General features: G+C 71.9%; 40 protein-coding genes and 1 pseudogene (2 of these 41 running past the window's edge). 14 read left to right on the forward strand and 27 right to left on the reverse strand.

The genetic code is table 11. From position 1 onward, the window contains the following. The 4 genes from WMF34_RS47565 to mobA all read left to right on the forward strand — a co-directional run. Positions 1–241, forward strand: partial view of an FAD-binding oxidoreductase gene (locus tag WMF34_RS47565; RefSeq protein ID WP_437991978.1) — the 3' end only. It extends 1,646 nt beyond the left edge of the window; only the last 241 of its 1,887 coding nucleotides appear in the window; the start codon falls outside the window, past its left edge; it ends in the stop codon at positions 239–241. A 286-nt stretch (positions 242–527) separates the two neighbouring features. Beyond that, the gene (locus WMF34_RS47570; protein WP_049876579.1) at positions 528–1,016 is read left to right on the forward strand and encodes a MarR family winged helix-turn-helix transcriptional regulator; all 489 of its coding nucleotides are present in this window, start codon (positions 528–530) and stop codon (positions 1,014–1,016) included. Between the two features lie 31 nt (positions 1,017–1,047). Then, positions 1,048–1,767 (forward strand): acetolactate decarboxylase, encoded by a 720-nt coding sequence (locus tag WMF34_RS47575; RefSeq protein ID WP_044967534.1) that lies wholly within the window; start codon positions 1,048–1,050, stop codon positions 1,765–1,767. Between the two features lie 99 nt (positions 1,768–1,866). Further along, positions 1,867–2,526: a molybdenum cofactor guanylyltransferase gene (gene mobA, locus WMF34_RS47580; protein ID WP_437994717.1), complete on the forward strand. Its 660-nt coding sequence runs from the start codon at positions 1,867–1,869 to the stop codon at positions 2,524–2,526. A gap of 6 nt (positions 2,527–2,532) precedes the next feature. Here mobA and WMF34_RS47585 read toward each other — a convergent pair whose 3' ends face one another. From WMF34_RS47585 to WMF34_RS47605, 5 genes are all read right to left on the reverse strand, one after another. Continuing rightward, positions 2,533–3,534 carry an MBL fold metallo-hydrolase gene (locus tag WMF34_RS47585; RefSeq protein ID WP_437991979.1) on the reverse strand — a complete coding sequence of 334 codons (1,002 nt, stop codon included), beginning with the start codon at positions 3,532–3,534 and terminating at the stop codon, positions 2,533–2,535. 8 nt (positions 3,535–3,542) lie between these two features. Further along, positions 3,543–4,166 (reverse strand): hypothetical protein, encoded by a 624-nt coding sequence (locus WMF34_RS47590; protein WP_044967536.1) that lies wholly within the window; start codon positions 4,164–4,166, stop codon positions 3,543–3,545. Between the two features lie 7 nt (positions 4,167–4,173). Beyond that, the gene (locus WMF34_RS47595; RefSeq protein WP_012241934.1) at positions 4,174–5,277 is read right to left on the reverse strand and encodes a serine/threonine-protein kinase; all 1,104 of its coding nucleotides are present in this window, start codon (positions 5,275–5,277) and stop codon (positions 4,174–4,176) included. A 96-nt stretch (positions 5,278–5,373) separates the two neighbouring features. Beyond that, positions 5,374–7,458 carry a serine/threonine-protein kinase gene (locus WMF34_RS47600; RefSeq protein WP_012241935.1) on the reverse strand — a complete coding sequence of 695 codons (2,085 nt, stop codon included), beginning with the start codon at positions 7,456–7,458 and terminating at the stop codon, positions 5,374–5,376. 256 nt (positions 7,459–7,714) lie between these two features. Beyond that, the gene (locus WMF34_RS47605; protein WP_437991980.1) at positions 7,715–8,617 is read right to left on the reverse strand and encodes a hypothetical protein; all 903 of its coding nucleotides are present in this window, start codon (positions 8,615–8,617) and stop codon (positions 7,715–7,717) included. A 276-nt stretch (positions 8,618–8,893) separates the two neighbouring features. Here WMF34_RS47605 and WMF34_RS47610 point away from each other — a divergent pair, with 276 nt between their 5' ends. Together WMF34_RS47610 and WMF34_RS47615 are read left to right on the forward strand one after the other, a co-directional pair. Then, complete coding sequence (locus WMF34_RS47610) at positions 8,894–10,852, forward strand: type VI secretion system Vgr family protein (RefSeq protein WP_437991981.1); 1,959 nt, start codon at positions 8,894–8,896, stop codon at positions 10,850–10,852. A 43-nt stretch (positions 10,853–10,895) separates the two neighbouring features. Beyond that, on the forward strand, positions 10,896–12,137 hold the full coding sequence (locus WMF34_RS47615) for a TIGR02270 family protein (RefSeq protein ID WP_437991982.1): 1,242 nt from the start codon (positions 10,896–10,898) through the stop codon (positions 12,135–12,137). A 1,366-nt stretch (positions 12,138–13,503) separates the two neighbouring features. On the opposite strand, the gene WMF34_RS47620 is transcribed toward WMF34_RS47615, so the two are convergent. From WMF34_RS47620 to WMF34_RS47695, 16 genes are all read right to left on the reverse strand, one after another. Beyond that, the gene (locus WMF34_RS47620) at positions 13,504–14,076 is read right to left on the reverse strand and encodes an imm11 family protein (RefSeq protein WP_437991983.1); all 573 of its coding nucleotides are present in this window, start codon (positions 14,074–14,076) and stop codon (positions 13,504–13,506) included. A 15-nt stretch (positions 14,077–14,091) separates the two neighbouring features. Then, positions 14,092–14,802: an AHH domain-containing protein gene (locus tag WMF34_RS47625; protein ID WP_437991984.1), complete on the reverse strand. Its 711-nt coding sequence runs from the start codon at positions 14,800–14,802 to the stop codon at positions 14,092–14,094. 15 nt (positions 14,803–14,817) lie between these two features. Continuing rightward, a complete protein-coding gene (locus WMF34_RS47630) occupies positions 14,818–15,198 on the reverse strand; it encodes a DUF4150 domain-containing protein (RefSeq protein ID WP_012241942.1) in 381 nt (126 codons plus the stop codon). Positions 15,199–15,231: 33 nt separating this feature from the next. After that, positions 15,232–16,284 carry a hypothetical protein gene (locus WMF34_RS47635; RefSeq protein ID WP_437991985.1) on the reverse strand — a complete coding sequence of 351 codons (1,053 nt, stop codon included), beginning with the start codon at positions 16,282–16,284 and terminating at the stop codon, positions 15,232–15,234. After that, on the reverse strand, positions 16,284–17,315 hold the full coding sequence (locus tag WMF34_RS47640; RefSeq protein WP_437991986.1) for a DUF2169 family type VI secretion system accessory protein: 1,032 nt from the start codon (positions 17,313–17,315) through the stop codon (positions 16,284–16,286). Before WMF34_RS47640 ends, WMF34_RS47635 begins: the two co-directional genes overlap by 1 nt. Before the next feature lie 87 nt (positions 17,316–17,402). Continuing rightward, positions 17,403–18,437 (reverse strand): type VI secretion system baseplate subunit TssG, encoded by a 1,035-nt coding sequence (tssG, locus tag WMF34_RS47645; protein ID WP_437991987.1) that lies wholly within the window; start codon positions 18,435–18,437, stop codon positions 17,403–17,405. An 11-nt stretch (positions 18,438–18,448) separates the two neighbouring features. Beyond that, positions 18,449–20,251 carry a type VI secretion system baseplate subunit TssF gene (tssF, locus tag WMF34_RS47650; protein ID WP_437991988.1) on the reverse strand — a complete coding sequence of 601 codons (1,803 nt, stop codon included), beginning with the start codon at positions 20,249–20,251 and terminating at the stop codon, positions 18,449–18,451. Next, the gene (gene tssE / locus WMF34_RS47655) at positions 20,248–20,709 is read right to left on the reverse strand and encodes a type VI secretion system baseplate subunit TssE (RefSeq protein ID WP_012241947.1); all 462 of its coding nucleotides are present in this window, start codon (positions 20,707–20,709) and stop codon (positions 20,248–20,250) included. The genes tssF and tssE overlap by 4 nt, the downstream gene beginning before the upstream one ends. A gap of 54 nt (positions 20,710–20,763) precedes the next feature. Beyond that, on the reverse strand, positions 20,764–21,252 hold the full coding sequence (locus WMF34_RS47660; protein WP_012241948.1) for an Hcp family type VI secretion system effector: 489 nt from the start codon (positions 21,250–21,252) through the stop codon (positions 20,764–20,766). Positions 21,253–21,385: 133 nt separating this feature from the next. Then, the gene (gene tssC, locus WMF34_RS47665) at positions 21,386–22,873 is read right to left on the reverse strand and encodes a type VI secretion system contractile sheath large subunit (RefSeq protein ID WP_012241949.1); all 1,488 of its coding nucleotides are present in this window, start codon (positions 22,871–22,873) and stop codon (positions 21,386–21,388) included. 32 nt (positions 22,874–22,905) lie between these two features. Then, positions 22,906–23,412 (reverse strand): type VI secretion system contractile sheath small subunit, encoded by a 507-nt coding sequence (tssB, locus tag WMF34_RS47670; RefSeq protein WP_012241950.1) that lies wholly within the window; start codon positions 23,410–23,412, stop codon positions 22,906–22,908. Between the two features lie 134 nt (positions 23,413–23,546). Next, positions 23,547–24,599, reverse strand: a complete 1,053-nt coding sequence (gene tssA, locus WMF34_RS47675) for a type VI secretion system protein TssA (protein WP_437991989.1) — start codon at positions 24,597–24,599, stop codon at positions 23,547–23,549. A 28-nt stretch (positions 24,600–24,627) separates the two neighbouring features. After that, positions 24,628–28,635, reverse strand: coding sequence for a type VI secretion system protein (locus WMF34_RS47680; RefSeq protein WP_437991990.1), 4,008 nt, complete (start codon positions 28,633–28,635; stop codon positions 24,628–24,630). Beyond that, entirely contained in the window at positions 28,632–29,432 is an 801-nt protein-coding gene (locus WMF34_RS47685) for a DotU family type IV/VI secretion system protein (protein WP_437991991.1), read from the reverse strand. Before WMF34_RS47685 ends, WMF34_RS47680 begins: the two co-directional genes overlap by 4 nt. After that, positions 29,429–30,772, reverse strand: a complete 1,344-nt coding sequence (gene tssK / locus WMF34_RS47690; RefSeq protein ID WP_437991992.1) for a type VI secretion system baseplate subunit TssK — start codon at positions 30,770–30,772, stop codon at positions 29,429–29,431. The genes WMF34_RS47685 and tssK overlap by 4 nt, the downstream gene beginning before the upstream one ends. Positions 30,773–30,851: 79 nt before the next feature. Continuing rightward, positions 30,852–31,349 (reverse strand): hypothetical protein, encoded by a 498-nt coding sequence (locus WMF34_RS47695; RefSeq protein WP_049876581.1) that lies wholly within the window; start codon positions 31,347–31,349, stop codon positions 30,852–30,854. 656 nt (positions 31,350–32,005) lie between these two features. On the opposite strand from WMF34_RS47695, the gene WMF34_RS47700 reads away from it, so the two are divergent. From WMF34_RS47700 to WMF34_RS47720, 5 genes and pseudogenes are all read left to right on the forward strand, one after another. Continuing rightward, a complete protein-coding gene (locus WMF34_RS47700; protein ID WP_012241956.1) occupies positions 32,006–32,941 on the forward strand; it encodes a hypothetical protein in 936 nt (311 codons plus the stop codon). Between the two features lie 65 nt (positions 32,942–33,006). Continuing rightward, the gene (locus WMF34_RS47705; RefSeq protein WP_437991993.1) at positions 33,007–38,211 is read left to right on the forward strand and encodes a hypothetical protein; all 5,205 of its coding nucleotides are present in this window, start codon (positions 33,007–33,009) and stop codon (positions 38,209–38,211) included. A gap of 103 nt (positions 38,212–38,314) precedes the next feature. Then, on the forward strand, positions 38,315–38,806 hold the full coding sequence (locus WMF34_RS47710; RefSeq protein ID WP_012241958.1) for a hypothetical protein: 492 nt from the start codon (positions 38,315–38,317) through the stop codon (positions 38,804–38,806). Between the two features lie 73 nt (positions 38,807–38,879). Next, positions 38,880–39,197 (forward strand): annotated as a pseudogene (locus tag WMF34_RS47715) (pesticin C-terminus-like muramidase); the annotation flags it as partial. After that, positions 39,194–40,084, forward strand: coding sequence for a Uma2 family endonuclease (locus WMF34_RS47720; protein WP_437991994.1), 891 nt, complete (start codon positions 39,194–39,196; stop codon positions 40,082–40,084). The pseudogene WMF34_RS47715 and the gene WMF34_RS47720, both read left to right, overlap by 4 nt. Before the next feature lie 102 nt (positions 40,085–40,186). Here the strand turns inward: WMF34_RS47720 and WMF34_RS47725 are convergent, their stop codons facing one another. The 3 genes from WMF34_RS47725 to WMF34_RS47735 all read right to left on the reverse strand — a co-directional run bounded on the left by WMF34_RS47725 (position 40,187) and on the right by WMF34_RS47735 (position 50,388). Further along, complete coding sequence (locus tag WMF34_RS47725) at positions 40,187–42,595, reverse strand: hypothetical protein (protein WP_437991995.1); 2,409 nt, start codon at positions 42,593–42,595, stop codon at positions 40,187–40,189. Positions 42,596–42,767: 172 nt separating this feature from the next. Then, positions 42,768–44,279 (reverse strand): protein kinase domain-containing protein, encoded by a 1,512-nt coding sequence (locus WMF34_RS47730; RefSeq protein ID WP_437991996.1) that lies wholly within the window; start codon positions 44,277–44,279, stop codon positions 42,768–42,770. A 595-nt stretch (positions 44,280–44,874) separates the two neighbouring features. Next, positions 44,875–50,388, reverse strand: a complete 5,514-nt coding sequence (locus WMF34_RS47735) for a cellulose synthase (RefSeq protein ID WP_437991997.1) — start codon at positions 50,386–50,388, stop codon at positions 44,875–44,877. Between WMF34_RS47735 and WMF34_RS47740 the strand changes: the two genes are divergently transcribed. Beyond that, on the forward strand, positions 50,369–51,466 hold the full coding sequence (locus tag WMF34_RS47740; protein WP_437991998.1) for a hypothetical protein: 1,098 nt from the start codon (positions 50,369–50,371) through the stop codon (positions 51,464–51,466). The genes WMF34_RS47735 and WMF34_RS47740 overlap by 20 nt on opposite strands. A 223-nt stretch (positions 51,467–51,689) precedes the next feature. Here WMF34_RS47740 and WMF34_RS47745 read toward each other — a convergent pair whose 3' ends face one another. Further along, positions 51,690–53,264 (reverse strand): hypothetical protein, encoded by a 1,575-nt coding sequence (locus tag WMF34_RS47745; RefSeq protein ID WP_437991999.1) that lies wholly within the window; start codon positions 53,262–53,264, stop codon positions 51,690–51,692. Between the two features lie 519 nt (positions 53,265–53,783). Between WMF34_RS47745 and WMF34_RS47750 the strand changes: the two genes are divergently transcribed. After that, positions 53,784–54,692, forward strand: a complete 909-nt coding sequence (locus WMF34_RS47750) for a penicillin-insensitive murein endopeptidase (RefSeq protein ID WP_044967549.1) — start codon at positions 53,784–53,786, stop codon at positions 54,690–54,692. Then, positions 54,689–55,627 (forward strand): DNA-methyltransferase, encoded by a 939-nt coding sequence (locus WMF34_RS47755; protein ID WP_012241966.1) that lies wholly within the window; start codon positions 54,689–54,691, stop codon positions 55,625–55,627. The genes WMF34_RS47750 and WMF34_RS47755 overlap by 4 nt, the downstream gene beginning before the upstream one ends. A gap of 336 nt (positions 55,628–55,963) precedes the next feature. Here the strand turns inward: WMF34_RS47755 and WMF34_RS47760 are convergent, their stop codons facing one another. Together WMF34_RS47760 and atpG are read right to left on the reverse strand one after the other, a co-directional pair. Beyond that, the gene (locus WMF34_RS47760; protein ID WP_012241967.1) at positions 55,964–56,569 is read right to left on the reverse strand and encodes an L-threonylcarbamoyladenylate synthase; all 606 of its coding nucleotides are present in this window, start codon (positions 56,567–56,569) and stop codon (positions 55,964–55,966) included. Between the two features lie 200 nt (positions 56,570–56,769). Continuing rightward, positions 56,770–57,671: the 3' portion of an ATP synthase F1 subunit gamma gene (gene atpG, locus WMF34_RS47765; RefSeq protein ID WP_012241968.1), read on the reverse strand. The gene runs 70 nt beyond the window's last position; the window shows 902 of its 972 coding nt (coding positions 71–972); its start codon lies beyond the right edge, outside the window; its stop codon occupies positions 56,770–56,772.

Consider the following 57,671-nt stretch of genomic DNA (forward strand, 5'->3'; position numbering starts at 1 on the left):
GGAGCACGCCGCGCGAGAGGAGATCCTCGCCGCCGGAGGGTCGCTGTCTCACCACCACGGGATCGGCAAGATCCGGCAGGATTTCGTGAAGGACATCTACTCGGACGGCGCGCGCGCCTTCATGCAGCAGGTGAAGCAGGCCGTCGATCCGGACAACCTGTTCGGCGCGGCGAACCACGGCGTGCTCGGCGAGGTCGCGCTCTCGAGCGCGGAGGAGCAGGGGCGAGCGCCCTCGCCTTGACCCTGGGCGGCGCGGCCGCCGGCGGGGCGCGACGCCGCTGGAAGCGCCGCGCCAGCCGCTGAGATCCCTGCGTCATGCTCCCCGTCGAGGGCAGCACCATCGCATCGATCCTCCCTCGTGGTTGACCGCCTCGCCGGCCAGCCAGAGCCGCCGAGCGGCGCGACCTCATGCCGCAGAAACATGACAGCTCGGCAGTCGCCGGCCGTGTGGCCGAGCTCGCCGCGGCGCGGAGTGCCCCGGTGCCAAATTGGTTGCGCATCGCAACCATCTGTGGTCTCCTCGAAGGGTGACCACGAGAGAGCTCCGCTCGGAGGTCCGCGCCTTCGTGCGCGGTTTCGGTCTCCTGGACGAGGAGCGCACGCCGTGCGGCGTCCGGGTGGCGCCGCGCGAGGCCCACGCGCTGACGGTCCTGGCGGACGCCGAGCGGGCGGGAGAGCAGCTCTCCCAGAGCGACCTGCGGCGGGCGCTCGGCATCGACAAGAGCAATGTCACCCGGCTGATACAGCGCCTTCGCGAGGAGGGCCGGGTGGAGCAGGACGTCAGCGAGGAAGACGGGCGGGTCCGCCGCCTGCGGCTCACCTCGGCCGGGCGCCGCATGGCGGGGCGACTCGAGGGGCAAAGCCTGGTGCGGTTCCAGTCGATCGTGGACGCCATCCCCTGCGAGGAGCGCGCCGCCGTGGTGCGCGCGCTGCACGTCCTGAATCGCGCGCTCTCGCGCGTGACCCGCGCGACAGAGGAGCAACCCCATGCGAGCGATGCGAGCGACTCTCCCTAGCGTTCTTCCCGGGCTCCTCGGAGCTCTCCTGATGGCCCCGATCGCCTCCTGCACGCCTTCCTGCGAGGCCGCCGCGGGGCCGGCGCCGGGCGCGCCGGCGGCGGTGCAGGTCCGCTCGTTCGGCGCGCTGCGCGCGATCATGCACGAGGGGCAGACGGGGCCCGCCGTGCGCATCGGCGATGTGGTGCCGGGCCCGCGCGCGTTCGGGATCGGGGCGCTCAGCGCGCTGCGCGGGGAGGTGACGGTCGTCGACGACGCGATCTGGACCTCCTATGCGCGCGACGACGGGACCCTCGACGTGCGCCCCGCCGGGGCGGAGGAGGAGGCGGCGCTCTTCGTGGTGGCGAACGTCGCGCGCTGGCAGGAGGCGACGCTCGACGCCGACGTGCCTGACGGGCAGATCGACGCGCGCATCGAGGCCTTGCTGCGGGAGCGCGGGCTCGACACGGAGGGCGCTGTCCCGGTCCAGGTGCGCGGCGGCTTCCGCGATCTCCGCTGGCACGTCATCGACGGGAGAAAGCTCGCCCCCGGCGGCGGTCACGCGGACCATGTGCGGGCGTCGGTGAACGGAGCGCTCCCCGCCGCCGAGGGGGTGCTGGTGGGCTTCTTCTCGAAGCGCCACCACGGCGTCTTCACGCACATGGGGTCGAACACGCACTTTCACGTCGTCCTGCCGGAGCGACCGCTGATGGGCCACGTGGACGGCGTGACGCTCGCCCGCGGCGCGCGGGTCCTCCTGCCGGCGCCTTGAGGCTTGGCACGAGCGCACCGGCGGCAGCGGTCGGCGCTCGGCGCGCGCCGCGGGCGCATGTACCGGGCAGGGGTGGTATGCAGGACGGCGGTGAAGCTCATGACGGCGCCCTCGGAGGACGGCGGCGGGGCGGGCCGCGTGGCCGGCCTCGCGGGCGTCGTGCTGTGCGGCGGGCAGAGCCGCCGGATGGGGCGCCCCAAGGCATGGCTGCCGTTCGGGGGTGAGGCGCTGCTCCAGCGGGTGGTGCGGCGCCTCGGCGAGGCGGCCTGGCCGCTCGTGGTGGTCGCGGCGCCGGGGCAGGAGCTGCCGCCGCTGCCGGAGGGGGTGCTGCTCGTGCGCGATCCGGTGGAGGGCCGCGGGCCGCTGCAGGGCGTCGCGGCCGGGCTCGACGCGATCGCGCCGCTCGCCGAGCGGGCCTACGTCGCCTCGACCGACGCGCCCTTCCTGCACCCCGCCTTCGTGCGGCGCCTCGCGGATCTCCAGGCGGGCGGCCACGCCATCGCGGTGCCGCGGGCGGAGGGGCACCATCACCCGCTCGCCGCGGTGTACGCGTGCGCCGTGCGCGGCGAGGTGGCGGCCTTGCTCGCCGAGGGCAGGCTGCGGCTCTCCACCCTGCTCGAGCGGGCGCGCACCCTTGTCGCGGAGCCGGAGCTCCTGCTCGCGGATCCGCGGCTCCGCGCCGCGGATCCGGCGCTGCGATCGCTGCGCAACCTGAACACGCCCGAGGACTACGCGGCGGCGCTCCGCGAGCTCGACTGACCCGGCCTATTCGCCGCGCGGCGCCGGCGCGCTCGCCGCCGCCGCGCCCCCGGGCTCGCCCCTCGTGATGAGGATCCGCTGCTCTCCGTGCCTGGGCAGGATCACGCGATCCGGCCCCAGCCCGCGCGCGGCCATGACGCGCCGGAGCTCGCGGGGCGCCTCTCCGAACGTATCGGTGCTGTTGATGAACGTGTCGAAATGGATAGCCATCATCCGCCGCGCCCCGAGGTCGAGGAAGGCCTGCACCGCCTCCGCCGGATCGACGTGCTTGCTCTCCATGAACTCGCGCGGCCCCACCGGCGCGATCGGCAAGAGGGCCAGATCGATCGCGGGGAATCGCGCGCGCGTCTTCACGAAGTCATCGCGGTCGTAGGCTGTGTCGCCGCCGAAGTAGACCGTGATTCCATGGTACTCGACGACATAACCCGTGAAGCTCTCCGTCATCCAGTCCCGGTCCAGCCCGTAGCGATAGCCGGAGTGCCGCACCGGGACGGCCGTGATCTCGAGATCGCCCTGCCGCCATGTCGTCCAGGTCGGGACCTCGAACGACGCGAAGCTATGGTTGGGCACGTAGACGAGCCCGCCCCGAGGCACGAGCAGCGCGCGGACCTTCGGCTCGATCAGGGACAGCGACCCGAGCGAGAGGTGGTCGAGGTGCATGTGCGAGATCAGCACGGCGTCGATGGGCGGCAGGTCCTCCGGGGCGAGCCCCGGCTCGACGAGCCGCTTCACCATGAGGCCCACCGTCGACGTGAAGACGGGGTCGGTCAGGATCCATCGGTCGTCGATCTGCACGAGCACGGTCGCGTGCCCGACCCAGAGCGCTGCGAGCCTCGCCTCGGGGCGATACGGCGCGCGCACCTTGTCCGGCACGGGCAGCGGGCTCGCGAACAGCCTCGCCACGTTGCTCTCCAGGATGCGCGCGGGCACGCCGCACGACAGGCCCGCGAGCGCGAGGAGCGCCGCGGCGGACAGGCGAGCTGGCGACGAGGAGGGGCGCGTGGCCATGCGCGGCGTCAGAAGTAGCGGATGCTGAGCGTGAACGTGGTCGATCGCAAGGCGGCCGTCGGCGTGGCCGCCACCTGCGCGCCCAGGGCGCCGAACAGGGTATAGACCCCCGCCTCGTACGAGGCCGCCACCTGCCCTCGAGCATGGAGCGCGGATCCGCCGAGCGAGCAGGACAGGTAGTCGCCGCCGTCGAGGAGCGGGAAATAGGCGCGGACGCCGCCCCGGATCACCCAGCGATCGGCGAACGCGCCCGGACGGGCGACGTACCCGGGCGAGCCGAAGAGCTCGATCGAGCCGGCGTGACGCGTGAGCGGCTCCGCGATGAAGGCGCGCCACGGCGAGAGCTTGCGGTTGATCCCGAACGAGTAGAGCAGCGGCGTCACCTGCCAGCGGAACCCGAAGCGCGCCTCGCCCGGTTCGAGCCACAGCTCGGGGCTCGGCACGAGCTGGACGAAGAGCCACGTCAGCGTGGGGCGGATGTCGGGCTCCGTGGCGGCGACCGCCGGCGCCGCCTGCCGCGGCGCCTCGGGCGACGCGCCCGCGGCGAGCGGCCAGAGCAGCCAGCCGAGCGCGGCGGCGCAGGCGGCCAGCGCGGGAGCGCGGCGTCGCGCGAGGGAGCGCGCTCCGGGCATGCCGCGGCTACGGCGCGTCGCCGTACACCCTGCCGAGCTGCTTGTAGAGGAACCGCGCCGCGTGCTCTCCATAGGGCGTCTGCGCCGCGTACACGTCGGGCGAGGCGATCGGCGCGTGCGCCGCCAGCGCGCCGGGCCGCCCGAGCCGGGCGAGATCCTCGCCGAGCGCCTCCATCGAGGCATACCGGTTCTCCGGCCGCTTGCGCAGGCACTTCGCGATCACCGCCTCGAGCGCCCGCGACGCCGGGCTCTCACCCAGGTTGGGCGGCGGGGGCGGCGTGACGAGCTGGTTGGCCAGCACCACGGCCTCGTCCATGGCGGGCGCCAGGGCAGGGGAGGAGCTCCGCGCGACGCTGAAGGGGAGGCGGCCGGTGAACATCCGGTACATGAGCATGCCGAAGCCGTAGACGTCCGTGCGCCCGTCGGGAGGGTCGCTGACGGTCTGCTCCGGCGCCATGTACTCCAGGGTGCCGACGGTCACCCCGGCCTGCGTGAGCCCCGAGTGCTCGTACAGCTTCGCGAACCCGAAATCGACGACCTTGGCCGCCCAGGCGTCGCCCTTCTCCCCCACGAGGAACACGTTGGCGGGCTTCACGTCGCGGTGGACGATCCCCGCGCGGTGGGCCGCGCCGAGCCCGGCCGCGGCCTGCAGGAGGAAGGGCACGCCGGCCTCCGGGGAAAGCCGCTTCTCGCGCAGGAGCAGCGAGCTCAGCGACTCGCCGAAGAGGAACTCCAGCACGAGGTAAGGCGACCCTTCATGGAGGCCGATGTCGAGGACCTCGACGATGTTCGGGTGAACGACCGTGGCCGCGGCCTTGGCCTCCAGGAGGAACCGCGCCTTCACCTTGGGCTCGCGGCGGAACCTCGGCTCCAGCAGCTTCAGCGCGACGGGCGCGCCGCTCTTCGTGTCCTCCGCCAGGAACACCTGCGCCATGGCGCCGCTGCCGATCAGGCCCCGCACCCGGTACCGCTCGGCGACGATCGCGCCCACGTGCTCGGTGGGCTGGGACCGGATCCGCCGGATGTCGTGGCTCGCGACCAGCTTCTCTCCGTCGTGCGGGCAGAAGCGGTGGTCATCCGCGTACCGCCGGTGGCAACGAGGGCACAACATGAGGTCCCGTCCTCGGGGATAGCCCTTCCGCCGCCCTTTTTGCAAGACCTGACGTGCGCGTCGTGATCGCGCCTCGCGAAGGCGCGCGCGGCGCGATCACGACGCGCGGGACACGTCCGACGGCATCCGCGCTCTGGGCTCGTGGATCAGGACCGTCTCGGCGCTGGAGAGCTCCTCCATGTCGGGCGCGTCGCCTGACATGCGCCAGCCCGGGCTCCGCTTGGGCAGGCTGTCGAGCAGGCCGGCGAACGAGCTCACCCACTCCTCGACGTCCTGAGGCCGCTCGTCCGGCGACAGCGCGAGCGCCCGCGCGAAGGCGCGGTCGACGTCCGGCGGCGTCCCCGGGAGCAGCGACGAGACGGGCGGCGGAGGGGCGCGCGAGAGGCTCGACAGGATGGTGGCGAGGTCCTCTCCGGCGGCGATGCGCCGTCCGGTGAGCGCCTGGTAAGCGACGGCCGCGAAGGAGTAGAGATCGCTGCGCGCGTCCACCGACCTGCCGCGCGCCTGTTCCGGGGCCATGTAGAGCGGAGTCCCCAGGAAGATGCCCGTCGAGGTCGCGCTCACGTCGGCGGAGAGCTCCTTGGCGATACCGAAGTCGAGGATCTTGACGTGAAAGTCGCCCGGCCCCGTCGACGGGATCAGGAAGATGTTCTCCGGCTTGACGTCGCGGTGCACGAGCCCCGCCGCGTGCGCGGCGCCGAGCGCCGAGGCACCCTCGCGCAGCAGCACCGCCACCTGGGCTGGCGTCCCGGGCCCGTGCGACTTCATGGCGTGAGCGAGGGTGAAGCCCTCCAGCCACTCCATCACGATGAAGAGCGTCCCGTCCTCGAGCTCGCCCGAGTCGTACACCTCGACGACGGACGAATGATGGATTCGCGCGACGAGGCGCGCCTCTCTCGCGAACCGCTCGCGCACATCCTCGTTGTTGAAGTGCTCTGTCCTGATGGTCTTGATCGCGACCTCGCGCCCGAGCCGCTCGTCGTGGGCCTTGAACACCCTGCCCATGCCGCCCTCCGCGACGGCCCGGGTCAGGCGATACCGCCCTGCCACGCGATAGGGGAACGGCCGCGGCCTGTTCAGCGCGGCGCCGTCATCGAGGCATCGCTCCACACGCTGATCGTAACAGCGCTGGCAGCTCGGGCATATTTGCAGGATATCGATTCCGCGGCGCACCATGTCTTCGAGCGTCGCTGCCCGCCGCTCCGCCGCGCTCGCGAGATCCTTGCGCAGCCGCGAGAGCTCGAGCGCGCTGCCGAGGTGGTGCGCGAACGAGCGGACGAGCCGTCGGGTCGTATCGCTCCACACGACGCCGCTGCCGACGATGACCAGCGCGCCGTGGACGTCGCCCGACATGCCGAGGACGGGGACCACGACCTCCGCGGATCTCGGAGAGGAGTGTTGCGTGAGCGCGGCGTGGCGCAGCGCGTCGACGTGCGGCGCCTCGGTGGTGGTCGCGGTGAGGCTGACCATCGCCTGCTCCTCGGCCTTCCACACCGCGACCTCGCGGGCGCCGATCGCCTCCGCGATCTGCGCCGCCGCGGCGGACGACCACCTCGCGAGGTCGTCGAGCGCCTGCGCCGAGGAGACGACGAGCTCCGCGAGTTTCTCCTGCTCCTCCGCGAGCTGGCGCGCGAAATACTGCACCGCTGCGTACGCGATGGCCGACACCGTGAGGAGGTTCATCGCGAAGAAGCCGGCGAGGAGGCTCGGAGGCGCCTCCGGCGCGACGCCGGAGAGGAGCGGGTCGGCAACGCCGGCCGCCATCACGAGCAGCGCGTACGCGATGAACCAGGGGATGGACGCCCGCGATCCGTGGAACAGCAGCAACGTCAGCGGCGCGAGGAGCGCCCACAGGACGACGCCGCTCGATCCGACGAACCCTCCCCGGCTCGCGTGCATGAGAAACGGCAGGGCGAAGATGAGCAGCGCCTGACGGAAGCGGAACCCGGCAAATTTCTTCGTCCTGGCGAAGTGGGCGAGGCTCAGGCCGGTACACACCATGTAGCCGAGCGGGATCGCCGCCGAGCGGTGGTCCCCGGCTGCCCCATAGGCGATCACCCAGACGGGGCACGCGCACGCCTTGAGCGCCGCGGTGAGCGTGAGGATCTTCTTGTGCTGGCGCACCTTCGGATCGTCGCCCGACTTCAGCCCCATCCGAGCGATGGCCTGGAAAAACTTCATTCTGGTCGATTGTACGACGCTGAGCAGGGTGGCCTCAAGCCGCGGTCAAGCATTCGGGGGCGCGATAGAGCCGAGCTGTAGATGTGGGCTCACTGACAGGGGGCGGTCGCTCCGGCGTGCGCTGCGTGGAGACGAGCGACGGCCCGGTCTGCGCGCGCGCCGATCGACCGAACCGACCATCATCTGCCACCTATCTGCCACCTATCTCCCATCTATCTCCCATCTATCTCCCATCTATCTCCCATCTATCTCCCATCTATCTGCAGCACCGCTCGGGCCGCGTTCCTCCTCGCCCGCATTGCTGACACCACCAGCTCGTTTTGCCCGGCTGCTCGGGTGTCTTCGGCGTCCTCGGCTTCACGGAGATTCCCGCGAGCTTTTCCGCCGCTTGCGGCGCCTTCTCGACAGGCTTGCGCGCCGTCGAGAGCTCCGCGCGCAGCACCCGCACCTCCAGCGCGAATGAGTCCCGCTCGGCGCGCGCCTGCCGGGCCTCCTCCAGCGCTGCCTGGCGCTCCGTTTCTGCGATAGCCTTCGCGCACTCCAGGGCGGCGTGCGCCGCGTGCTGCGCCTGCAGGGTCGCTTCGGCCTCACGCTGGGCTGCCTCGGCGTCGCGCTGGGCCGCGTGTTGCGCCTGCCGTGCCGCTTCGGCGTCGCGCTGGGCCGCGTGTTGCGCCTGCCGTGCCGCTTCGACTTCGCGCAGCGCGGCCTTGGCGTCGCGCTGGGCCGCGCGTTGCGCCTGTCGCGCCGCTTCGGCCTCATGCTGGGCTGCTTCGGCGTCGCGCTGGGCCGCGCGTTGCGCCTGCCGCGCCGCTTCGGCGTCATGCTGGGCTGCTTCGGCGTCGCGCTGGGCCGCGCGTTGCGCCTGTCGCGCCGCTTCGGCGTCATGCTGGGCTGCTTCGGCGTCGCGCTGGGCCGCGCTTTGGGCCAGCCGCGCCGCTTCGGTCTCGCGCTGCGTCGTGTCCTGCGCATGGCGAGCGGCCTCCGCGCCGCGGCGCACGGCCTCGCGCTCCCGCGCCGACTCGGCATGAGCCGCTTCCCCTGCTGCGAGCGCGCGCCGCGTGTCCTCGAGAGCCCTCCGTAGCTGCCGTCGCCCCCGCTCGGCGACGAGCGCCGCCACGAGCAGCGCCACCAGCGCCAGGAGTGTCAGCCCTGCCGTCATCCGTCCGCCTGCAAGCGTCCGCGCTTCGCGAGCAAGAACGCGCGGTTCTCCGCGGTCAGGTGCCCACGGAACAGGGAGGGGAGCTCGTCGTAAGGGGTCACAACGCACCCGCGCCAGCGAAGACAATCAGCGCCGCCTCTCGAGGGCAGCGATGTCCTTGTCGCACACCGCTCGCTGGACGCCAATGGCCTCTGGGCCCGTCGCCGCGCTGCGGCTCCGCGGGCCCCCTGTGGTAGTCTCGGCCCGACCGCCGGCCCTGAACCAAGAGGATGCGCGATGCCCTACTCCCAGGCGAAGACGATCCTCGCCCTCCATAGCCCCCTCGGCCCCGACGCCCTCGCCCTCGTCAGGATCCATGGCGAGGAGCGGCTGTCTGGCCTGTTCCGGTTCGAGCTCGACCTCCTGTCCGAGGAGCGGGCCATCGATTTTGCTTCCATCGTCGGCCAGGGCATCACCGCGGTCATTCGCCTCTCCAGCGGCGGCGAGCGCACGATCCACGGCGTCGTCACGCGCTTCCGTCAGGCCGGGCGTGTCCACGTGGACGGCGGCCAGCCGAGGACCGCTTACCGCGCCGAGATCCACCCCTGGCTCTGGTTTCTGACCAGGACCACCGACTCCCGCATCTTCCAGGACAGATCGGTGCCCGATATCGTGAAGCAGATCTTCGATGATCTCGGCTTCTCCGATTACAAGGACGAGCTGACCGGCTCGTACGCTCCTCGCGAGGTGTGTGTCCAGTACCAGGAGACCGCGTTTCAGTTCGTCTCGCGGCTGCTGGAGGAGGAGGGCATCTATTACTATTTTCAGCACGAGGACGGAAAGCACACCCTCGTCCTCGGCGACGACAGCGCGGGCAACCCGCGCTGCCCCGATCTCGGCGACGTGCGTTACGTGGGCGCCGCCGAGACCTCGACGCGCGATGAGGACGCGATGACCGTCTGCGAGCTCATCGGAGAGGTCGTCGCGGGGTCGTATGCGGCGACCGATTACAACTTCAAGGCGCCCAGCACCTCGCTGCTCAGCCAGGCGAGCGGCGGCGGGGCGAAGCTCGCGCTCTTCGAGTATCCCGGCGGCTACGCCGACAAGAGCGCCGGCGACGCGATCGCCACGCGTCGCATCGAGGCGGAGGAGGGCGTGGCCCGGCGCCTCGTCGGCAGCTCGTTCTGCCGCGCGTTCACCGCCGGCCATGCGTTCCAGCTCGTCCAGCACGAGCGCTCCGACGTGAACGGCGAGTACCTGCTGCTCGCCGTCACGCACTCGGCCGACAACGACGAGTACCAGAACTCCTTCGAGGCGATGCCCATGCAGAGCCCCTTTCGCCCCGCGCGCGTGACGCCGAGGCCCATCATCGCGGGGGCTCAGACGGCCGTCGTCGTCGGCAAGAGCGGCGAGGAGATATGGACCGACGAGTTCGGCCGCATCAAGGTGCAGTTTCACTGGGACCGGTACGGCAAGCGCGACGAGAACAGCTCCTGCTGGATCCGCGTCGCCCAGTCCTGGGCCGGCAAGGGGTGGGGGAGCTGGTACTTGCCGCGCGTCGGCCAGGAGGTCGTGGTCAGCTTCCTCGGCGGCGATCCCGACCGGCCGCTCTGCACCGGGTCGGTGTACAACGCGGACCAGACGGTCCCCTACGCGCTTCCCGGCGAGCAGACGAAGAGCACGCTCCTGTCCCGGTCGTCGAAGGGGGGCAGCGCGGGCAACGAGCTCCGCTTCGAGGACAAGAAGGACAGCGAGGAGCTCTTCATGCACGCCCAGAAGGACATGGTCGTCGACGTGGAGAACGACTGGACGATCGGCGTCAAGCACGACCAGTCGATCACCATCGATAACGATCAGACGCTGGCGGTGGGCGGAGACCAGACCATCAGCGTGGAGAAGAGCCGCACGGTGACGATCGACAAGGGGGACGACCTGCTGACGGTGGGGAAGGGCAACCGCACGATCGACGTGTCGAAGGGCAACGAGTCGCACGCGGTCAAGGGGACGCGGGACCTGACGGTCGAGGGGCACGAGACCCACACCAACAAGGCCAACTTCACCCAGGAGGTGAAGGGCAATCACGTCCTCAAGGTGAAGGGGAACCTGGTCATCGAGGCCAAGACCGTGACCATCAAGAGCGAGCAGGCGATGACGCTCAAGGCTGGGAAGGCGCTGAAGGGCGAGGCCGGCGCGGATCTCACGTTGAAGGGCGACGGGAAGGTCGCGATCAAGGGCAGCGAGGTGAAGAACAACTGACGTCCGCCCGGGCGTGGGCGAGCGCGTCGCGAAAGGAGCGCCCTTGTCGATCACCGAGGATGAGGTCTTCGCGCAGGCGGTGGACAACGCAGGGTTCCTGTGGAGCCAGCGCGACAGCGCGGCGCGCGATCCGCGGTACGACCTGAAGGGCCTGGCGGAGGTCGACGGGCGGCTCGCGGCGCAGCTCGATCTGCTCGCGCGAGGCGGGCGCGCGGCGTGGGACGGCTGCGCGGCCGCGGCCGAGGAAGGGGGGGCGGGCGAGGTGTTCGCGGCGCTCTCGCTCGCGCTCACGCGGCGGGATCAGGGGGCGATCGCGGCGCTCATCGCGCGGGGGATCGATGCGCCGGCGGTTGCGCGCGGGGTCGTGTCGGCGCTCGGGTGGGCGGCGCCGGAGCTCGTGAAGGACGTGCTGCCAGCGCTGCTCGGCGCGAAGGCAGAGCCGGCGCTCCGGACCATCGGCATCGCCGCGAGCGCGGTGCGGCGGCGGGATCCGGGGCCGGCGCTCAAGGAGGCGCTCTCCGCAGAGGACGCGCGGCTGCGGGCCAGGGCGCTCAAGGCGCTCGGGGAGCTCGGGTACGTGGAGGGGCTCGACGATGCGCGGCGGGCGCTTTCGGCCGAGGACGAGGCGGTGCGGTTCTGGGCGGCGTGGTCGGCGGCGCTGCTCGGGGAGGCGCGGGGCGTCGATGTGCTGCTCGAGATCGCTGCGGGTGGCGGAGCGCTCGCGGAGCGCGCGGCGGGCGTGGCGCTGCGGCGGCTCGGTCCGCACGCGGGGGCGAGATGGCTGAGGGGGCTCGGTGAATCGCCGGGGACGGCGCGGGCGGCGATCGCGGGGGTGGGGGCGCTCGGGGATCCGGCGCACGTGCCGTGGCTCATCGAACGGATGAGCGCGCCCAGGCTGGCTCGCCTGGCGGGCGGGGCGCTGTCGTTGATCACGGGCGTGGAGTTGGTGAGAGAGGAGCTCGAAGGGCCCGAGCTGGAGGAGGCCGGGCCGAGCGACGACCCGGAGGACGAGGACGTGGGGCCCGATCCGGACGACGGGCTCCTGTGGCCCGACGCGGCGGCCGTGGGGCGGTGGTGGGCGCGGCGGCGAGGGGACTTCGCGGCGGGGAAGAGGCATCTCTGGGGGAGGGGGGTCGATCTGGAGGGGCTCAACGAGGTGCTGCGGCGCGGGAGCCAACCGGCGAGGGCGGCGGCGGCGATCGAGCGGTGCTTCTTGAGGCCGCGGCTGGGGGTGTTCGAGGTGCGTGCGCGGGGGGAGGCGCAGCGGGCGGAGCTCGGGGGGTAGGGGACGAGCACTGCGAGCCGGTGGAGAGCGCTCTGCTGCGGGCGGCGCGATGCGGGGCGCGATGCGGGGCCGGCCATGTGCCTCCTGGGGGAGAGAGCTTGGGCCACTTCCTCGGCTCGGAGAGGCAGGGGCATTGAAGGCCCGCTCGCGCCTACGTCCGGCGTGGAACCCACTCGCTCGTGCGCTGGCCTTTTGACAAGGCAGAGGCGTCGTGGCGTACACTACCTTACGACGATGAGTGGGGTCGACACGACGGCGCTGGGGGGCGTTCACGGCTGCCCATGCTGAGGCGGTGGTCAGCGGCCGAGGGGCCTGATAACGCCGAGAGGGCTGCAGTCGATGCTGTGGGTGTAACTCACCGTGGTCCGTATATCTCTGTGGCCGAACAATGTTTTGAGCAAACAGGCATCAAAGTTTAAGGATGATTCAAAATGATGCGTACGCCATCGCAGTTGGCGCTCTCCGCGTCGATGTTGAATTTTGCTACGCGGCTGGTGCAGGTGTCAACACTCTTTGCGAATAAACATATTAGCATCGTGGACACCACTGCGATCCCGAGAGTCAAGTGGGTGAAAGTGGCGTGGGAACAGACTCTGAGTCGCATCGTAGCACGACCCAAAGGCTGGAGGCGAAACACGGTGTTGTTTCCAGGTAAGGAGCTTTGGCGTTGGCATTACATTATGGCGCATGTCATCAAGAAAGGCAAAGCTGCGCGCCGGATCGACCCGACGCTCCCGGCATACGAGGAGCACCTGGTCGAGGGGCCGCCAATAGAAGCCATCACCTTCAGACGAATCGGGTCGAGCAAGGCAAGCGTTGAGCTAGATTCCATAGGTCCAACGATGAAATTGAGATTAGGTATCGAGTATAAGTAATGCTCCAATGGTGACTGGTCGGCAGAGATAACTCATTGCGGCGGTACTGAGTAGGTTGAGCGCGAGGATCGAGCTCTCTCTCTCTCTCTCTCTCTCTCTCTCTCTCTCTCTCTCTCTCTCTCTCTCTCTCTCTCTCTCTCTCTCTCTCTCTCTCTCTCTCTGCTTCCCGTATGTTACCGAGCCGACTGGCTTATCGCGCCCTGTCCGGATGACGGCGCGCCTCGCGGCTGTTCGGCAGGGGTCCGTCCGGCGATGGCCATCGGGGGTGTTGCCCCGACATCGCACGGCGCGATGGATATCCAGCTGGCCACCGTCCGTTGCTGCAAAGCGATGGCCATCGTGGATCTGACGCGATGCAGCCCGCGAGGCCGACGAGCCTCGCGGGCTGCGTGCCGCAATTTAGGCGCCGGTACTCGACCTGCGTCGCGCGAGCACGTCGTTCCGGTGAACGATTTGAGAATTCCCACTTTCCTGACGGCAACGGCGCGGAATCAGGTCACCCATTCGCTCGGCTTTAAGAACCGGAGCGTAGGGAAGCCCACTGAGAGCAGGTGATCCCGCACTTTCGCGTGGATCAGGATCGTGCTTGTGTTCTCTGCGAGTCGGAATATCAGCGCGCCGAGCGCCTTGTCTTCGTTAACCGCGAGCGCGTCGAAGCTCGTGTCGAACCGCGCGTCACCATCGTGGCTTTCCCAGACGGAACTCGCGAGATCGGTCGCTGCGATCAGTCCCACGATATTCACGGCCCGGTAGCTGTAGGTCTGTCCGGTTTCCGTGTTTTTGAGTACAGCACGGTAATGGTCGATGTTGTCGACGCCGCATGCGAGCAGGGCAGATACGAGCCGAGCAGACATCAGGCACATGTTGCCATCGTACATCTCGGAGGGCTCGCCTCGAAAGCTGCTTACAGGGATGAGATCGACCTCGATCGGGTCTGGCAGCGCTGCCAGGAAGCGTTGCCCGAGGGACCAGCTGTCGACTCCATCGAAATCGAGCCCGTCCTGAAGGTCCAGGTACCCTTCGTTCTCGTCCTGCGGCACCTCGTAGGTCAGCACGTAGTACATCGTGAACCCTCATCGCTATTTCATCAGCTTCGATTTTTCAGAGGTATAGATCCCAGACCCCGTCGGCCACCGCCGGGGCGAGCCCCTCAGGAACCCACGGTATCGCCTGGAGAGCGCGTTGAGCCGCCCGACGAGGCCGAAGGGAGGTCGCTTCGCGTTCTGCATCTTCTCGCCACAGAGCGGACATTGGTCGCTCTTCTTGACGAGCTTGTCTGCGATCGCGCTCAGGCTCTGGCTGGCCTTCTGATTGTACTGCGCGTGTGCGTTGTGAAACTGCGCGCCTGCGGCCTTCATCGCCTGGATAGCGTACTCGTCTCGGTCGAGCGCGCCCCATCCGTCTGCCGGGTACGTGGGTAGCCACACGCCGTTCTTTTGGTCGTTCACGTCATATCCCACGTCCCCATCCACCGTGTCCCCCTTCTTCATGAATTTCAGTAACTTCGTCGCTTTCTTCAGGGACGCGTTTCCAGGGATGAGGTGGTGTGCCGCCGGCGTTACATCGACCTTCTCTCCCGAGACCATCGAGGTCCATGAGGGGCGATGACCCAGCGCTTGCCCGAGCTTGCTCGAGCTGTTCGCCATCGAGTTCTCTGCGCTGTCGACTGAGTTGGGATCCTCGTCAAGCTTGTTTTCTGTGGCTTGCGTAGGCTGCTCGGTGCAGTACCAGCAGTTATCCTTCTCAGGGACCATGAGGTCGATTGCGATTGATTCGCCGATCTCGGGCATTGTTTTGGTCTCCTGCTATCCCATCATGTTCTTCTTGTTATGGAACAGCGGATCCCCCAGCCGGCACACGTTCTTCCCTTCGAACTTCACGTCGAACGAGTACAGCATGAACTCGCACTCCCCCCGGTTGCACGAGCTCATCACGCCGCCGGCCGTCCCCGCCTCGTCGCCGCTCGATTTCGAGTACTTCGCCCCCTTCACCATCGGCATCTTCCCGTCGCACGTGACCTTCTTCGGGCCGTCCGACGTGTCCGACGCCTGCCCGATGTTCGGATAAGGGATCGGCACCGGCCCGCCGGGGGTCGGCGTCTTGCAGACGTCGGGGAACACCATGCTCATGCCGCCGCTCTGCTTGTGGACCACCCCGCGCATGTTGGCGAACACCTTCGTTCCCATCGCTCGCTCCTCCTGTCCCTTCCGCTCGCCGAATCACTCCCTGTCCAGGATCGCCGCGCCGCGCGCCGCCAGATCCGACGGCGCCCACACCAGGCAGCGTGACGGGCGGCGGCCCTCTGCCAGCGACATCGCCGCCAGCCCCACCAGCATCGCACCGAGCGCCGCCCCCGCGTCGCCGACGCAGTCCGCAGGGTGCTCGATCACGAAGTCTTCGGCGATCCTCTTCTTGTGCCGCGCCACCGCCACCCCCCACTCCTTGGCAAAGAAGCTCTCGCCGTTGAAGCCGGCATACACCGTCCGTACCGGTGCCCCCGGCGCCGCCGCGAACGCGGCCTTGAGCGCCGCGTCCAGCCCCTCACCGCGGTACGCCGCGCCCTCGTTGTAGCGGTGCCCTTCCTCCTCCGCCGTGCCCACCGAGACGAGCCGCGACAGCGGCGTGCGCCCCGAGCCCGGCCGCGCGAGCAGCAGGAACGCCGCGCCCTCCCCCGGGATGAAACCGTCGAAGATGCCCGCCGCGCGCAGCCGCTCCTCGAGGTCCAGCGTCCCGAGCAGGTACAGGTCGAGGAGCGTATCCACACCGCCCACCACGACGCGATCATACCGGCGCGCGGAGAGCCCCTCCAGCGCCGCGGCGAGCGCCAGGAAGACCCCCGCCCGCCCCGCCGGGAACACCCGGCTCCGCGCCAGATCGAGCTTCACCCCCGCCTGCGCAGCGAGGTGCTCCAGGAAAACCGGCCCCACCGGCGCGGGACGGCCTCCCGGGAACGCCTCGGGCCCCGCGAGCAGCACCGCCGCCGGTCCGGGCGGAGCCTCCTCGAGGCATGCGCGCAGCGCCGGGCCGGCCAGCCGCAGCATCCGGATCTGCCGCGCGGTCAGCCCGGCGATCCCCTCGAGCGCAGGCGCGAGCGGCGGCAGATCCGGAGTCGCCACGAGCGCCATGACCAGCGGATTGAAGCGGCGATCCAGGACCGAGCTCTGCTGGAACCGATCGATCCCCGCCCGGACCGCCGCGCTCGTCACCTCGGCGCTCAGCCCGACAGAGCTCACCATCCCCACCCGCAGGATGTCCGCGCCCGGCGCCGCCATCACGACCTCCGTCCGCTCAGCTCGATCCGCTTCGCGTCGATCTCCACCAGTTTCACCTTGAGCGCTCGCTTGTCGCAACCCACCTCGCCCAGCCACACGATCCCGAGCCGCCCCTCGCCAGGCTCGAGCATCACGGTCTGAAGCCGCATGGGCGGCCGCTCCACGCTGGGTTCGATCGTGACCTTCACGTCGAGATCGCACAGCGGCAGCCGCACATCCCAGGGATCTGGCGAGGCGTTCTGCACCTTGACCGGCTCGCCCCCGCGCAGGTGGCCCGGACAGACGAGGCCCGGCGAGGCCGCGTTGAAGAAGCGCGCGTCGAAGTCCTTCGGCAGGTACGGCGCCCGCGTCTCCTGCCAGGCCTCGTCGTAGGTCCCCGCATACCGCTTGCGCGGCTCCCACGAGGGCGCGATGAAGCCGAAACCCGCGGGCGGCGGGCGGTCGCGCGTGCCCGAGATGAGGTGCGCCGGGTCCTCCAGGTTGGGCAGCCGCCGCACCGCCTTCTCGGGCGGCGCGCTCCGCAGGCCGAAGCCGATGCCCACCGGGTTGCGCTGATCGATCTCCAGGGGACCCTTCTCGGGATCGTACTTCAGCACGCCACCGAAGGCGCGCTCGTAGACGAGCGGCAACCGCTCGAACGGGACCGGCGGAGAGATGCGGAGATCCAGCGGGCCGCGCCATTCCCGGTCGCCGAAGACGCGGACCACCTTGGCGACCGGGCCGACCGCGAGCGACACTTCGACCGAAGGCGCCGGGCGCCCGCGCGGCGCCCACGCCTCGCCGAGCAGCACCACGTCGGTCGCCGGCTTGCCGAGGTGGAGATCGGCGGCGTGCTTCAGGCTGGTCTGTCCAGGCTCGCCCCAGTACTCGTCCGCGAGCTTCAGCGGCTCCTGCGCCTCGGCGATGCGCAGCGCCCCGCCGCGGAGCGCGAAGGTCGCGCGGACCGCGACGTAGAGCGTGTCCACCCCGCGAGCGTCCGGGAAGAGCGCGATGTTCGCCTTGAACGCGGTGTTGTTCCTGAGCTGGAGCATGGGAGTTCGGCGTGACGAGCGAGCGGGTCGGCGTGGCGAGCGTCGGTGTGGTGAGCGAAGGGCCAAAGCGCAGGTCGGACGAGCTCGTCAACCAGACCGCGGCGCGGCGCCCGGGCCCGCATCCGGATCGCCAGCACCCCCGAGCGCCGCCCCCCGCAGCCTCTTCTCGATCGGCTCTCGCCTCCGCGCGCCCCCGCCGAGGCACGCCGTCGTCCCGAGGCGCGCCCCGTGCCGCCTCCCGAGCCGCGCCGCCGGCGCCTCCTCGGCGCGCAGGCGCAGGAGCACCGTGAAGCTCAGCACCTCGCCCGCATAGAACCGCGTCAGCGCGCACAGCGGCTCGAGCAGGTCCCCTCCAGGCAAGCAGCGCAGGTAATCCCGGAGCGACAGCGGCCCCACGACGAGCTCGAACCCCGCCTCCTGGTCCCACGCCCGCCGCCCCAGGATCGCTCCATGCCCGAGCCCCCGGTTGCGCCCCGAGGGGCCGATCGCCGTCCGATCGCTCTCCTCGATCGGGTGGTACGCCCCGGTCAGCGGCGCCGCCTCGATCGGCACCCGCAGGTGATGCCGCAGCAGCGCCGTGAGGCCCGCCATCGGCCGCACCTCCCGCGCCACCAGCGCCGCCGGCTCGAGCAGCGCGCGATCGCTCACCGAGAGCCGCCCGCGCAGCGACGGCAACCCGAGGCCGATCAACGCATAGAGGTACCGCGCGGCGTCGTCCTGCTCCGGAGACGCCACGCCGAGCCCGATCCGGTGCCGCTTGCGGATGCGGTAGACCAGCGAGAGCAGGCGATGATTGAAGATGTCCAGGAAATCGCGCAGCGCGAAGTCGCGCCGCGCCGCGCGCTGGTACACGAGCTCCGCGAACGGCGGCGGCAGCGGCCCGAGCGCGCCCGCGAGGCTCATGAAGCTCGCGGTCAACACCGCCGGCTCCCCCTCGCGCGCGGGGCGCTCGATCCCGGCCACGTCCGTCTCGGGGAACGCGAGGTCGATCGCGCCGCGCAGCCGCACCGCCTCGGCCGCGGGCTCGGCGCTCTCGCCCACGCTCCGGCAGCCCTCCGCCCGCGCCTCGAGCAGCGCCACGGCCTGGAAGAAGTCGAAGCGCCGGCCCTCGGCGAAGAGCACGTCCTCCTCGTCTAGAGGAGCGCCTTCGCGCCTGCCATCGGTTGCCATCGCTTCCAGACCTCCGCGCGCCCCGTGCTCCTCAGCACGAGCTCCGTGAACGAGTTGATGTGCGCGTGCAGCGAGAGATAACGACTCAGCACCTCCGCGAACAAGAGCGGGCTCGATCCGACGAACTGCTCCTCGTCGAGCGTCAGCGTCACCTCCGTCCCGCGGCAGAACCCGCGCCACGCGTCCGCGCCGATCCGCCGCGTCACGGTGCGCGCCGACACGCCGACGATGCCCTGGATCTGGCGCTCCGCCTCGGGGATCGACGCGAAGAGATAGACGCGCAGGATCTCCTTCAGCGCGTCCATACCGCCCGGCCCCGAGATCGAGAGGTGATTCTGCGATAAGTTCGAGACGAGCCGCCAGAGCGCCTGTCCGCCGAGCGGAGGATCGCGCTGCGGGGTCGGCTTGGTGAGGCAGGTGATCCGGCCCATGGCGGCTCCACGCTCGAGGGACAGCGACACGCCGGCAGACAGCTCCTCGGGGAGGTCGCGGTTGGTGCACAGCACCGAGGCGTACACGACCCGGGATGGGGGCCTCCGAGGCGAGAGGTCGAGATCGACGAACGACAGGGTCACGTCCGTGCCGGGCACGTCCTCGCGCGACGTCGCGACGCGGCGGGCCTGCCAGAACGCGCGCGGGCCCGCGCCCTCGGCGTGGTGCGTGAAGGAGAAGAACGGCGCGTACTCCACCTGCTCCGCCTCGCCCGGTGCCGTTGCCGTGACCTTGTGGATCGAGTGGATCTCGGTCGTGCGCTCGCGGCGCGCGTCCGCGACCAGGCGATACTCCGGGAAGCGGTGATCGACCCGGATCGGCTCTGTCGTGCGGGAGAACAGGTTGACGATCGGCGCGCAGCCGAGCCGGAAGGTGTCGGCCCGCACCACGAGGCTCGCGGGCGGGCGCTGATCGAGCAGGAACAGCAGGCTGCACGCGGTGCCCTCGGGGAGCTGCGTCAGCTCGACGTCGAAGAAGAGAAACTTCTCGGGAAAGGCGAAGTACTCCTGGACCAGCCGGTGCCCGGGGGACGCGTGCACGGGGTAGGGGAGCGCCTCCTCGTCGGGCCCGAAGCCGACCGGGTGGAGCCGCGCCTCGGCGAGATCTCGGCTGCCGTCCTCGCCGGCGCAGAGGACGCGCAGCGTGTGGCCGAAGAGCAGCTCGTACAGGCGATAGCCGCTCAGGCCACCGCCGCTCAGGAAGAAGCGCAGCCGCCGCACCCCGAGCGCGCGCAGCGGAGGGCCGCCGCTCCGCAGGCGGATGCGGAGCGCCGCCATCACGCCGCCGGAGCCCGGCGGCAAATCCAGCGCCTCGGGCGCGCCGAAGCCGGCGGCCTCGATCTCGATCGGCCAGAGGGTGACCGGAGCGCACGTCCGGAAACGGCAGGTGGGGCCCCCGTGCGCCTCGGCGAAGAGCGGCGTGCCCCGGTCGATCACGTGGCCCGAGGTGAGCTTGCTGTCCCTGGGGCTCACCTCGAAGGCCGCGATCGCCATCGACGGGATGGGCGAGAGCAGCGGCGGATAGAGGACGCCGAGCAGCGACGTGGTGAGTTCGGGGAGATCGCTGTCGAGGCGGCGCTGGAGGCGCGCCGTCAGGAACGCGAACGACTCGAGCAGGCGCTCGACGTGCGGATCCGCCGAGTGGCGCCCCTCCAGGCCGAGGCGCGCGGCGATCTTGGGGTACGCCGCGGCGAACTCGGCGCCGCGCTCCCGCAGGTAGGCGAGCTCGCGGGCGTAGAGATCGAGCAGCTCGGCGTCGTGGTCGGTCGTCGTCACCCGACCTCCGGCAGCGGCAGGGTGAAGCTGAGCGGCTCGCGGACCCGCTCGGTGACGAGCTGCGCGCGGACGGCGACGCGGTGCCGCGCGTCGCCGTCCGCCGGAGGGAGCAGCTCGACCTCGACCCGCGCGAGGCGGGGCTCGTACGCCTCGATCGTCTGCTGGATGAGCCGCGCGACGCGGAACCGGTCTTCCTTGACGACCTCGCGGCCGCCGAGCTCCAGGTCGGGCAGGCCGTAGTCGATCACCGTGCGCTGGCGTGCGAGGGCCACGTCTCCGGGCACGGGGCAGCGCGTGCCGAGCAGCCGCTCGAGCTCGCGGAGAACCGAGGCGCGCAGCGCGTCGAGGTCGTGGCTGCGCTTCGGCCGCGCCTCGCTGCGCTGCGACGGGGTGTCGTCGACCAGGCGGTCGAAGAGGGGCACGCGCCCCGCGTCCGCTGCTCCCCAGCTCTCTTCCATTCAGCGCCCCTGTCAGCGAGGGCCGGCGCGGCGGCGCGCGCCGGCCCCGCGAGATCACTTGCCCTTGTTCTCTTCGACGCTGAAGCTCGCCGAGCTCTTGCCCTTGGCCCCGCCCGGCGCCTCCTGCTTCTGCTGCGCGTAGTCCCAGGTGACCTTCTTGTAGCCGAAGGTGATGGTCTCGATCGGCTGATCCCCGCCGCCCGTCACCGAGACGGAGGTGATGATGCAGCTATCGAAGGTGTACGTCATGTACTTGTGCGGCGCCCCGGCGACGTCAGCCTTCCAGATGTGCACCTTCATGGACTTGATGTCCTCGCCGCCGCAGCACTTGAGGTTGAGCGTCGGCGACGCGATGTCGAGGTACTTGGTGATCGTGAAATCGTTGTGCACGCAGCGGCCGCTCGCGCGGCTCGTGTTCGAGGGCCCGGCCGTGAGCGGCATGGCCACTCCGTGGCTGAAGGACAGGAGCTCGATCATGTCCTTGCCCTGAGCCGACGTGCTCTCTCCCTTGATGCCATCGATTTCCCAGAAGATATTCTGCATGGTTCATCCCTCCTCTATCCACGATTGCGCGGCCCGCGCGCGGCCGGGCCCCATCGCGGGGCGCCGCCGCGAGCGCGGCCACCTTCTACGCACGCACGCACGCACGCACGCACGCGGCGCGCGCCGCTCCTCGTCATGCCGCCGGCGGCGGCAGCTCCGCGACGAGCCGCATCGAGACCGAGAGCTCGTTCAGCTGGAAATGCGGCTTCAGGAACACCACCGCGCGGTACGCGCCGGGCTTGCCGGGGACCTCGGAGACGTCGACCCGCGCCTCGCGCAGCGGCAGCCGCGCCTTGGTCTCCTGGCCGGCGGTGTCGTTGAGGAGCACGTAGTCGGCGATCCAGTTGTTGAGGTAGTTGGAGACGCCTTCCTGCGAGCTGAAGCTCCCGATCTTGTCGCGCATGAGCACCTTGACGTAGTGCGCGAACCGGGACGCGGCGAGGATGTAAGGGAGCTGCGCGCTCAGCCGGGCGTTCGCGTTCGCCTGCGGCAGGTTGTACGCCTTCGGCTTGTTCGTGGTGCTGCCGCCGAAGAAGGCCGCCTGCGCGCTCCCCTTCTTGTAGCAGAGCCCGATGAAGCCGAGCTCCGACAGCTCGTTCTCGCGCCGGTCGGTGATGGCGACCTCGGTCGGGATCTTGGCGACGATATCCCCCTCGCTCGTCTTGAAGGTGTGCAGCGGGAGGTTCTCGACGAGACCGCCGCCCTCGACGCCGCGGATCGCGGCGCACCAGCCATAGAGCGCGAAGGCGTTCGTGATCCGCTGCGTGAGCGCGTACGCCGCGTTCCCCCAGAGGAAGTTCCCGTCGCCCTCGCCGACCTGCTCCTCGTAATTGAACCCCTCGACCGGGACGCCCTTCGGCCCGTACGGCAGGCGCATGAGGACGTGCGGAAGGACCAGCCCGACATAGCGCGAGTCCTCCGACTCGCGGAACTCGCGCCATTTGATGAGCTGCGTGCTCTCGAATATTTTCGCGAGGTCGCCGGGGACGCCGATCTGGGTGAAGCTCGGCATGTCGAAGAGCTCGGGCGACGCCGCCGCGATGAACGGCGCGTGCGCCGCGGCCGCCACCTTGGAGAGCTCCGTGAGGAGGGAGACGTCGGGGTTCGTGCCATCGAACTCGTAGTCGCCGACGAGCATGCCATACGGCGCGCCCCCGAAGGTGCCGTACTCCTCCTCGTAGACCTTCTTGAAGACCGCGCTCCGGTCGAAGTCCGCCGCGGCCTCGAAGTCCTTGCGCAGCTCGTCCTTCTTCACGTTGAGCACGCGCAGCTTCAGCCGCGTCGAGGTCTCGGTGTTCATGACGAGGTAGTTCAGCCCCCGCCAGCGCGCCTCCACCCGCTGGAACTCCTTGTGGTGCAGGATGGCGTCGAGCTGCGCGCTGATGCGCGCGTCGATCTCGGCGATGCGCGCCTCGATGGCCGCCACCGTGTCGCTCCCGACCTTCACCTTCTCGTCGAGGACCTGGTTCACGAACTCATCGATGAGATCGCGCGCGTGCTTTCGTTGCGGCTCCGCCGCGCCGCGGACCATCCCCTGCGCGAGGATCTGGTCGATGAGGCTCATCTCCTCGGCCGGCGCTGCCGCCGCCGAGCCGACCGCTTGGGTGCTCTCTTCCGCCATGGCTCTCTCCCTTCCCGTCCTAAGATCGCGGCTCAGCCGCCCCGGCCCTTCTCGAGCTCCTGCTTGAGCGTCTCGAGCTTCTTCGTGTCCTCGACGACCTGCCTGAGCATCCCGCTCAGATCGTCGTTGCCCTCGAGCTTCGCGAGCAGATCGTTCAGCCGCTCCCGCGCGCGGAGCAGCGCGCGCAGCGGCTCGACCTGCTCCACGAGCTGCTCGGGCCGGAAGTCATCCATGCTCTTGAAGGAGAGGCTGACCTTCAGCTTGCCGCCCTCGTCCGTGAGCTTGTTGTCGACGAGGCACGTGGCCTCGGGCGCCACCGCGGCGAGGACCTCGTTGAAATTGTCGCGATCGATCTCGACGAACTTCCGGTCCTTGAGCTTCGGCCGCGGCGCCTCGGAGGTGCCCGACAGGTCCGTCATGATCCCGACGACGAACGGGATCTCCTTCTTCTCGATCGCGCCGCCGGTCTCGACGTCGTAGGTGATCTGCACCCGAGGCGGGCGGTTCCTGCTCAGCCATTGTTGCTTGCTCTCTGCCATGGTCGTTCCTTTCTCCCGCGGCCTCGGTCGAGCGTGCATCTCGCGCGGACGCTCTCCCCGGGGCCAATCCACCCTCGCGCGGCCGGGCCGGGGGCCGATCGTCGGATCGGGCCGGCGCCGGCGGTCTCATGAGATCATCCGGCGTCGCCCTCCTCCCGGCCGCGCATGCCGAGCAGCCGGTAGATCGCGACGAGGTCGTCGGCGCTCGACACGAACTCGCCGAGCAGCTCCGCGAGCGACATGTTCCCCCAGGAGATCGCGCGCTTCACGAGGTACGGGACGGGGCTGTGCGGCTCCGTGCGAAGGAGGTAGTCGGCCGCCTCGTTGAGCCGGCGATACGCCTCCACCCGGCTCTGGATCGCCGGGCCCGGACCCCGCGCGGGCGCCGGGTCCTCCGCGCTCTGCGCCGAGGGCTCTCCCGCGGCCGGCGCCGGCGCGTCGTCGGCGGGCTCGCCGAGGGCGGACGCCGTCGCGGCGCCGAGCAGGCGCAGCGCGCCGCGGGTCCGGTGGAGGACCGGGGGGCGGTCCATCCTCGCCGCGAGGCTCCGCTCCAGCGCCTCGGCCGCGGACAGGGCGGCGCGCGCGTCGCGCTGGAGCGCTGTCCATCGCGAGCGATCGACGAGGGAGAGCCGCGCCGCGAGGGGCTCGGCCGAGCGCGCGCCCTCGGCCGGGCCGCCGCCGTCCATCCGGCCGCTCTCCCAGTCGGCGAGCGTGCAGGGGGGGCGGTCGTCGCTGCCTTCGAGGAGCGGGACCATCCGGAGCCGCCGCGCGAGCGCCTCGTCCAGCCAGCCGACGAGGTCGCCGCGCGCCTCGAGGCCGTCGTCGTCGAGCGCCGGGAACATCGCGTCCCAGTAGCGATCGCAGAGCTCCGCGATCAGCCGGAGCCCCGGCGCCGCCGCGCCGATCCCGCCGATCTGCGCCCACGCGTCCGTGAGCCAGGCGGCGATCTGCAGGTCCTTGGAGCGCCGCGCGAGCGCCTCGGCGCAGAGCTCGGCCACGAGCTTCCAGTCCGCCGTCTTGAGGCGCGTCGCCCACACGCCCTGCGGCAGCGTCGGATCGTCCTCGCGCCGGGCCTCGCGGACGCGATCGTAGGTGCCCTCGTAGCGCAGCGGCGCCCCGGCGGGCGCTGCCTGCGAGATGGGCGCGAGGAGGCGCTCGATGTCGATTGCGATGGTGCGTTCTGCCATGCGTGCCTCGTTCGTCGCTGCTGCCGCGCTACTCGCTGTCGAGCACCGGAGCGGTCGTCGGGAAATCGGGGTACTTGAGCTGCTTGTCCTTCTCCTTGCCGACGAGGCCGAGCCGCACGAACACCCGGGCCGAGCCGCCGGTCGTACCGGCCCGCTCCAGCCAGCCGCCGGCGGGATCGGGGATCGTGAACACGACGAGCTGGAGGATGTTGGCGACGGCGTCCTCCTTCTTCAGCTCCGCCTCCTCCGCGGCGTGCGTGTGCATCGCGATGAGCCGGAGCAGCGCCCAGGGGCCGCTCGCCTCGAAGGTCGCCGTCCGCTCCTTCGCGACCGCGCCGGCGTTCTGCTCGACCGACGGGATGTCGGGGCTGTTCTTCGCCCACCGGAGCGTGAGCTGGACCGGGTCGCCGAGCCGCCAGGTGGCGGTCGGCTTGGGCCCGCCCAGGAACAGCCGCTCCTCGGCGATCCGCAGGCTCCACTCCGCGATCTGGTTGCCCGCCACCTCGCGCGCCTGGTTGACGCGGAAGGCGGTCGTGACGTCGAAGGAGCCGTCCATCGTCGCGTCCCCCTGCGCCCACATCGGCGCGAGGAACTCGCGCACCTTCTCCATGCGGTCGAGGAAGCGCACGACGTCGCGGGCGGCGGCGCCGCCGCGCAGCGACAGCACGGGCCGGAAGCGCTTGCGGAAGTCGCTCGCGCTCTGAAGGAAGAGCCGGACGTCGTCGGGGTTCGCGTCCTCCCGTTCGACGCCCGGCTCGAGCCGCGCGAAGGGGAAGCGGTCCGCGAGCGAGCGGTGGAACGAGCGGCGGAGGCTCGGGTATTTCGTGCGGATCTCCTCCGTGGCGAGCGTGGCGCACCGATCGCGGAGCAGGACGAGGATGCGCCGGCGCCGCCTGGCGAAGTAGTCGTCGGAGCGCACGTCGACCGGCACGCGCTCGATCTGCGCGATGCAGTTCTCGAACGTGACCGTGGGCAGGTCGTTGAGGAGGAAGCGCTCCAGGGCGGCGACGCTGTTGCCGGCCTTCTTCCCCTCGTAATCGCGGAGCGCCCCGACGATGTGTTGCCACGGCGCCATGCCGTTGACGGACCGGGCATCGGCCGCGACCTCGGCGCTCTCCAGCAAGCCGAGGACGGGCTCGGCGAGCGCGCGGGTCAAGGCGTCGGCCCGGCCCCGCTGCGCCACCGCGTACTCCGCGAGCTGCGCCCCGTCGCCGTCCGCGAGGCCGAACGCCTCGAACGCCGGGCTGCGCTCGCCGTTCCACCAGAGGAACGTCCCGTTCTTGACCTCGTAGAGACCGTCGGCCTCGAGCGTCCGGCTGGCGAGGGTGAGCAGGTACGCGCCCTGGCCGCGCACGAGCGCGCGGACGCGATCGCGCACCTCCTCCAGCCCGAGGCGCCCCGCGGCCGCCAGGATCTCCCGCAGCGGCTCGCTCGCGAGCGCGAGGGTGCCGACGTCGGCGCGCACCGTCTCGACGCGGCGCGACTCGCTCGGAGGCGGGGCCATCTCCCGGCGCGCGGCCTTGCCGACCGCGGCGAGGACGTTGTCCCGCAGGTTGCGCAGGGCGAGCTCCCCGAGCGTGCCGCGCACCTTCTCCGGGAACCGCTTGAGCCCCTCCTCCTGCGCGAACGCCTCGTACTCCTTGAGGCGCTTCGCGCCCTCCTTGAGCTCCTCGACGTTCCAGCTCAGGCGCGCGTCGTCGAGGGTCGCCGGCAGCGGATCGACGTTGTCGACGGGCTCCATGAAGCGCTGGCGCAGGAGCGCGGTCGAGGGCTCCTTGAGGGCGGCGACGAAGGGCGAGAGCTGGAGCTGCACCTCGCCCTCCTTGCGCACGAGCAGCGGCCCCGAGAGCGCTGTCTCTGCGCCGCCCAGGTAGCTCTTCAGAAGCAAGAGCCGCCCCTCGCCGTCGTCTTTCACCAGGCCGTAGGCCGGATCGCCGAGCAGCTTCAAGGTGCGGACCGCCGCGAGCAGGCGATCGAGCGCGGCGTTCGGCGGGAGCCTGTCGGCCGCGACCCAGGAGAGGGTGGGCGCGGCGAGCCGCGCCTCGGTGCGCGCGATCGCGTCGTGCAGCGCGGCGAGGCTCGCGGACCGGTACTCGGGGCCGCCGCGCTCGAGCTCCTTCAGGCCCCGGACGAGCGCGTCGACGTCCGCGCGCAGCGCGGCCTCGTCGAGCGTCCGCGAGATGCGCTGGTAGAGCTGGCTGAAGAGGCGATCGGACCGGGCGCGCGCCGGATCGCGGTACGCGTCGAGGCCGAAGGGCGAGAGGGGCGGGATGGCGAGGAGCGCGCGCCGCTGGTAGGCCGTCGTGCGCGCGGGCGGGAGCCTGTGCTGGAGGACGGATTCGGCCAGATCGGCCACGCTCTGGACGCGCGCGTCGCCGGCCTCGGTCGTGGGATCCTTCGGCGGTCCGGCCACGAGCGTCTCGAAGCGCGCCACCTGCCCCTCGAACGCGGCCACCTCGCGCAGCCAGGCCTCGAGCGCGACGTACTCCGGCGTGCGCTCCAAGGTCGCCGCGGCGATCTCCGCGCCCGCGGGGAGCAGCGCGGGGGGCTCCCCGAACAGCGGGCCCGTCCTCGCGTGGAGGCCGACGCGGAAGGCGTCGAGGATCACCCGCTCGTAGGCGCTCGCGATCGCCTGCTCGATCCGCGCGTCGATGCCGCTCAGCCACGATCCGGGCACGAGCGCGGAGCGGAGCCGCGTGCCCTCGATCGCGCTCAGCCCCTGGAGCAGGCGGACGGATCGCTCCGCGCGCACCGCGCCCGAGGGGTCGGCGCTGGGGTCCTCGAGCTTCATGTGGCGCAGGCTCGCCGCCAGGTCGCTCAGGAAGGGGAGCAGCGACGCGGCGTGGCGCTCCAGGCGGTTGCTCTCCAGGCCGAGGAAGACGCTGTAGAGGAGCGCGATCGCGACGGTGGCGATCCTGAGCGCCCGCACGACGCGCTGCCGGCGCTGCAGCGTGAGGCGGGTCGGGCGCGCCAGGCAGGCCTCGGCGATCACCTTCCTCTCGAGGAGATCGCGCGCGAAGAGCGCGCGTCGCCCGGCCGGCCTCTCCGATGGCGTCGCGGGCTGCGCGGGCTCGGGCTGCGCCGGCGGCTCCAGGCCGACCCAGGACAGGCTCCGGACCGCGACGGGCTCGCCGTCATCGTTCGGGCGGAGGAGGTCCTCCAGCGACCGCCTCAGGGGCTCGCGCAGCGCGAGGAGCGCGTCCGGAAAGAGGAAGTACGCCTCGACGCCCGCCGCGAACGGCCGGTCCGCCGCGAGGCGGCGCGCTTGCATCGCGGAGAGCGCTGCGCCGACGCTGCCGAGCGCCTCGTCGACGAGGCCCGCGGTGCTCTCGACCCAGGCGGCGCCCGGCTGCGCCCAGCCGAGCGTCGCCTGGCGGAGATCGGCGTCGAGCTCGTGCGCGAAGCGGTCGAACCCGTCGAGCCGGTCGCTCTGCGTGATCGCGAGGTGGACGGGGACCTGCATCCCGAGGTGCTGCTGCGCCTCGTCGAGCCGCTGGCGCAGGTGGGCGATCTCCCGTTGCTGGGCCGGCGCCGCGCCGTCGCTGTCGAGCAGGTCGCGGGCGGAGAGCGCGACGAGGATCCCGTCGACGGGCCGCTCGGAGCGCGCGCGCCGCATCGCCTCGAGGACGGCGCGGAAGCCGGACGCGCGCGGCGTCCCGCCGCCCTGCGGCTCGTTCGCGAGCAGCCGCCCCGCCGGCTCGACGAAGATCGCCCGCTCGAAGAGCCACACCTGGCAGGTCGACGGATCGCCCAGCGAGCGCGCGGTCGTCCCGGAGCGCGGCGTGAGCCCGGCGCCGGCGAGCAGCGTGGATTTGCCGGCGCTGGCGGCGCCGAGCACGAGGAAGCACGGGATCTCGTCGGGCGACGCCCTGAGCGCCGCGCGCGCCGCGGTGAAGAGCCGCGCCATCTCGCGCTCGAGATCGTCGGTCGGCGCGGCGCCTGCCGCGCGGCGCCGGCGCCGCGCGCGGAGGAGCAGCGCCAGACCGACGAGCGCGGCGACGAGCAGCGCGAGGGCGATCGCGAGGGGCCACGTCACGGCGCGCCCTCGATCCGGTCGAGCTCCTCGACCACGCGATCGACGCGGTACAGCCAGACGCCCTGCGCGGCGAGCGCCAGCAAGCCCGCGACGACGGCGAGCGGGACGACGCCGGCGCGCAGCGACGGCAGCCGGCTCCGCGACGAGCCCCCGAGGGTGTGCGCGTGGGCCTGGGGGCAGAGCTCGGTGAGCCCGGTGGCCAGGGTGGGATCGACGCGCTGGAGGTGGAGCGCCAGGTCCTGCCGGTACCGCTCGGGCTTGTCGCGCAGGCCGAGCGCGCGGTATTTGCCCTGGAAGCCGAGCGCGAGGGCGGCGAGGTAGACGAGCAGCAGCGCGGAGGGGGCCGCGTCGTGCCCGGAGAGCACGTCGTCGAGCTTGCGGAAGATGCGCTCGCCGGAGACGTAGGTGTGGAAGATGTGCGCCTCCAGCGGGCGCTCCGCCCACGCGTACCGCCCGTCCCATTCGGCCTGGAGGAGGAGCTCATCGGCCATGGCGGCCATCACGTACTGGGCGTCGTCGTAGGCCCGGAGCTCGTGTTTGGTGAGCTTGCGGCCGAGCGAGACGGCCTGGGTCTCCAGGAAGTCGACGAGGCGCTGCCGCACCGTCTCGATGCCTGGCGCGAGCCCTCCGTGCGCGAGGGTGACGAGCTGTCGTTGCCGCACGACCTCGGCGTAGAACGCATGGAAGGCGTCGAGCAGGAGCGTGCTCCCCGCGAGCGCCTGCACGGGGCTCCCCTGGAGAGGGGCCAAGGCCTCCCGTCGTGGCGTCTCCACGGTGGCTGTAGCTCCTGCGGTCATGTTCGCTCGTCGGTCGCTTTCACGTACAGGACGAGCTCTGCAGGCCCGGCGGCCGCGGAGGGATCTCCCGTGTTGAAGATGAGGAGCGGCTCGCCGAGATCGAGGTAGGGGCTCGACGGCTCGAGCTCGAAGAGCACGGTCCCTGCGGGCGCGATCAGATCCCCGTGGCGATCGACGCGCCGCCGTCCGGCGCCGAGCACGCGGCTCTGCTGCATCTCGCGCGCGCGGCGCGCCGAGCCGATGAGCGCGCCCTCGACCCAGCTCACGACGTCCTTTTCCTGCGCCCCGCGGCGGCCGCGCACGGCGACGAGCACGGGCCGCCCGGCGAAGCGCCGCTGGAACTCCACGAGATAGCGCCCCTCGCCGAAGTCGAAGGGGTGCGCCGTGAACGACTCCAGGATGCCCTCGTCGACGAGGCGAAAGACGTGGTCGCGCGCGGTGCTGAAGGTGACCCGCAGATCGTCGTGCTGGTAAGCGGGCAGGACGGGCGGGACCGGCATGCGGGCGAGGGCAGCGAGGTGGCCGACGAGGGAGGAGAGCGCGAGGTAGAGGGCGTAGGGGTGAGATCTGCCCGTGCCGAGCACGACCTCGAAGGGGGGCAAGGCGGTGACGAGGGCGTGGATTTGCCGGCGCAGCTCCTCGAGCACGTCTCGCTCCTTGCTGCGAGAATGCGCGCTGAGCCTGTCGGCGAGCCGCAGCGCCTTTTCGCGCAGCCGCGCGGTGATCTGGCCGCACATCGCGCCGAGCGGCGAGGTGAGGGGGACGGTCATGCTCGGCGGCAGGTACTCGGTGCGCACGAACGCCTCCCCTTCGCGCCGCAGCTCCGCGACGGGCAGGCACACGAAGCGGGCCGGCGGCGCGGCCGCGACGAGCAGGCGCGCCACCGGGACGAGGCGCGGGATCGGGAGCGGCTCTTCTCCCGTGTTGTCGTCCGGGACCGGCGCTCCTTCGATCGAGCGATAGCGGGCGAGATCGCCGCCGGTGGCGGCGCCGCCGAGGTGCTCCTTGGGCACGGCGAGGTACGCGGTGAGGGGGCCTGCCGCGAGCTCGGCGGCATGGGGCTTGAGGTCGACCTGGAGCTCGGGATCGCGCGCGGTGTGATGGACGACGAGGTGATCGGGGAGCACGGCCTCGACCTCGAGGACGCGCAGCGTGCCGCTCGCCAGCAGCCCGGCGTCGATCTCGAGGTGGTGGACCCCGTAATGGAACGGGTGGAGCTGCCCGAGGTGGTAATCGAGGAGGCGCTCGGAGCGCCGCGCGGCCTCCTGGAAGTGCTGCGGCGAGAGCAGCATACCGTCGTGCCACTGGACGGCGGCGGGTACTTCCGCGGGGCGCCTCATGCGTGAGCTTTCCTGGCGAGGCGTGGCTGCCCGGCAGCGTGGCTGCCCGTGGCGTGGCGCGTCGGGAGCTTGCCTGCGATCATCGGTTTTGCTCCAGGGCTTCGAGGGTGGTCACGGCGAAGTCGCCGTCCTGCAGCTCGATCCGGATCCGCTGCTGGGAGCCGAGGCGGATGCGGTGGGATCCGGGCGCGCGGTAATTGGCGAACACGAGCGGCTTCGCATTTCGGGGGATCTCCACCACGACGGGAGGCGGCGTGTACCCCGGCACGAACTCCCATTCCCACTCGGTGAACGCGTCTCCGCCAGGGAAATCACGCCGGAGCTGATCCCTTTGTTCGTACCACTGCTTCGCCGACATCTCGGCGAGGCGCTCGAACAGTTTCGCGTCATAGACAGCCAGGAGCGTGACAGGGATCGGAGAGTTCTGGTTCGCCAGCGCGGCGATGCGGATCTCGAGAAGAAGGCGAGTAGCTACCACCCCACCCCCGCAACCCATGAGCGCGCAGGCCGCCAGCAGGGCCCCGAGGGTGCGGCGGAGCGAACTCCGGCGCCCCCGGACGCCGGTCGGGTACGGCATGGAAGCGATGGTAACTGGGGGCGCACGGCGCATGGAAAAAAACTGCAGAGGCCGGTGAAGCGGCCGATGCGGCCGAGGCGCTCGCCCGATTGCTGCAACGAGGCATGAGCGCCGCGTCGAACGGCACGGCGCCGGCTGGTTCGGTGCTGCGCGCGCGGAATGCTTCAGGCGCACTGGCAACGCGTCCGACACACGAAATACCTCTTCTTGTCGAGATGTTCATGTGTGCAGGGCCGGCGCGGTGTGCCGGGGTCTGAGGAATCCGAGGAAGGAACGATCTCGGAGGGGCTCGCAAGAGAGGAGACGGGCTCGGTCTCGCGGCGCGCGAGCCGGCGGCCATGGGGCTCGTGACCGCGCACTATTCCGTTGGCCCGCGCTAGGCACCCACGTAAGATGCAGCGGGGACTTGGTTGTGGAGGAGATGCCGGCTGCGCAGGACGGGCGCGGAGGCGCCATGACCTTCTTGCCACCTTGATGGAGCACCTGAGATGTCCGCTTCGACCTGCGCGGGGTCCGACCAACTCTCCTCTTCGCCTCGTCGTTCTCTCGGCCGTCGGTCTGGCAGCTGGGCGGCGGCGGTCCTGCTGGGGTGCGCGCTGCTGGGGTCGACGGCGCCGGCCAGCGCGAGCGATCCAGAGCAGCTCTTCGAGAGAGGGATGGCGGACCTTCAGGCCGGTCGTCACGACGCGGCGTGTCCTCTGCTTCGCAAGAGCTATCGGCTGGAGAAGCGGCCGCGGACGCTGTTTCATCTTGCCGAGTGCGAGGAGCGGGCGGGGCGCATCGCCACGGCGGCGCTGCACTACGATGAATACCTCGACGCGCTCGAGCGCCTGTCCCCTCCGGAGCAGCAGGACGAGGCGGCGCGGCAGAAGCTCGCGCTCGAGAGGCGGGAGCGGCTCGACGCCGACATCCCCCGGGTGACGTTCCGGCTTCCGGAGACGGCGCCGAAGGGGACGAAGGTGACGCGGTCGTCGAAGGCGAGCCCGGACCCGGTGCCGGTGGTGCTCGGGGTCCCGGTGCCGGTCGATCCGGGAGAGCAGTGGGTGAGGACCGAGCCGCCCGGGGGGCCGCCGCGGGACAGGCGGTTCTTCGTGAACCGGAGAGAGCGCCAGACGATCGATCTGACGGTGGCGCAGCCCGGCGATGAGGCGAAGACGGTGCGATATAGCCGGCCGCTCGAGCCTGTGCCGGTGTTGCTCCCTCCATCCATCGACGACGGGATGTCAGGACGCCGGCTCGGCATGTACATCGCGGGGGGCGTGGGATTGGCAGGGGTCGTTGCCGGATCCATCGCAGGCTGGGTGACGTTGAGCCAGAAGGAGACCATCGCGGAGAACTGCCGCGACAGCTTCTGCAACAAGACGGGGGAGGAAGCGATCCACACGGCGGCGGTCGCGAGCCCCATAAGCACCGCAAGCTTCGGGGTCGGCCTGGGCGCGCTCGGGGTGGCGGTGGTGTTGCTTCTGACGGAGCCGGTGCCTGCACGTGTGGGTCAGGCACCACGGCGTCACCTGGGGGCCGCGGCGGACCCGGAGCTATGGGCAGGGGGCAGCGCGCGCGAGGCTGTCGCCGGGATGAGGTGGGTATGGTGATGCGCGGGTCTGGGTGGGGAGCGAGCTCGGGTGGGGCACGGCGCCGCGTGGGCAGGGGGCGGAGCATGCCGGCGGGCCTCGTGCTCTTCGCGCTCTGGGTGCTCGCGACGGTCGCCAGCTGCGCCGATCTCCTGGGCGTCGACACGGAGAGCGAGCACAATCCGTGCAACGATCCCAGCGCGGATGAGCTCCCTCCCGTCTCGTGCCATGAGGGCCGAGGGATCTGCTGGGTGCTGCTCGACGCGTGCGACGATCTCGGGCTACCCGCCACCTGTCCACCGCTCGAACCGAAGCCCAGCGATACCTGCAACGACAATTTCGACAACGACTGTGACGGCGCCATCGATGAGGATGATTGCGCCTGCCAGAACGGGGCGGAGAAGCTGTGTTACCCCGCGTCGCAGGACACCCTGGGCCAGGGGAGAGGTCTCTGCCGCGAGGGGACCCAGCCCTGCCAGAACGGCGTCTGGGGGCAGTGCGCGGGGGCCATCGTCCCGACGTCCGAGCTCTGCGATCAGCTGGACAACGACTGTGACGGCGAGGTCGACGAGGGGTGCCCTTGCAACGACGGTGATGAGCAGTTCTGCTACAGAGGGCCGGAAGACACGCTCGGTCATGATCCGTGCAACTATGGCCGGCAGCACTGCAACGAGGGTCGCTGGGGCGAGTGCAAGGATGATGTCCTCCCCAGCCTGGAGCGCTGCGACAACCTGGACAACGACTGCGATGGCGTGACCGACGATCTGCCCGGCGTCGGTTTGCCTTGCGAGACGGGGCTCTCTGCCCGATGCAGCGCGGGGACCACCCAGTGCGACGCCGAGGACGGCAGCATCCGATGCCTGCCCAAGGCGACGAGCGACGCTGAGCAGTGCAATGGAGAGGACGACAACTGCGACGGGCAGGTCGACGATGGCCCCTTTTGCTGCCCGGACAACACATTGAACGGCAACGAGAGCGACATCGACTGCGGCGGCTCGTGCCTCGAGAAGTGCGAGGTCGGCGAGATGTGCCGGGACGATGTCGACTGCAAGACGTCCATCTGCGCGGGGACGCGGTGCCAGCCGAAGAAGGGGCTCGGTGAGCCCTGCGACGCGGACGTGAAGTGCGAGAGCACTCACTGCGTCGACGGTGTGTGCTGCGACGCTGAGTGCTCGGCTCTCTGCTATGCGTGCACGACGTCACTGCGGGGCATCGGACAAGACGGTGTCTGCGGGCCGATCGCGTCCGATCGGGACCCGGATGAAGAGTGCAACTCCCAGGCACCGGCGACGTGCGGCAACACGGGCTTCTGCAACGGTGCTGGCGCCTGCCAGCAGCACCCGGCGACGACGGCGTGCAGGGAGGCGACCTGCAGCGCCGACGGCATCACGCTGGAGCTCGCGGACACGTGCAATGGGAGCGGGTCGTGCGTGGACCGGGGCAACCAGAGCTGCGCTCCTTTCAGCTGCAGAGGCGACGCGTGCACCGACCAGCTTCGCGCCGGGGAGCCGTGCACGTCGGCCTCCGAGTGCGCGGACGGCTACTGCGTGGACGGCGTGTGCTGCCAGACGGCGTGCGGTAACGGCAGTCCGGGCGACTGCCAGGCGTGCAACGTTGCCGGCCACCTGGGCACCTGCTCTCCGAGCCCGGCCGGGGCGATCTGCCGCGGGGCGACGGACGTTTGCGACGTCGCCGAGCTGTGTGACGGCGCCAGCACGGTGTGCCCTGCGGACGGCGTGCGTGACGCGGGCGTCGTGTGCCGTTCGAGCACGGGGGACTGCGATGTCGCCGAGGCGTGCAACGGGCTGACGAAGGCGTGCCCCGCCGAGGCATTCAAGCCGAGCGGAACGGTGTGCCGCGGTGCGGCGGGCGACTGCGACTTGCCGGAAACGTGCACCGGTACGGGGGCGGTGTGCCCGGACGATGTGTTCCGATCGAGCACGACCGTGTGCCGTGCGTCCGCCGGCGGGTGTGACGTGCCGGAGATGTGCAGCGGCCTGAGCCCGGTGTGCCCGGGCGACACGCGGTTGCCCAGCGGCACCGTGTGCCGCGAGGCCGAGGGCGAGTGTGACATCGCGGAGACGTGCAGCGGTACGAGCGCGGTCTGTCCGAGCGATCAGAGGAGGCCCAGCGGGACGGTGTGCCGTGAGGCGGGGCCGGGCGGCTGTGACGTGGAGGAGCGGTGCAACGGGACGAGCCCAGCGTGCCCGGGCGATGCGGTGAGGCCGTCCGGCGCGGTGTGCCGTGCGTCGGCGGGGGCGTGCGATATCGCGGAGGCCTGTGATGGATCGAGCGCCGTGTGTCCGGGCGACGCGGTGAGGGTGAGCGGGACCGTGTGCCGCGCGTCGGCGGGCGGCTGCGATGTCGCGGAGACCTGCGATGGGGCGGGGGCTGCGTGCCCGGTCGATGCGCGGGCGCCGAGCGGCACGGTGTGCCGCGCGGCGGCGGGCGGCTGCGATGTCGCGGAGATCTGTGACGGGTCGGGCATCGTGTGTCCGGCCGACGCGATGAGGGCCGGCGGAACGGTGTGCCGGGCGGTAGCGGGCGACTGCGATGTGGCGGAGACCTGCGATGGGGCAACTGCCGCGTGCCCGAGCGATGTGGTGAGGCCGACCGGTACGACGTGCCGGGTGGTGGCGGGCGGTTGCGATGTGGCGGAGACGTGTGATGGGGCGACCGCCGTGTGCCCTGTCGATGCGGTGAGGGCGACCGGCGCGGTGTGCCGCGTGGCGGCGGGTGATTGCGATGTGGCGGAGACGTGTGATGGGGCGACCGCTGGGTGCCCGAGCGACGCGCGGGTGCCGGGTGGCACGGTGTGCCGCGCGGCGGCGGGGGATTGCGATGTGGCGGAGACCTGCAATGGGACGGCCGCTGGGTGCCCGAGCGACGCGCGGGTGCCGGGCGGCACGGTGTGCCGCGCGTCGGCGGGGGATTGCGATGTGGCGGAGACCTGCAATGGGACGGCCGCTGCGTGCCCGAGCGATGCGATGAGGGCGAGCGGCACGGTGTGCCGCGCGGCGGCGGGGGATTGCGATGTGGCGGAGACCTGCAATGGGTCGACGGCGGCGTGCCCGAGCGATGCGATAAGGGAGAGCGGCACCGTGTGCCGCGCGTCGGCGGGGGATTGCGACGTGGCGGAGACCTGCAATGGGTCGACGGCGGCGTGCCCGAGCGATGCGCGAATGCCGGGCGGCACGGTGTGCCGCGCGGCGGCGGGTGATTGCGACGTGGTGGAGACCTGCAATGGGACGGCCGCTGCGTGCCCGAACGACGCGCGGGTGCCGGGCGGCACGGTGTGCCGCGCGGCGGCGGGGGATTGCGATGTGGCGGAGACCTGCAATGGGACGGCCCCTGCGTGTCCGAGCGATGCGATGAGGGCGAACGGAACGGTGTGCCGCGGGGTGGCCGGCGATTGCGACGTGGCGGAGAGCTGCGACGGGGCGACGGCTGCGTGCCCGATCGATGCGATAATGGAGAGCGGCACGGTGTGTCGCGCGTCGGCGGGGGATTGCGACGTGGCGGAGACCTGCAATGGGTCGACGGCTGCGTGCCCGATCGACGCGCGGGTGCCGGGCGGAACGGTGTGCCGCGCGTCGGCGGGGGATTGCGACGTGGCGGAGAGCTGCGACGGGGCGACCGCTGCGTGCCCGAGCGATGCGATGAGGGCGAGCGGAACGGTGTGCCGCGCGGCGGCGGGTGATTGCGATGTGGCGGAGACCTGTAATGGGTCGACGGCTGTGTGCCCGAGCGATGCGATGAGGGCGAGCGGAACGGTATGCCGCGCGTCGGCAGGGGATTGCGATGTGGCGGAGACCTGCAATGGGTCGACGGCTGCGTGCCCGAGCGATGCGATGAGGGAGAGCGGCACGGTGTGCCGCGCGGTGGCGGGCGATTGCGACGTGGCGGAGAGCTGCGACGGGGCGACCGCCGCGTGCCCGAGCGATGCGATGAAGGAGAGCGGCACGGAGTGCCGCGCGGCGGCGGGCGGGTGCGACATGGCCGAGTCGTGCACGGGTGACTCGGCAGACTGCCCGGCGAACACTGCGCCTTGTGGCCTCTACGCGTGTGCGGGTAGTCAATGTCTGACGAGCTGCGACGCGGACACGGATTGCGTCGCTGGCGCCTTCTGCACGGGAAACATCATGATTCCCGGAACATGCCAGGCGCACACCGTGCTGTTGCTCGGCGGCGCGGACGACATCCTCGGAGCCCACTTCCATCCCGGCGAGGACTGGCAGACCGCGACGATCGCTGGCGCGGGGACGGCGGATCGCGTGGCGGTGGCGCTGAACCTGGAGGGAGGGATGGGGCTGGTTCGTGGTAGCTCCGGCACGAGCAGCGGCAAGCTGCGGTACGCGCTATGGGACTATACGAGCTGGACCTCCTTCGACGCGTTGGGGGGTACCGATGTCAATGTGCTGGGATGGCCAGCGCTCAGCTCCGGAGCGAGGTCCATTCATGCGGCATTCTTGGTGGACACCGGAATGGGCAGGCGCGATGCGTATAGAGGGTTTGCTGGCAATGCCTGGCAACCTTTCGGGTACGTCGAGGACACGGCCAGGTCAGATTTGGCACCTGATATCGCGGCACTACCGTCGGACCGCCCGGCGATGGTCTACACGCATGGCATCAGGGTGAGCGGGTCGGACGTCCTGGAAATCCGGGCGAGGGAGAGGAACGCCGAGAATGCATGGGTGCTTGAGCCTGTGCTCAGCACGAACGTTTCAGGGGGGACGCCATCCTCGATCGTACCGTCCTCGACCGTGCCGTCCTCGACGATCGCCTTCCGTGGCGGGAGCGGGGCCGATCTGCTGGTAGTCCTCGTCGACTCGGCAGGGGGAATGTACTGGAGGAGGCGGACGGGAACGACGACGTGGAGCCCGTTGCTGCGAATCGGAACGCTTACGACGAGTCATCAGGTCGCGCTCGCCGCTCTCGACGGGGGGCTTGCCGTGATGGCTTACCGATCGAACTCCGGCACATTGTACACGAGGTTCTTCAACCCGAGCGGTAGTGGCAGCTGGTCGACGGCGACGCAGCCCGTCAGCAACATCCGCATCGTGGGCTCTCCGGCGCTGGCCCGCGGCGTGGGCGCCGGCACCTCGGCAGCGGCTTCCGTGGAGCTCGCCTACGTGCTCGACTCGACCAGCGGTGGCACCGGCACATCCGGTGCCCTTCGTCACACGCGGTGCACCGCGATGACCTCCGGCGCCTGCAGCAGCTGGACCTCCGCCGTCGGGGTCGGCGCCGGCACCGGCTTCAGCTCCGTCGCGATCGCCAGCATGCCGTGAGGAACGGTGTCCTTCCTGGGCATGTGATGCCTGACTCGCCTTGGGAGTGTCGAATCCCAGCGCCTGGCCACACGGAAGCCTTCATCGGCTCGGGAGGATGTTCATGAGCGCCCATTTCCAAGGTAAGGCATACGAGCAGTGGTTCAGGGACCTACGCATCACCGACGCCCCGCTCACCCGCCGGGGCCTCGTCGAGGCGCTCGATTTCTTCCACCAGCGCATGCCCGGGCTCGACCGCCGCACGATGCTCGCGTTCCTCCGCGGCATGGATCTCCACAGGCCCGTGAAACGCGTCCTGCTCCAGCCCAACTCCGAGATCGCGGCCTTCCGTCGAAGCACCGAGAGCCCCTTCAAGCTCTTCTACACCAAGGTCGGGGCCAACCTGCACTCGCTCGGCGTCAACCCCCACGATCGCCGATTCCAGCGCTTCCGGGTGCGCGCGCTCGTCGAGGTCCTCGAGTCCTATGCCGCCCCCGTCGTCGATACCTGGAGCGAGCTCCTCCCCGTCGGCGTGTATCGCCACTACACCGCGCGCGGCGGCGGTATCCAGTATGTCATCCCTGGCTCGTACGGCTGCCTGCTCGTCGCTGTATAGGAGCTTCGGCATGCACGAGATCGATTTCCGCTTCATCGCCAAGCTTGAATGAGGGCAGCGCCTTGACGGCTATGTTCCTGTGATGAGCAGCAGCCAGAGCGGCGTCACCATCGCCACCGGCTTCGACCTCGGCGCCCGCGGCCTGGGCGATCTGCGCACGCTGGGCCTGCCCGATGTCCTCATCGGCAAGCTCACCCCCTACCTCGGGAAGAAGACCGTCACCGCCGAGCTCTACCTCGACCGGCACCCTTTCAGGTCACGATGGCGTCGCTCGTGCGCTCACGACGCGGCGACGCATTTTCCGAAATCACCCGCCCCGCCCGCCCGGAACTCCTTAACAGAGACACCCCGCAGCGCGGCCCTTCCGCGCCGGGGGGAGGTGTTGCCATGACCGCACCCAGGATTCCGCCGACCTTGCCCGCCGCGCAGCGCGCCCCCAGCCCCGTGCTACCTTCTGGGCCGATGCCGCCGTCTCTCCGCGTGATCCGCCGCTCCGAGGTCGTCCCGGACCTCGAGCGCTGGGTGCTGACGGAGGAGACGGTGCCCGAGTCGAGCCCCCACGATCTGTTGAGCGAGCGCATCCGCGGCTTGTTGCTCGGCTGGGCAGCCCGTGCCGAGCGCACCGTGAAGATAGGCCGCAACCTCGCCGTCCGCTGGGACCGCAAGCACCCGCGGCTCGGGGTCGACCCGGACGTCTACGTCGTCGAGCCGCCGCCCCCGGAGGGGGACGCGGTGCGCAGCCTGAGGCTCTGGAAGACGGGCCATGTCGCGCCGCGGCTCGCCGTGGAGATCGTCAGCGCGCAGCACCCGACGAAGGACTACGTCATCGCGCCGCAGAAATATGCGGCCTGCGGCGTCGAGGAGCTGTGGATCCTCGATCCGTTCCATGAGGGCCCGCGCGCCCACGGCGGCCCGTTCCGCATCCAGATCTGGCGCCGCGTGGACGACGCCATGTTCGCGCAGGTGCATGCCGGCGAGGGGCCCGCATGGTCGGAGCCCCTCCGGGGCTGGCTTCACGCCGCGCGGACGCCGGCCGGCGTGTCGTTCGACCTCAGCACCGACGAGGCCGGCGCGGAGCGCTGGTTGACCCCGGAAGAGGCGGAGCGCTCCGCCAAGGAAGCTGCCCGGCGGGAGGCGGCGCGCGCCCAGCGCACGGCCGAAGCCGCGCAGCGCAAGGCCGAAGCCGCGCAGCGGGACGCCGAGGCCGAGCGCGCGGCCCGCGAGGCTGCCGAGCGGCGCATCCGGGAGCTCGAGGCGCTGCTCGCCCGCGCTCGGTAGCGCTGCGCTCTCGCCCTCGCCCTGCCTCCGTCCGGCCGTCACGAGCTGCGCCGGCAGGACGCGCGCGACGACCGCCTCAGCCCCCGACCTGCGCTCTCAAGCTCAGCCCTCCGGCTTCCCCTCGGCCGAAAGCTCGATCTCCGAAAGCCTCCCCACGAGCGGATCCTCGCTCCCGAGCTGCTGAAACGCGCCCGGATCGCTCCTCTCGAGCGCCGCAAGGAGCTGCGCCAGCCCGCGCTGCGATCCGTAGTAGTTCGACATCTCGTGGTCCTCCGCGGTGATGCAGGCGCGCACCGCGCTGCGGGAGATCTGCGGGAGCCGCAGCGCCTTGAGCGCCATCGACCACAGGCCGTCGATGCGGTTCTGGTCCGCGGGGAACTCCAGCAGTCCAGCCATGGTGAGCAGCAGCGCGCAGCGCTGCCCCCTCGGCGTGGACAGCGCCCCTTCGCTGGAGAGGTGGCCGAGATCGAAGGCGCGGCGCATGGCGTCGGCCGCGCAGAGCAGGCGCTTCAGCTCCTTGGCCGCGTGGCTCAGGTGGCTGTGGAACATGACCTCGACCGAGAGGCCGCCGAGCGCCTCCTCGCTCTGCTGAAAGCGGGTGACGGCCGGGAGCCGCCCGAGATCTTGCTGCACGGCGCCGCTCGTGGGCACGTCGTGGGGCGGCTCGCGGTGGCTGAAGAAGCCTCCCGACTGGAAGGCATAGTAGAGCTCGCTCTGGCCCGCGAGCCCCGCCCAGATGTCCGAGTATTGCGCGACGCGATTGAGGCTGCCCGCCGCCCAGTTGAGGCCCGCCGCGCCGTCGCCGCCGATCTGCGACGCGCTCACCCCCGGGTCGCGCGGCGTCATCGAGGCCTCGATGTCCTCGGCGATGTCCGCGAGCTGGAAGTCGAGGAAGCCGTCGTAGTAATCCGCGCGCCCGTCCCGGTTCACGTCGGAGTAGCGGGCGACGACGAGCGGGTGCGAGGGCCCGACGAACTGCGAGAACCCGGCGATCTGCGCCTGCGGGTGGGGCCACTGCGCCTTCCGGAGGCGCGCGTCGAGCTCGGCGTGCGACGCGCGCTTGCTCATCCCGCGCAGCGCGGCGACGAAGCAGTCGACCCCCTCGGACGAGGTGACCACCCCGTCCGATCCGGTCCTGAAGTACGTCGAGTCCCACGAAGAGTAGATGTCGGCGTCCGGGAACACCTGGGAGATGGCAAAGCGCGTGGTGAGCCCCGCGCACTGCGAGTTCATCATCAGCTTGTACCCCTCCTGTTTCACCTGCACCGCGGCCGCGCGGAGGTCGAAGGCGCCGAGCTGGGCGTGCCGGTTGATGAGCACCCCGATGAAGAACGCCATCCCCATCTCCAGGTTCTCGTCGCGCGGGGTCGCGGCGCGGGCGAAGACGCGGATGGGCTCGCCGGCGGGCGTCTTGAAGGGGGCCTCGAAGGCGCGGTAAGGGCTCCAGCCGTTCGGCGACGGGGGCGCCTCGGGCGGGAGGGCGATCTCCTTGAAGCCGTGGGTCGACACGAGGATGTTGCACTCGCCCTCGTGGAACTCCGAGGCGCCGCACATCGCGAGGTTCCACGGTCCCGTGAGCTCGTCGTACGGCGGCGCCTCGCGGAGCAGCCCGCGGACGAGCCCCCGCGCTCGTTCCTGCTGGGCCGCCGTGAGCCCCGGGGCGCGCAGCTGGAGCAGGTGGATCGCGTGCGCGCGCAGCGCCGGCCGGGCCGTCTCGTCGCCCGCCTCCCTCTCGATGAGCGCGAGGATCTCCTCGGCGGCGCGCTCCGCGACCGGCGCGAAGCCACGGTCGTCCAGCGACGTCGCGATGAGGTGCGAGAGGATGGTCGTCGCCGCCGAGCGCAGGGTCGCGGCGGCGGTCGGATCGCGCCTCGCCTCCTCGCCGCCCACGGCCGCGATCTCGAGCGCCGCGCGCGCCTGATCCAGCAGCGCGGCGCCCCGGCGCGCCGAGAGCCGCTCCTTGCGCGCCGGCTCCTCCGGGTGGAACGCGCTCGGCGGGAAGAGCTGCGTGAGGGTGCTCGTCCGGCGCGACGAGATCCACCGGGCCGCGGTGACGAGGGCGTCGCGGGCGGCGGGCCCGTCGGGGCTGAGCGTCGGGCTCGCGCTGAACACCCCGGCGGGCAGGAGCCAGAGCGGCGCGGCGCCCTCGCGCCCCGCGTTCAGGTCGATCGGCGCCGCCTGCGACGCCACGCCCGGATCCGGCACGACCTCGACGTTGGAGACGGCGACGGCGCAGAGCCGCCGGCGCACGGGCGAGTGGCCGGGAAACACGATGAGCACCGCCCTTCCCTCGCCCTCCCGGAGCGCCGCAAGGCTGTCCCCGGGGACGGGCGCCGAGAGCGAGATGGCATAATTGCTGTCGCTCACCGCGACCGCGAGCAGGTGAATGCCTGGCGCGGACTTTCGCTCTTCGAAGGCGGACGACGCGGCTGGCCCGACGGCATCCACGGTGCCAGGCAGGTCGACGAACCCTCGGGGCGAACGGATCCGGACGATGACATCGCTGGGCATGACGCTCTCCTGAGGTGAGGGAGCGTCGCCGCGTTCAAGATCCAGGCGCAACAGGAATCCGACCCGGCAGAACGCTGGCGTATCGCGTCACAACCGGATCTTGGCGAGCTCGACACTGGCTCGTTCAGGCAGCTCCCTCGATGGCTCTCCGGCAGATCCGGAGTCGACCAGATCACTGCTCGTTCGATGGAGCGCGCTTCGCTGGCGCGATGACGGGGTGGCGGGGCGACTCGTGCGCTGACGAGGCGGAGCAGCGAAGCAGGGAGAAGCCTGCTCCGGCGGCGATGAGCACGCCGGCGGCGACGAGCTTGATCCCTGCGTGCTTCGCGCGGCGCGCCCCTGCCGACGAGGCGACCGCGCCCTCTCCGGCGGGCGCGGCGGTGGCGCCGGCCGTCTCCGGCGAGGAGAGCGCCGCGGCGTCGGGCGGCGCCTCCAGGGAGGCCGCTCCGGCGCCGCGCGCGCGCGGCCGGTTGCTCGAGGGGGGCGCTGGCAGGAGGCTGCCTGCGCGCAGCGTCGCGGTCGACGCCTCCCCGTCCAGATCGGCGGTGCTGTCCGGGAACGCGTCGCTGATGCGGGCGTCGGGCGCGAGCGAGCCGCTGGCGCGGGCGCTGGGCACGAGCGGGTCGCTGGCGCGGGCGCTGGGCACGAGCGAGTCGCTCTCCGGAACCCTGGGCGCCGCCGGGGGGCCGAAGGGGCGGAGGGCGACGGCCGCGTAGCGCTCGAGGAGCGCGCCGACCTCGCGGAGATCGGCCGGGCGCTGCGCGCGGTCCGGGCTGAGCATGCGATCGATCATGGCCGCGACGTCGGCGGGCAGCGTCGGCGCGCTCTCCCCGATCGGCTGGATGGAGCCTGTCAGGATGCGCTTCATCACCTTGCCCATGTTCTCGGCCTCGGTGGGTCGCACCGAGGTGAGGCACTCGTAGAGGATGACGCCGAGCGACCAGATGTCTGCGCGGTGATCCACGTCGTGCTCGCCGAGGATCTGCTCGGGCGACATGTAGTACGGGGTCCCGAGCATCTCGCCGCTCCCGGTGCGTCCCCAGGACCAGCTGGTCTCGCCGGGCGCCGCGGTGACCTTGGCGATGCCGAAGTCGAGCACCCTGACGCGGGCGTCGTGCTGCGCGGCCCCCGGCGCATCCGCGGAGTCCGCGCAGCCGGGCGCCGGCGCGCCGCTCGGGGGCACCGCGGCGGCGTGAGCGGCTGCGCCGGCCGCGCCTCGTGGCGAGGCCGCGTCGGGCGTGAGCAGGAAGATGTTGTCGGGCTTGAGGTCGCGGTGGACGATCCCCAGCGCGTGCGCGGTGCCGACGGCCGAGATGACCGGCAGCAGGATGCGCGACAGCTCGGGGAGCGGGATCTGCGCCTCGCGCAGCAGCTTGTCGCGGAGCGACTCCCCCTCGAGCAGATCCATGACGAGGAACGGCGTCCCGTTGTCGAGCTCGAGCACGTCGTGGATGGATGGCACGTTCGGGTGATCGACCGCCGCCGCCGCGCGCGCTTCCCGGACAAGGCGCCGCCGAGTCGACGCGTCCTCCGCGGTGCCGGGGCGCAGCAGCTTCAGCGCCACACGTTCGCCGTCCGCGAGGTGGGTGGCGGCCCAGATGACCCCCATGCCTCCCTCGGCCAGCTGGCGATCGACCCGATAGCGACTCGCCACCAGGGCGCCTGGCATCAGCGGATTGCTCACGCGGAGATCAGGATACCACGCGCCGTCCTCCTGACCTTCTCCGCGCGCCTCAGACGCCCAAACACCGCTCCGGTCGGACAATTACGTGTTCGACGCAGCACCGCGCACCCCGGCGCGCCATACGACATAGGTGCTCGTGTGTACGTCCCTGTCGCCGCAAAAGTGCAGTGATCTTTTCAACACGGGTGTTCGGCTGCCCACCGCGACCCCGGGAGCCACATAACATCACCGGCCCCCTGTACGTCCCTGTTACCGCAGAAGCACCGATATCTTCTCGACATCGAACTTCACCGGCCATGAAACACACCATGCCAAGCCGCGTCACCACCGCTCATTCATCGAGCATCGTGGCGCGCCCCCCACCGAGCTCATCCCTGGTGAAGCCCCCTCGTCACCGAGCTCATCCGCCCCGGAACGCGCCTCACCGAGCTCATCCGCCCCGGAACGCGCCTCGCCGAGCGGCGCGCGCCCGCACAGGAGACGGGCCCAGATCGGCGTTTTCGGCGCGCAGGCGTATTCACATACGCCGAGCACCGAAAACGTCGAGATGGGCCCGTATCCGCAGCGGGCGCGTGCCGCTCAGGGCGCGTGCCGCTCAGACGGCGGGCCAGATGGAGCCGGCGCGCCTGCGCTCGGTGTAGGCCTCGGCCGAGAGCGCGTAGCGCAGGAGCTCGTTCGACACAGGATGTTGAAGGAGCAGGCGGGGCTCCTCGGTCGAGCGGGCCATGTCGCGATCGTACCGACGGAGGTAGTCGATCGCGGCGAGCGCGTCGCCGCAGAGCAGGTAGCCGATGCGGTGCTCGCTCCGGCGCAGGCCGAGGACGAAGGCGCGCGCGTCGTACGACACCGCGACGGTCGACGCGAGCTCCTCGAGCATCTTGCGCTGGCGGCGCCCGATCGCCCGCTGCACGCCGGGGAGCATCTGCTGCGCGGCGTGCTCGCGCGGGGGCGAGATGGCGCCTGACCCGAAGCCGGGATCGATCGTGCGGATCGACGCCAGCAGCAGGCCGTCGGTCGCCTCGGCCGGGATCTCGTCGAGGAACGTGAAGCCGACCGCGATGCGGGCGAAGAGGCGGGCGAGCGCGAAGGTCTGCTCGAGCTCCGGGAGCTCCATGAACGACGTCGGCGCGACGAGGGCAGGGGGATCACCCGGGAAGACGCGGGCGGCTCCTTGCCACGAGGGGACGAGGTAGAGCTCGAACGCCTCGACGCCGAGCGCGCGGCCCACCCGCTCGGCGAGGTGCCTCGTCGGGTGGTTGTCGCGCGGGCTGATCCGCTCGCGCGAGCTGATGCCGAAGTTGCTCAGCTCGAAGCGGATCGCCTTCGCGGCGATCGGCGCGATCGCGAGCGCCACGTCGATCCACGGGCTCCGGGCCTCCGGGAGGAGCAGCCGGCCCATCTCGGGGCCCGCGAAGGCCCCGGCGTACGGCGCCTCCGACGGGACGCGCCGGCCCCTGAGCCGGGCCATGCGGTCCAGCGACACCTCGCCGAGGCAGGCGCGGACCTCCTCCACGGTGATCCGCTCCTCCGCGCGCCCGTCCTTGGCGAGCGCGGCCTCGAGCGCGGCGAGCGCCGGGCCGAGGTCCGGGAGCCGCGTGAAGACCTCCGGATCGGGCGTCAGGACGTCCCGCAGCACCTGGACCGCCTCCGCGTTGCGCCCGGCGGCCTCGAGCCCGCGGCCGAGCGCGGTGCGCGACTCGGGCGGCGCGCCCGGGAGCGCGACGGCCTGCTGGAGGCGCGCGAGCCCGTCGCGAGGCCGCACGAGCAGGGTCGACTCGAGCAGGCCGAGCGTGGTCAGCCAGCGCGGATCGGCCGGGATGCGGCGCGACTCGGCGACCTCGAGCAGCTGCGCGAGCGCCTTGGCGTAGGCCGCCGCGCCCTCGCTCGTGTCGACGCGGTACAGGCGGGCGAGCGCCACCCACCCGCGCGTGTCGCCGCCGGGCGCGCTCACGATCGCGTCGCACAGCGTGCGGACCATGCCGGCCGTGTCGCCGGCGTCGCGGTAGGCGTCCGCGAGGCGCAGGGCGGCCTCGACGCGGGAGCCCGGGTCGGGCGACAGCTCGACAAGGCGCCCCAGCGCGCGCAGCGCGAGCGCGTGGTCGCCGCGCGTGACGCCGAGCTTGTGCAGCCGCTCGAGCGCGGGACGGTTCTGCGCGTCGAGCGACAGGACCGCCTGGAGCGCGTCCTGGGCGAGCGCCGGGTTCGCGAGCGGCCCCTCGTACAGGTCGGCGATCAGGAACTGCGCCGCGATCTTGGTCTCGGCGTCCGTCGCCGCGGCCACCGTGCGCTTCAGGGCGTCGCGGGCCTCGAGCCAGACGCGCTGCGCGGTGAGCAGCCGCGCGAGCAGGAGCAGCGCGGCCGCGTCGTTCGGGAGCGTCTCGATGACCCGCCGGACGGCCGCGATGCCCACGCCGGCGTCGATCGCGCCCGGGCGCCCGTGGTGCTGGAGCACCGACCGCGCGATCTCCGTGCCGAGCAGCGAGATCGCCTCGCGGCTCGCGGCCTTGCCGAGCGCCTCGCCGAGCCGGTCGGTGAGCCGCTGGGGATCGCCCGCGAGCTCCCTGGCGAGCGCGCGCGCCGCGGCCACGCAGCTCGGATCCGCGCGGAGCGCGCTCTCGTACAGCTCGAGCGCGCGCGCGCGGCCCTCGGGAGACGCGTCCTCGGTGGTGAGCTCCGCCGCGCGCACGAGGTGCATCGCGCGCGCGGGCGCTCCGAGGACGAGATCGGCGAGCGCCAGCTGGGCCGCGATCACGCTCGCGCGGTCGCCGAGGCGCTGCGCGAGCCGATCGAGCCCGCGCGCCGCGATGACGCTCTCCGGCCACAGCCCGAGGGCGTTGCGGAAGCCGGCGAGCGCCGCGCGGGCGGCGGCGGGGTCCGCGTCGGCCTGCGCCTCCGCGAGGAGCGCCTCCTCGACGCTGTAGAGGGCGCGCGCGATGGGATCGGGCGTCAGCTCCCGGCTGTCGCGGATGGCGCTGGCGAAGAGGGCCTGCGCCCGCGGCGCGATCGGATCCGCGGGGTTCGCCTTGGCGGCGATGCGGAGGATCGCCATGTGGGCGGCCGCGTCGTCGGGCGCCTCCTTCACGATGCGCGCGAGCGCCTCGAGCGCGGCGCTCGGCCCGAGCTGCTCCTCGAGCGACGCGATCTCCCAGAGGGCGCCGCCGCGCGCGGCGGCGGAGGTGAACACGTCGGCCTCCGCGCGCAGGACGGTCGCGAGCGACGTCGGCGCCTCGAGGTGCCGGTAGAGCTGCTCCAGCATGCGGAGCGCCGGGACGTGGTTCGGCACCACCCCGACGAGCCCCTCCAGGATCTCGACGGCCTGGCGCGGGCTGCTGTCCGCGAGGACCAGCGCGAGGGAGATCCGGAGCGCGTGATCGACGAGCGCCGGCGGCTTGCGCTCGAGCCAGCGCGCGTACAGCCCCGCGAGCTCGCTCGCGATCATGGAGGCGGACATCCCCGGCAGGCTGGACGCGCGAACGCCGGTCGCGGGCCGCTGCGCGACGGGCGCGCCGAGGCCGACGCCGACGCCTGCGCCGCCGGCGCGGACGTAGATGCGCTCCATCGCGTCGAGGATCGCCGGATCGTGCTGGCCCGAGGCGAGCGCCGCGTCGGCGCGGGCGAGGAGGCGGAGGGCGTCCTGATCGCGCCCGAGGGCGAGCTCCTGCACCTCGGCCGCCTGGAAGAGCAGCCGCGCGTGGTCGTCGGGCCGCTGCGCCTCGTCGGCGAGCGAGCTGAGCACCTCGACGAGCTTCTCGTAGTTGCCGGTCTCGCGGAGGAGCCGCGCGATCTCGATCCGCGGCAGCGGGTGAGCGGGCCGCTTCCGCGCCGCCTCGCGGTACGACTCCACGGCGCTGTGCGGCCGCTTGAGGCGCCGCTCGTCGAGCCCCGCGACCTCGAGCCAGAGGCTGAACGCCGCGTCTCCCGCGGGGTCGCGCTGGATGAGCTTGAGCAGCGCGCGCCGCGCCTCCTCGTACCGGCCGGCGCGCTCGTCGAGGCGGACGCGCGCGCGCAGCGCGTCGGGATCGGCCGGATCGATCGCGAGCGCGCGATCGACCAGCGACGAGGCCCGGTCGCGATCGCCGAGCCTGAGCTCGGTGACGTCGGCGGCGCGCAGGAGGAGCCTGCGCTGCTCGCGCGGGCTGCTCGTGAGCTCGGCCTCGGCGCAGAGCGCGCGCGCGAGCCGCTGCGCGTCGCCCGCGCGCGCGGCGTTGCGCTGGAGCGCGAGGATCGCGGCGCGCCGCTCCGGGTCGATCGCGAGGATCTTCTCGATCTCCTCCACGGCGCGGGCGGGCTGGGCGAGCTCGTCCTCCCAGATGGAGACGAGCTTCTCGAGCAGGCCGATCTTGCGCGTCGGGTCCTCCGTCGCGCTCGCGGCCTGCGTGTACAGGTCGAGCCGCGCCTGCACGCCGCGCGGATCTTCCTCGACGGCCAGGGCGTCCGGCGTGAGCAGGGCGGAGAGCGCGTCGAAGACCGAGCTGTTGCCCGGCTCGATCGCCCACGCGGCGCGCAGGATGGCGAGCGCCTCGTCGCGCCGCTTCAGGTGGCGCTCGGAGATGTCCGCGGCGCGGAGCAGCGCCGCGACCCGGACGGGCGCGGGCCGGTCGGCGTTGGCGACGGCGGTCCACACCTCCACGCGCTCGGCGTGGTGGCCGAGGCGCTGGAGGGCGCGGTCGAGCCGCTCCCGCGTCGAGCTGTCCTCGGGATCGAGGTCGAGCGCGCGCGTCGCGTGGAGCGCGGCCTGCTCTGCGTCCCCGAGGGTGTCGTAGATCTCCGCGAGGCGGACGTGCTCGTGGATGATCGCCTCTTTGTCGGTGAGGAGCGCGAGCTCCTTCTGGCGCACGTTGGCGGCGAGCTCGAGCATGCCGTTCGCCTCGAGCAGGCGGATCAGCTCGCCGACCACGCGCCGCGCGGTCGGCGAGCCGGCCGGGGCCCGCGTCGACGCGCGCCGGAGGAGGGGCACCGCGTCCGCCGGGGAGCGGATCTTGTCGATGAGCAGCCGCGCCGCCGTGTAGAGCAGCCGCGCCGCGCGGTCGTCGTCGCTCTCGTGATCGGCCTCCAGGGAGAGCGCGCTGACGAGGCCGACGATGCCGTCGTGGTGCACGAGGTGGCGGCGGAGCGCTTCCCGCACGGGCCCAGGCCCTGGATCGAACGCGATCGCGCCCTCGAGGGACGCGAGGGCGAGCTCCGGCTTGTAGAGCTTTCGATCGAGCACGGCGGCGCGCTCGACGTGGACCCAGGCGGTGAGCTGGCCGTCGCCGTCCGGCCGCCCGCGCCCTGGGGCGTAGGCGGCGGAGAGCCGGTCGAGGTGCGCGGCGAGGTCCTTGGCCGCCTGCTCGGCGCCGCGGGCGCTCTCGCGCCGGAGGGCGATCTCGAGCCCGCGCAGCGACGCGGCGTGGAGCGGGACGAGCCGCAGCGCCTCGGTGAACGCCTCGCAGCTCTCGGGCGTCCGCCCGAGGGCCTGGAGCAGGCGCGCCCGCTCGGCGAGGAGGTCGGCCCGGAGCGCGTCGGTCTCGGCGACGCGGAGCTTGTCCTCGACGACCTCGAGCGCGAGGGCGAGCTCGGTGCGCGCGTCGAGCACGCGGTGGACCCGCGAGAGCGCCGGCTCGAGCGTGCGGGACAGCTGTCGAGCGCGCTCGTACGAGCGGCGCGCGGCGGCGGGGTTCTTGAGCACCCGCTCTTCATGGATGCCGAGCTCGACGAGGGCGCGCGCCGCGCCGACCGGATCGCTGCCCTTGAGCCGCTCGGCGCGCTGCTGGAGCTCGGCGGCGAGGTCCGGCGCGGCGACCTGCGGGCTCTGCGCGGGCGCCTCGGGCGCGTTCGGCTGCGAGCGTGGCGCCGGAGGTGGCTGGGCGGGCGCGTGCGCGGGCGCATGCGCGGCGCTCGGCGCGTGCAGGACGGTCGCCGCATGCGCGGCGCTCGGCGTGTGCAGGACGGTCGCCGCATGCGCGGCGCTCTGCGCGGGCGCCGCCGTGCTCGGCGCGGGCGTGGCGCCCGGCGCGTGCGCGGCGCTCGGCGTGACGCCCGGTATCGGCGTGCGCGTGGCGCCCGGCGTGGGCGCGCCGCCTGGCAGCGGCGCGCGTGGGGCGCCCGGCGTGGGCGCGCCGCCTGGCAACGGCGTGCGCGTGGCGCTCGGCGCGTGCGCGCCGCCTGGCAGCGGCGTGCGCGTGGCGCTCGGCGCGTGCGCGCCGCCTGGCAGGGGCGTGCGCGTCGCGCTTGGCGCGGGCGCCGGCGCGGCGCTCTGCACGGGCGCCGGCGCGGCGCTCTGCACGGGCGCCGGCTCGGCGCTCTGTGCGAGCGCCGGCTCGATCGACTCGACCGAGATGGGCGCCGGCGACGAGCTCGGCTCGACCGAGATGGGCAGCGGCGTCGCGGTCGGCTCGACCGAGATGGGCAGCGGCGTCGCGGTCGGCTCGACCGAGATGGGCATCGGCGTCGTGCTTGCGTCGAAGGCGGCGATCGCCTGGGCCGCGCCGCCCGGCTGGGAGCCAGGCGCCGGCTTCCCTGCGCTCGCGGCGGAGCCTGGAGCGGGCTGCGTTGCGGCGCGGTTCGGGCTGGGCGGGCGCTGGCCTGGGCCGCGCGCCGGAGGGCGGGCCGGACTGGAGCCAGAGGGCGCTGCCGTCGTCTTGGACCGGCCTCCCGGAGGCATCGGCGGCGGTGGCCTTGACGGCGGCGCAAGCGACGGCGGCGCCGGTGGCGGCGGCGCCGGCGGCCCGCTCGCGACGCTGCCGTCCTTGCGGCGGATCAGCGGCGGTGGCCTGCTCGGTACCGGCGGCGGTACGCTCGGGGCTGGCGTCTTGTTGGGCCCTGGCGGCGGCGCGCTCGGCGGCAGCGGCGGGCTCGACGCCAGCGGCGGGCTCGGCAGCGGCGGCGGGATCGAGGGTAGCGGCGGGCTCGGCAGCGGCGGCGGATTCGGCGGCGGCAGCGGGCTCGCGGTCGCCGGCAGCGGCTCGCCGCCTGTCGACGCGCTCGCGGCCGCCGGCAGCGGCTCGCCGCCTGTCGGCGCGCTCGCGGCCGCCGGCAGCGGCTCGTCGCCTGTCGGCGCGCTCGCGGCCGCCGGCAGCGGCTCGCCGCCTGTCGGCGCGCTCGCGGCCGCTGGCAGCGGCTCGTCGCCTGCCGGCGTGCTCGCGCTCGGCGGCGCGCCGAGCTTCGACGTGCTCGTGCCGACGAGCAGCGTCTTCGCGCCGGGCTGAGGTTGCGCGCTCGCGCGCGTCATTTGAGCGTTGTCGGCGTTGGCTTCCCAGCCACCTTCGTCCGGCGATCCGGACAGGCTCGGCAAACCAGGCCGGCGCGACGCTTCGTGTTGCGGATCGTCCCCGTGGGCCACCGCCGCGGATGCTACACATCCACGCGCCTTCAATCTACAGCCGATGCGCCTGCTCGCTGGCGTTGCGCGCTTACCGATACAGGGGCGACCTACTTGTTGAGCGGTGCTGTCGATGCGCAGCGCAGCAAGGCGAGCTTCATCGCTTTTCCGGCCGGGTGCGCCACGAGCAGCGCCTCTGCGGAGGCGGCGATCGGCTCGCCGCGCCCGAGGGCCGGCTCGGCTTGCAGCCCGCCTTCGAGCTCGCCTCTCGCGGTGAGCGCCGCGAGCTGCGTCGGGCCGGACGCGTTCGCGATGGCGAGCCATGCCGCTGCGCCCGCGGCCTTCGCCGGGTCCTGCCCGCCCGGGCCTCGCGCGCCGGGGAGGAGCGCCGGCACCCCGGCGCCCAGGCCCAGCGCGGCCTCGGGCGGGGCGTCCTGGTCGCGATCGCCGCCGACGAGCACGCGCGGCTCGCTGGCGCCGCCGAGCCGCACCAGCACGGCGCTGATGCGCCCTCCGATCGACCCGCTCGGGGTGTCGTCGTCCCGGAAGGCGAGGATGAGCCCGTCGTCGTCGCCGAGCGTCAGGTCGTAGGCCAGCACGTGTCCGTTCTTGGGGGTGACCGCGCGGGGCGTCGCGGTGAGCGCGCCCGTCTCGTCGAGGGGGACCACCTCGATCCACTGGTGGGTGATCGTCTCGCCTGCCGCGGCGGTGTCTTCGTCGCTGTCGTCCTTCTTCGCCGCGGCCTTTCGCGCCGGCTCCTCGGCGCGCGCGATGTACGCGAGCCAGTAGCCGCCCGGCCGGCCGAGCACGCGCGGCATCTCGGCGTCGGTGCTCGGCTGGGAGACCGGGCGGGCCGACGTCACGGAGCGCAGCGTGCCCACGTCGGCCGAGGCCAGCATGATCCGCGATCGCTTGCCGTCGCGGGTCACGTCGTCCCAGACGATGACCGCGCGCTCGCCCGACGCGGCGATGTCGAGCGCGAGCGACTCGTCCCGCCCCTCGGCGAGCTCGGCCCCCCACGTCACGTGGTCCCCTTCGACCCTGGCGACCTTGATCGCGCGCCCGCCCGCGTTCGGCTCGAGCATCGCGGCGAGGATCGCGCCCCCGGCGCCCGCGACGACCGGAGGATCCATGTCCCCGCGCGATCGCGCGAGGCGGACGAGCTTCCCCTGGGCGCCGTCGGCCGAGAGCGTCGCCACCATCGCGACGGTCCCTCCCTCGGCTTCGCGCTGGGCGCCCACGGCGAACCCGCCGGAGAACGTCGTCCCGCGGCCGATCTCGACGGCGAACGGCGCGATGTCTTCAACGCTGTCCGCGCTGTCCGCGCCGCCGCCCCCCGCGCCTTGCTCGGCCCCGCGCGCGGGCGGCGCGTCGCCGATGACGAACGGCGGCGGGCTCGCGGGCGTGCAGCGCGGGGGCTGCGGCCGCGGCGCCGCGCCGGCGTCGTCGGCGTCGCTCGGCGCGGACGCCGCGGGGTTCGCGCCGGGCGGCGCGGGCGCGTCGCTCGTGGCGCCTCCCGGTGTGGAGCAGGCGCGCCACACCACGAGGCCACCGACGACGAGGACGACGGCCAGCGCGCCCTTCCAGGCGACGCCCTCGGGCTCCTCCGCCGGCGGCGGCTGTCGATCTGCGCCCGTGCTCCCCTGGCTGGTGTTCCGCTGGGCGGCGCGCTGGTCGGGATCCATGGGGCGTGGGTGTTAGCGCTGATCGCTCCGCGAGGGCAGGGGGAGCGTATTGCGGCGCCAGATCTGTGTGGCAGTTCGGCCGCCTCTGCGCGGCGCGACGCCGGTTCGCGCGCGCCGGGTCGTGCCGATATCCATCGATGCTCGATATCGACCCTCGAGGGACCATTTCGGGGCGCAGGACCCTGCGAGTTCACCTCCGCCAGGAGGACGAGCGATCACCGAAACAGCCATCTTGTTCCCGAGCCCGGCGTGCGTTTGAGCCAGGCCGATCTTGTCCACGACGGGCCTCCCGACACGGCCCCTCCATGGATAATCAACGACCTGAACGACCCTGGGGAGCGCACGCGCGCAGGCGAGCTCATCGGCATCGCCGGCTGGACCCACGATCGCGGCGCGCGCCGCGCTCCGGGCATCCGGGTGAGCCGAGAACTTCCCCTCCGCCGCCGGCGAGGCTAACGAGCGGCTGTCAGCTTCGTCCGTCCGGCGCCTGGCGCCGCGGCCCTCCTCTCGTTCGTCGTGATGACCAGCCGTCCTCTCCTCGCCGCCTTCCTCCTCGGGCTCGTCGCGCTCTGCTGCGCGGCCTGCGTCGGCTCCTCGCCCACGCCGCTCGCCCCTGCGCTCCGCGGCTCGATCGGCGTCCCGCACCACGGCGTCATCACCGACGCCGTCGAGCTCCCGAAGCAGGGCCCGGGCTACCGGCTGCTCCGCAGCAACGGCATCCGGTGGGGGACGGCGGGGCTGGTCGCCGCGGTCCAGCGCGCCGCGGCGGAGGTGGCGCTGGCGCGCCCCGGCGGCGCGCCGCTCGTCGTCGGCGACCTCTCCGCGCGCTACGGCGGCGCGACGCGGGGCCACCGGTCCCACCGCACCGGGCGCGACGCCGACCTCTTGCTCTACGCGCTGACCCCGGACGGCCGCCCTGTGCGGTCGCCGGGCTTCGTCGCCATCGGGCCGGACGGGCTCGGGCGGATCAGCGATGGCGCCGAGGAGCCCGCGTCGCCGCGCGCCGGGGCGCCGCAGTACGTCCGCTTCGACGTCGAGCGGGAGTGGCTGCTCGTGAAGTCGCTCATCCGCTCGCCCGACGCGCACGTCCAGTGGCTCTTCCTGGCCCGCTGGCTCGAGGCGCTGCTCATCGAGTACGCGCGCGCGCTCGGCGAGGACCCGGAGCTCATCTGGTATGCCGAGAGCGTGCTGCTCCAGCCGCGCGACAGCACGGCGCACGCCGATCACATCCACCTCCGCGTCGCGTGTACGCCGGACGAAACTCTCTCCGGCTGCCTCGGCGGCGGCCCGCAGTGGCCCTGGCTGCCGGCGGTGCCGCAGCTTATTCCGCCGTCGGACGGCGATCTCGCCGCTGCGCTGCTCGACGACCTCTTGCCTGGAAGCGCCGCCGCGGGCTCTCGCGTGGCGGCTCCCGACAGCGCGCTGTGAGCCACCTCCTGGCGCACGGCGACGCGGCCGACGTCTGCGCGGCGCTCCCCGCGGACGTGCGGTTCGATCTCGTCTACCTCGATCCGCCCTTCGGCGTCGGGACGACGATGACCGCGCGGGCGGCGCGCGGCCAGGCGCGCGGCCGGCGCAGGCCGGAGAGCGGGCCCGACGCGTACGACGATCGCGCGAGCGCCGACGCGCTCGTCGCGATGCTCGCGCCGCGCCTCGAGGCCATCCGCGATCGCATGACCGAGGGCGCGACGCTGTACCTGCACCTCGATCACCGCGCGGTCCACGACGCGAAGGTCGCGTGTGATCGCCTGTTCGGCCGCGGCGCCTTCCTCGGCGAGATCATCTGGGCGCCTGGCAACGGCGGCCGGGGCGCGCGCGGCTTCTCGGTCACGCACCAGACGATCCTCCTTTACGCGCGCGCCGCGAGCGAGCGCGGCCAGGTGGTCTACAACGCCGCGGATCCGACGCTCCGCGAGCCGTACGCCGAGACCAGCCTCGCGATGCATTTCAAGCACCGCGACGAGGACGGCCGCCTGTACCGCGAGCGGATCCTCGGCGGCAAGGCGTACAGGTACTATGCCGACGAGGGCCGCCGGCTCGGGAGCGTGTGGAGCGACATTCCCGGGATGGTCGCCAACACCCCGCTGCGCCGCGAGGCCACGGGCTACCCCACGCAGAAGCCGGAACGGCTGCTGGAGCGCATCGTCCGCGCGTCCTCCGCGCCCGGCGCGACCGTCGCCGACCTCATGTGCGGAAGCGGCACCACCCTCGTCGCGGCCGCGCGCCTCGGCCGCCGCTTCGTCGGCGGCGACCGGAGCCCGCTCGCCTTCGCGACGGCGCGGGAGCGGCTCGACCGCGAGGGGATCGTGTACACGGCGTACGAGTCCGTTCCAGCCGCGGACGGCGAGCCGGAAGATCCCTGACGCTGGGCCCCGGCGAGCGCGCTGGGCGATCGAGGAGGGCTCTCCCTCGGCTTGTGGAGCCGTCCGAGCGTTGCAGAGACCCGTTTCAAGGCTTGAGAAGGCCGACTCGGGCGCCGAGTGGCCCGTTTCAAGGCTTGAGAAGGCCGACTCGGGCGCCGAGTGACCCGTTTCAAGGCTTGAGAAGGCCGACTCGGGCACCGAGTGGCCCGTTTCAAGGCTTGAGAAGGCCGACTCGGGCGCCGAGTGGCCCGTTTCAAGGTTTGAATCAACCGTTGCAACCGGTTCGTCCGCGGCTTCGAGGGTAGAGGATAGGCCCGCTCTCCCTCTCGCCCTGGCTCAGACCAGATCGTCTATAGGCCCCGCGCCCTCGCGGACGATCTGCACCTCGCCCTGGCTCAGGTCGATCACGGTCGTCGGCACCGACCCGCCGGTCCCCGCGTCGAGGACGAGGGCGAGCCCCGGGAACCGGTCGTCGATCTCCCCAGGATCGATGATCGGATCCTCCCCGGGAGGCGCCGCGGTCGTGCTGATGAGCGGCCGCCCGAGCGCGCGGACCAGCGCGAGCGCGACCGGGTGGTTCGGCACGCGGATACCGACCGTCTTCTGCTTGAGGTGCACGTACTTCGGCACCTCGCGCGTCGCAGGGAGGATGAAGGTGTACGGCCCGGGCAGGTAGCGCTTGAGGATGCGGTACGTCTGGTTCTCGACGATCGCATAGCGCGCGATGTCGCTCAGATCCGGGCAGATGAACGCCAGGTTCTTGTTCTGGCGCATCCCCTTGATCTGATACACCCGCTCGATGGCCGCCTTGTTCATCAGGTCGCACCCGAACCCGTACACGGTATCGGTCGGGTAGCCGATGACCTCCCCCTTCTGAATGAGATCGATCGCTCGCGCGATCTTGCGGGGTTCCGGGTGATCGGGGTTGATGGGCTGGAGCACGGGAACGCAACCATGGGGCAGCCCGGTCGGCTTCGCCAGTGCTGGCCGCTCGGATGTTCGGCCAGCGTCGGGCAGCCGGGTGCGGGCGCTGCAAGTGAAGCGAGTGAAAACGAGGCGGGGCCAAGCCCCGAGACGCGAGCCGGTCGCACGCGCGACCGGCCCGAGGCGGAGATCGAAGATCCTGGCGGCGGCGCGGCTCGCTACTCCTTGAGCGCCTCGCTGCCGCCGATGATCTCCATGAGCTCCTTGGTGATCGCCGCCTGACGCGCCTTGTTGTACTCGAGCGTCAGGTTGTCGATCACTTCCTTGGCGTTCTTGTTCGCGGCGTCCATCGCCGTGAGCTTCGCGCCGAGCTCGCTCGCCATCGACTCGTAGAGCGCGCGCAGGATCGAGATGTCCACGTACATCGGCACGAGCCGCTCCAGGAGCGCGCCCTTGTCCGGCTCGTAGAGGAACTCCGACGCCGCGGAAGGCGCGCCGTGGCCGCCCTCGTCCCCCTGCTCCTGCTCCTTCGCCGGACCGCCGGCGGGCGGCAGGAGCCGCTCGACGACGACCGTCTGCGTGATGGCGCTCTTGAACTCGTTGTAGACGAGGTAGATCGCGTCGATCTCGCCCTTGTTGAACGGGGCGAGGAGCTTCGCGCCGACGGCCTGGGCCGTCTCGAGGTTGAGCTTGTCCCAGACCCCGGCCAGGTACTCGAGGATCGGCGCGCCGCGGCGGTTGAAGTAGTCCCGACCCTTGCGGCCGATGATCGCGAGCTGGACCTCCTGGCCCGCCTCCGTCCGGCTCTTCCACTCGCGCTCGGCGCGCTTGTTGATGTTGGTGTTGAAGGCGCCACAAAGCCCGCGGTCGCTCGTGAGCACCACGAGCAGCACGCGCCGCTCCGGACGGGTCACGAGCAGCGGGTGCAGCGCCTTCTCGCCACCGGCGGGCGCGCCCGCCTCGCCCTCCGCCCCGATCCCCTCCGCCGCGAGCGCCTCGGCCGCGGGAGCCGCGTCGCGCGTGATCGCCGAGAGCACCTCCTGCACCTTCACGGCGTAGGGCCGCAGCTCGGTGATGCGCAGCTGCGCCTTGTTGAGCTTGGCGCCCGCGACCATCTTCA

The sequence above is a fragment of the Sorangium sp. So ce145 genome, assembly GCF_051525985.1.
GTDB classification, from domain to species: domain Bacteria; phylum Myxococcota_A; class Polyangia; order Polyangiales; family Polyangiaceae; genus Sorangium; species Sorangium cellulosum_B.

What these genes read in the sequence shown, in the direction of transcription:
- WMF34_RS47575 (WP_044967534.1), top strand. Translation starts at nt 1,048, where the DNA reads ATGGCCCCGATCGCCTCCTGCACGCCTTCCTGCGAGGCCGCCGCGGGG.
- mobA (WP_437994717.1), top strand. Translation starts at nt 1,867, where the DNA reads ATGACGGCGCCCTCGGAGGACGGCGGCGGGGCGGGCCGCGTGGCCGGC.
- WMF34_RS47585 (WP_437991979.1), bottom strand. Translation starts at nt 3,534, where the DNA reads ATGGCCACGCGCCCCTCCTCGTCGCCAGCTCGCCTGTCCGCCGCGGCG.
- WMF34_RS47590 (WP_044967536.1), bottom strand. Translation starts at nt 4,166, where the DNA reads ATGCCCGGAGCGCGCTCCCTCGCGCGACGCCGCGCTCCCGCGCTGGCC.
- WMF34_RS47595 (WP_012241934.1), bottom strand. Translation starts at nt 5,277, where the DNA reads ATGTTGTGCCCTCGTTGCCACCGGCGGTACGCGGATGACCACCGCTTC.
- WMF34_RS47600 (WP_012241935.1), bottom strand. Translation starts at nt 7,458, where the DNA reads ATGAAGTTTTTCCAGGCCATCGCTCGGATGGGGCTGAAGTCGGGCGAC.
- WMF34_RS47605 (WP_437991980.1), bottom strand. Translation starts at nt 8,617, where the DNA reads ATGACGGCAGGGCTGACACTCCTGGCGCTGGTGGCGCTGCTCGTGGCG.
- WMF34_RS47610 (WP_437991981.1), top strand. Translation starts at nt 8,894, where the DNA reads ATGCCCTACTCCCAGGCGAAGACGATCCTCGCCCTCCATAGCCCCCTC.
- WMF34_RS47620 (WP_437991983.1), bottom strand. Translation starts at nt 14,076, where the DNA reads ATGTACTACGTGCTGACCTACGAGGTGCCGCAGGACGAGAACGAAGGG.
- WMF34_RS47625 (WP_437991984.1), bottom strand. Translation starts at nt 14,802, where the DNA reads ATGCCCGAGATCGGCGAATCAATCGCAATCGACCTCATGGTCCCTGAG.
- WMF34_RS47630 (WP_012241942.1), bottom strand. Translation starts at nt 15,198, where the DNA reads ATGGGAACGAAGGTGTTCGCCAACATGCGCGGGGTGGTCCACAAGCAG.
- WMF34_RS47635 (WP_437991985.1), bottom strand. Translation starts at nt 16,284, where the DNA reads ATGGCGGCGCCGGGCGCGGACATCCTGCGGGTGGGGATGGTGAGCTCT.
- WMF34_RS47640 (WP_437991986.1), bottom strand. Translation starts at nt 17,315, where the DNA reads ATGCTCCAGCTCAGGAACAACACCGCGTTCAAGGCGAACATCGCGCTC.
- tssE (WP_012241947.1), bottom strand. Translation starts at nt 20,709, where the DNA reads ATGGAAGAGAGCTGGGGAGCAGCGGACGCGGGGCGCGTGCCCCTCTTC.
- WMF34_RS47660 (WP_012241948.1), bottom strand. Translation starts at nt 21,252, where the DNA reads ATGCAGAATATCTTCTGGGAAATCGATGGCATCAAGGGAGAGAGCACG.
- tssC (WP_012241949.1), bottom strand. Translation starts at nt 22,873, where the DNA reads ATGGCGGAAGAGAGCACCCAAGCGGTCGGCTCGGCGGCGGCAGCGCCG.
- tssB (WP_012241950.1), bottom strand. Translation starts at nt 23,412, where the DNA reads ATGGCAGAGAGCAAGCAACAATGGCTGAGCAGGAACCGCCCGCCTCGG.
- tssA (WP_437991989.1), bottom strand. Translation starts at nt 24,599, where the DNA reads ATGGCAGAACGCACCATCGCAATCGACATCGAGCGCCTCCTCGCGCCC.
- WMF34_RS47685 (WP_437991991.1), bottom strand. Translation starts at nt 29,432, where the DNA reads ATGACCGCAGGAGCTACAGCCACCGTGGAGACGCCACGACGGGAGGCC.
- tssK (WP_437991992.1), bottom strand. Translation starts at nt 30,772, where the DNA reads ATGAGGCGCCCCGCGGAAGTACCCGCCGCCGTCCAGTGGCACGACGGT.
- WMF34_RS47695 (WP_049876581.1), bottom strand. Translation starts at nt 31,349, where the DNA reads ATGCCGTACCCGACCGGCGTCCGGGGGCGCCGGAGTTCGCTCCGCCGC.
- WMF34_RS47700 (WP_012241956.1), top strand. Translation starts at nt 32,006, where the DNA reads ATGGCGGACCTTCAGGCCGGTCGTCACGACGCGGCGTGTCCTCTGCTT.
- WMF34_RS47705 (WP_437991993.1), top strand. Translation starts at nt 33,007, where the DNA reads ATGCCGGCGGGCCTCGTGCTCTTCGCGCTCTGGGTGCTCGCGACGGTC.
- WMF34_RS47710 (WP_012241958.1), top strand. Translation starts at nt 38,315, where the DNA reads ATGAGCGCCCATTTCCAAGGTAAGGCATACGAGCAGTGGTTCAGGGAC.
- WMF34_RS47720 (WP_437991994.1), top strand. Translation starts at nt 39,194, where the DNA reads ATGACCGCACCCAGGATTCCGCCGACCTTGCCCGCCGCGCAGCGCGCC.
- WMF34_RS47725 (WP_437991995.1), bottom strand. Translation starts at nt 42,595, where the DNA reads ATGCCCAGCGATGTCATCGTCCGGATCCGTTCGCCCCGAGGGTTCGTC.
- WMF34_RS47745 (WP_437991999.1), bottom strand. Translation starts at nt 53,264, where the DNA reads ATGGATCCCGACCAGCGCGCCGCCCAGCGGAACACCAGCCAGGGGAGC.
- WMF34_RS47750 (WP_044967549.1), top strand. Translation starts at nt 53,784, where the DNA reads ATGACCAGCCGTCCTCTCCTCGCCGCCTTCCTCCTCGGGCTCGTCGCG.